General features: G+C 65.6%; 49 protein-coding genes (2 of these 49 cut by a window edge). 28 read left to right on the plus strand and 21 right to left on the minus strand.

From position 1 onward, the window contains the following. The 4 genes from ACZLIF_RS07385 to ACZLIF_RS07400 all read right to left on the minus strand — a co-directional run. On the minus strand, nt 1-1,129 hold the 5' portion of the coding sequence (locus ACZLIF_RS07385; protein WP_100049994.1) for an AAA family ATPase. It extends 98 nt beyond the left edge of the window; 1,129 of the gene's 1,227 nt are visible here — the first part of the coding sequence; it begins with the start codon at nt 1,127-1,129; its stop codon lies off the left edge, out of view. Continuing rightward, nucleotides 1,129-3,105 carry a transposase domain-containing protein gene (locus tag ACZLIF_RS07390; protein ID WP_164972339.1) on the minus strand — a complete coding sequence of 659 codons (1,977 nt, stop codon included), beginning with the start codon at nt 3,103-3,105 and terminating at the stop codon, nt 1,129-1,131. Before ACZLIF_RS07390 ends, ACZLIF_RS07385 begins: the two co-directional genes overlap by 1 nt. 14 nt (nt 3,106-3,119) lie before the next feature. Next, nucleotides 3,120-3,563 carry a hypothetical protein gene (locus ACZLIF_RS07395; RefSeq protein WP_049436648.1) on the minus strand — a complete coding sequence of 148 codons (444 nt, stop codon included), beginning with the start codon at nt 3,561-3,563 and terminating at the stop codon, nt 3,120-3,122. Nucleotides 3,564-3,628: 65 nt separating this feature from the next. After that, complete coding sequence (locus ACZLIF_RS07400) at nt 3,629-3,979, minus strand: helix-turn-helix domain-containing protein (RefSeq protein WP_100049995.1); 351 nt, start codon at nt 3,977-3,979, stop codon at nt 3,629-3,631. A 160-nt stretch (nt 3,980-4,139) separates the two neighbouring features. Between ACZLIF_RS07400 and ACZLIF_RS07405 the strand changes: the two genes are divergently transcribed. Both ACZLIF_RS07405 and ACZLIF_RS07410 read left to right on the plus strand, forming a co-directional pair. Next, nucleotides 4,140-4,676 carry a helix-turn-helix domain-containing protein gene (locus ACZLIF_RS07405; protein WP_128987859.1) on the plus strand — a complete coding sequence of 179 codons (537 nt, stop codon included), beginning with the start codon at nt 4,140-4,142 and terminating at the stop codon, nt 4,674-4,676. Nucleotides 4,677-4,749: 73 nt separating this feature from the next. Then, nucleotides 4,750-4,974 carry a hypothetical protein gene (locus ACZLIF_RS07410; RefSeq protein WP_128987860.1) on the plus strand — a complete coding sequence of 75 codons (225 nt, stop codon included), beginning with the start codon at nt 4,750-4,752 and terminating at the stop codon, nt 4,972-4,974. A 246-nt stretch (nt 4,975-5,220) separates the two neighbouring features. On the opposite strand, the gene ACZLIF_RS07415 is transcribed toward ACZLIF_RS07410, so the two are convergent. The 3 genes from ACZLIF_RS07415 to aptA all read right to left on the minus strand — a co-directional run bounded on the left by ACZLIF_RS07415 (nt 5,221) and on the right by aptA (nt 8,917). Continuing rightward, on the minus strand, nt 5,221-6,507 hold the full coding sequence (locus tag ACZLIF_RS07415; RefSeq protein ID WP_128987861.1) for a DUF445 domain-containing protein: 1,287 nt from the start codon (nt 6,505-6,507) through the stop codon (nt 5,221-5,223). Between the two features lie 115 nt (nt 6,508-6,622). Then, nucleotides 6,623-7,501 carry a ParB N-terminal domain-containing protein gene (locus tag ACZLIF_RS07420; RefSeq protein ID WP_128987862.1) on the minus strand — a complete coding sequence of 293 codons (879 nt, stop codon included), beginning with the start codon at nt 7,499-7,501 and terminating at the stop codon, nt 6,623-6,625. Between the two features lie 63 nt (nt 7,502-7,564). After that, complete coding sequence (aptA, locus tag ACZLIF_RS07425; RefSeq protein WP_053516562.1) at nt 7,565-8,917, minus strand: omega-aminotransferase AptA; 1,353 nt, start codon at nt 8,915-8,917, stop codon at nt 7,565-7,567. Between the two features lie 147 nt (nt 8,918-9,064). Here aptA and ACZLIF_RS07430 point away from each other — a divergent pair, with 147 nt between their 5' ends. Continuing rightward, nucleotides 9,065-10,561: an aldehyde dehydrogenase gene (locus tag ACZLIF_RS07430; RefSeq protein WP_128987863.1), complete on the plus strand. Its 1,497-nt coding sequence runs from the start codon at nt 9,065-9,067 to the stop codon at nt 10,559-10,561. 149 nt (nt 10,562-10,710) lie between these two features. Further along, nucleotides 10,711-11,991 (plus strand): MFS transporter, encoded by a 1,281-nt coding sequence (locus tag ACZLIF_RS07435; protein WP_128987864.1) that lies wholly within the window; start codon nt 10,711-10,713, stop codon nt 11,989-11,991. Here ACZLIF_RS07435 and ACZLIF_RS07440 read toward each other — a convergent pair whose 3' ends face one another. Continuing rightward, nucleotides 11,992-12,453 carry a bacteriohemerythrin gene (locus tag ACZLIF_RS07440; protein ID WP_053516564.1) on the minus strand — a complete coding sequence of 154 codons (462 nt, stop codon included), beginning with the start codon at nt 12,451-12,453 and terminating at the stop codon, nt 11,992-11,994. It lies immediately after the preceding gene. A gap of 86 nt (nt 12,454-12,539) precedes the next feature. Continuing rightward, the gene (locus tag ACZLIF_RS07445; RefSeq protein WP_065176205.1) at nt 12,540-13,883 is read right to left on the minus strand and encodes a diguanylate cyclase; all 1,344 of its coding nucleotides are present in this window, start codon (nt 13,881-13,883) and stop codon (nt 12,540-12,542) included. A 324-nt stretch (nt 13,884-14,207) separates the two neighbouring features. Between ACZLIF_RS07445 and ACZLIF_RS07450 the strand changes: the two genes are divergently transcribed. After that, nucleotides 14,208-14,666, plus strand: coding sequence for a hypothetical protein (locus ACZLIF_RS07450; protein ID WP_241685927.1), 459 nt, complete (start codon nt 14,208-14,210; stop codon nt 14,664-14,666). 83 nt (nt 14,667-14,749) lie between these two features. Here ACZLIF_RS07450 and ACZLIF_RS07455 read toward each other — a convergent pair whose 3' ends face one another. Together ACZLIF_RS07455 and ACZLIF_RS07460 are read right to left on the minus strand one after the other, a co-directional pair. Beyond that, nucleotides 14,750-16,372 carry an MASE1 domain-containing protein gene (locus ACZLIF_RS07455; protein ID WP_128987865.1) on the minus strand — a complete coding sequence of 541 codons (1,623 nt, stop codon included), beginning with the start codon at nt 16,370-16,372 and terminating at the stop codon, nt 14,750-14,752. 198 nt (nt 16,373-16,570) lie between these two features. Further along, entirely contained in the window at nt 16,571-17,848 is a 1,278-nt protein-coding gene (locus ACZLIF_RS07460) for an NAD(P)/FAD-dependent oxidoreductase (protein ID WP_128987866.1), read from the minus strand. Between the two features lie 161 nt (nt 17,849-18,009). On the opposite strand from ACZLIF_RS07460, the gene ACZLIF_RS07465 reads away from it, so the two are divergent. The 3 genes from ACZLIF_RS07465 to ACZLIF_RS07475 all read left to right on the plus strand — a co-directional run bounded on the left by ACZLIF_RS07465 (nt 18,010) and on the right by ACZLIF_RS07475 (nt 21,367). Then, nucleotides 18,010-18,771, plus strand: a complete 762-nt coding sequence (locus ACZLIF_RS07465; RefSeq protein WP_065176208.1) for a gamma-glutamyl-gamma-aminobutyrate hydrolase family protein — start codon at nt 18,010-18,012, stop codon at nt 18,769-18,771. After that, nucleotides 18,768-20,165, plus strand: coding sequence for a glutamine synthetase family protein (locus ACZLIF_RS07470; RefSeq protein ID WP_065181214.1), 1,398 nt, complete (start codon nt 18,768-18,770; stop codon nt 20,163-20,165). The genes ACZLIF_RS07465 and ACZLIF_RS07470 overlap by 4 nt, the downstream gene beginning before the upstream one ends. A 92-nt stretch (nt 20,166-20,257) precedes the next feature. After that, nucleotides 20,258-21,367: a polyamine ABC transporter substrate-binding protein gene (locus ACZLIF_RS07475; RefSeq protein WP_065176209.1), complete on the plus strand. Its 1,110-nt coding sequence runs from the start codon at nt 20,258-20,260 to the stop codon at nt 21,365-21,367. A gap of 26 nt (nt 21,368-21,393) precedes the next feature. Here the strand turns inward: ACZLIF_RS07475 and ACZLIF_RS07480 are convergent, their stop codons facing one another. After that, nucleotides 21,394-22,728, minus strand: coding sequence for a flavin-containing monooxygenase (locus ACZLIF_RS07480; protein WP_241685928.1), 1,335 nt, complete (start codon nt 22,726-22,728; stop codon nt 21,394-21,396). Between the two features lie 280 nt (nt 22,729-23,008). Between ACZLIF_RS07480 and ACZLIF_RS07485 the strand changes: the two genes are divergently transcribed. From ACZLIF_RS07485 to ACZLIF_RS07515, 7 genes are all read left to right on the plus strand, one after another. Further along, the gene (locus ACZLIF_RS07485) at nt 23,009-24,178 is read left to right on the plus strand and encodes an HlyD family secretion protein (RefSeq protein WP_128987868.1); all 1,170 of its coding nucleotides are present in this window, start codon (nt 23,009-23,011) and stop codon (nt 24,176-24,178) included. Beyond that, complete coding sequence (locus ACZLIF_RS07490; RefSeq protein ID WP_053516574.1) at nt 24,175-25,731, plus strand: DHA2 family efflux MFS transporter permease subunit; 1,557 nt, start codon at nt 24,175-24,177, stop codon at nt 25,729-25,731. The genes ACZLIF_RS07485 and ACZLIF_RS07490 overlap by 4 nt, the downstream gene beginning before the upstream one ends. Further along, nucleotides 25,731-27,272, plus strand: a complete 1,542-nt coding sequence (locus ACZLIF_RS07495; RefSeq protein WP_128987869.1) for an efflux transporter outer membrane subunit — start codon at nt 25,731-25,733, stop codon at nt 27,270-27,272. The genes ACZLIF_RS07490 and ACZLIF_RS07495 overlap by 1 nt, the downstream gene beginning before the upstream one ends. A 201-nt stretch (nt 27,273-27,473) precedes the next feature. Then, nucleotides 27,474-28,610 carry an ABC transporter ATP-binding protein gene (locus ACZLIF_RS07500; RefSeq protein ID WP_065176213.1) on the plus strand — a complete coding sequence of 379 codons (1,137 nt, stop codon included), beginning with the start codon at nt 27,474-27,476 and terminating at the stop codon, nt 28,608-28,610. Further along, on the plus strand, nt 28,607-29,539 hold the full coding sequence (locus tag ACZLIF_RS07505) for an ABC transporter permease subunit (protein WP_128987870.1): 933 nt from the start codon (nt 28,607-28,609) through the stop codon (nt 29,537-29,539). The genes ACZLIF_RS07500 and ACZLIF_RS07505 overlap by 4 nt, the downstream gene beginning before the upstream one ends. Continuing rightward, complete coding sequence (locus tag ACZLIF_RS07510; RefSeq protein WP_005415928.1) at nt 29,536-30,378, plus strand: ABC transporter permease subunit; 843 nt, start codon at nt 29,536-29,538, stop codon at nt 30,376-30,378. The genes ACZLIF_RS07505 and ACZLIF_RS07510 overlap by 4 nt, the downstream gene beginning before the upstream one ends. A 120-nt stretch (nt 30,379-30,498) precedes the next feature. Further along, nucleotides 30,499-31,806, plus strand: a complete 1,308-nt coding sequence (locus ACZLIF_RS07515; RefSeq protein WP_478462622.1) for an NAD-dependent succinate-semialdehyde dehydrogenase — start codon at nt 30,499-30,501, stop codon at nt 31,804-31,806. 57 nt (nt 31,807-31,863) lie between these two features. Here ACZLIF_RS07515 and ACZLIF_RS07520 read toward each other — a convergent pair whose 3' ends face one another. The 6 genes from ACZLIF_RS07520 to ACZLIF_RS07545 all read right to left on the minus strand — a co-directional run bounded on the left by ACZLIF_RS07520 (nt 31,864) and on the right by ACZLIF_RS07545 (nt 37,149). Then, on the minus strand, nt 31,864-32,886 hold the full coding sequence (locus ACZLIF_RS07520) for a magnesium and cobalt transport protein CorA (protein ID WP_053516581.1): 1,023 nt from the start codon (nt 32,884-32,886) through the stop codon (nt 31,864-31,866). 6 nt (nt 32,887-32,892) lie between these two features. After that, nucleotides 32,893-34,122 carry a lipoprotein N-acyltransferase Lnb domain-containing protein gene (locus ACZLIF_RS07525; RefSeq protein ID WP_128987871.1) on the minus strand — a complete coding sequence of 410 codons (1,230 nt, stop codon included), beginning with the start codon at nt 34,120-34,122 and terminating at the stop codon, nt 32,893-32,895. Next, a complete protein-coding gene (locus ACZLIF_RS07530; protein WP_128987872.1) occupies nt 34,119-35,000 on the minus strand; it encodes an HlyC/CorC family transporter in 882 nt (293 codons plus the stop codon). Before ACZLIF_RS07530 ends, ACZLIF_RS07525 begins: the two co-directional genes overlap by 4 nt. Before the next feature lie 64 nt (nt 35,001-35,064). Then, nucleotides 35,065-35,619, minus strand: coding sequence for a hypothetical protein (locus ACZLIF_RS07535; RefSeq protein ID WP_053516584.1), 555 nt, complete (start codon nt 35,617-35,619; stop codon nt 35,065-35,067). 61 nt (nt 35,620-35,680) lie between these two features. Beyond that, a complete protein-coding gene (ybeY, locus tag ACZLIF_RS07540) occupies nt 35,681-36,166 on the minus strand; it encodes an rRNA maturation RNase YbeY (protein WP_053516586.1) in 486 nt (161 codons plus the stop codon). Beyond that, entirely contained in the window at nt 36,163-37,149 is a 987-nt protein-coding gene (locus ACZLIF_RS07545) for a PhoH family protein (protein WP_053516587.1), read from the minus strand. Before ACZLIF_RS07545 ends, ybeY begins: the two co-directional genes overlap by 4 nt. A 297-nt stretch (nt 37,150-37,446) precedes the next feature. Between ACZLIF_RS07545 and ACZLIF_RS07550 the strand changes: the two genes are divergently transcribed. The 6 genes from ACZLIF_RS07550 (at nt 37,447) to ACZLIF_RS07575 (ending at nt 48,456) form a co-directional block, all read left to right on the plus strand. Continuing rightward, complete coding sequence (locus ACZLIF_RS07550; protein WP_128987873.1) at nt 37,447-40,626, plus strand: type VI secretion system Vgr family protein; 3,180 nt, start codon at nt 37,447-37,449, stop codon at nt 40,624-40,626. 2 nt (nt 40,627-40,628) lie between these two features. Then, entirely contained in the window at nt 40,629-42,839 is a 2,211-nt protein-coding gene (locus tag ACZLIF_RS07555) for a phospholipase D-like domain-containing protein (RefSeq protein WP_478462488.1), read from the plus strand. Then, nucleotides 42,836-43,942 (plus strand): phospholipase D-like domain-containing protein, encoded by a 1,107-nt coding sequence (locus tag ACZLIF_RS07560; protein WP_478462489.1) that lies wholly within the window; start codon nt 42,836-42,838, stop codon nt 43,940-43,942. The genes ACZLIF_RS07555 and ACZLIF_RS07560 overlap by 4 nt, the downstream gene beginning before the upstream one ends. Then, nucleotides 43,939-45,486 (plus strand): hypothetical protein, encoded by a 1,548-nt coding sequence (locus ACZLIF_RS07565; RefSeq protein WP_128990847.1) that lies wholly within the window; start codon nt 43,939-43,941, stop codon nt 45,484-45,486. Before ACZLIF_RS07560 ends, ACZLIF_RS07565 begins: the two co-directional genes overlap by 4 nt. 82 nt (nt 45,487-45,568) lie before the next feature. Next, the gene (locus ACZLIF_RS07570) at nt 45,569-46,903 is read left to right on the plus strand and encodes a phospholipase D-like domain-containing protein (RefSeq protein ID WP_478462490.1); all 1,335 of its coding nucleotides are present in this window, start codon (nt 45,569-45,571) and stop codon (nt 46,901-46,903) included. Continuing rightward, the gene (locus ACZLIF_RS07575; protein ID WP_128989551.1) at nt 46,900-48,456 is read left to right on the plus strand and encodes a hypothetical protein; all 1,557 of its coding nucleotides are present in this window, start codon (nt 46,900-46,902) and stop codon (nt 48,454-48,456) included. The genes ACZLIF_RS07570 and ACZLIF_RS07575 overlap by 4 nt, the downstream gene beginning before the upstream one ends. A 245-nt stretch (nt 48,457-48,701) precedes the next feature. Here ACZLIF_RS07575 and miaB read toward each other — a convergent pair whose 3' ends face one another. Together miaB and ACZLIF_RS07585 are read right to left on the minus strand one after the other, a co-directional pair. Next, nucleotides 48,702-50,123, minus strand: a complete 1,422-nt coding sequence (gene miaB / locus ACZLIF_RS07580) for a tRNA (N6-isopentenyl adenosine(37)-C2)-methylthiotransferase MiaB (protein WP_065176220.1) — start codon at nt 50,121-50,123, stop codon at nt 48,702-48,704. 141 nt (nt 50,124-50,264) lie between these two features. After that, nucleotides 50,265-50,885, minus strand: coding sequence for a glutathione S-transferase family protein (locus tag ACZLIF_RS07585; protein WP_128989553.1), 621 nt, complete (start codon nt 50,883-50,885; stop codon nt 50,265-50,267). A gap of 81 nt (nt 50,886-50,966) precedes the next feature. On the opposite strand from ACZLIF_RS07585, the gene ACZLIF_RS07590 reads away from it, so the two are divergent. From ACZLIF_RS07590 to ACZLIF_RS07620, 7 genes are all read left to right on the plus strand, one after another. Next, nucleotides 50,967-51,935 carry a helix-turn-helix transcriptional regulator gene (locus ACZLIF_RS07590; RefSeq protein ID WP_128989555.1) on the plus strand — a complete coding sequence of 323 codons (969 nt, stop codon included), beginning with the start codon at nt 50,967-50,969 and terminating at the stop codon, nt 51,933-51,935. Between the two features lie 46 nt (nt 51,936-51,981). After that, nucleotides 51,982-52,899: a lytic transglycosylase domain-containing protein gene (locus tag ACZLIF_RS07595; RefSeq protein ID WP_128989557.1), complete on the plus strand. Its 918-nt coding sequence runs from the start codon at nt 51,982-51,984 to the stop codon at nt 52,897-52,899. Between the two features lie 189 nt (nt 52,900-53,088). Further along, nucleotides 53,089-53,709, plus strand: a complete 621-nt coding sequence (petA, locus tag ACZLIF_RS07600) for a ubiquinol-cytochrome c reductase iron-sulfur subunit (RefSeq protein ID WP_053516597.1) — start codon at nt 53,089-53,091, stop codon at nt 53,707-53,709. Continuing rightward, entirely contained in the window at nt 53,709-54,968 is a 1,260-nt protein-coding gene (locus ACZLIF_RS07605) for a cytochrome b (RefSeq protein ID WP_053516598.1), read from the plus strand. Before petA ends, ACZLIF_RS07605 begins: the two co-directional genes overlap by 1 nt. Beyond that, a complete protein-coding gene (locus ACZLIF_RS07610; protein WP_053516600.1) occupies nt 54,961-55,710 on the plus strand; it encodes a cytochrome c1 in 750 nt (249 codons plus the stop codon). The genes ACZLIF_RS07605 and ACZLIF_RS07610 overlap by 8 nt, the downstream gene beginning before the upstream one ends. 134 nt (nt 55,711-55,844) lie before the next feature. After that, complete coding sequence (locus tag ACZLIF_RS07615) at nt 55,845-56,480, plus strand: glutathione S-transferase N-terminal domain-containing protein (RefSeq protein WP_053516601.1); 636 nt, start codon at nt 55,845-55,847, stop codon at nt 56,478-56,480. An 85-nt stretch (nt 56,481-56,565) separates the two neighbouring features. Next, a complete protein-coding gene (locus ACZLIF_RS07620; protein ID WP_053516602.1) occupies nt 56,566-57,018 on the plus strand; it encodes a ClpXP protease specificity-enhancing factor in 453 nt (150 codons plus the stop codon). Nucleotides 57,019-57,134: 116 nt separating this feature from the next. Here ACZLIF_RS07620 and ACZLIF_RS07625 read toward each other — a convergent pair whose 3' ends face one another. Further along, nucleotides 57,135-57,272, minus strand: the 3' end of a protein-coding gene (locus ACZLIF_RS07625; RefSeq protein ID WP_053516603.1) for a DUF3301 domain-containing protein. 213 nt of this gene lie beyond the right edge of the window; 138 of the gene's 351 nt are visible here — the last part of the coding sequence; the start codon falls outside the window, past its right edge; it ends in the stop codon at nt 57,135-57,137.

The following is a 57,272-nucleotide window of genomic DNA, read 5'->3' on the forward strand; positions in this document are numbered from 1 at the left end:
CCTTGTTCAGGACGCGGAGTGCGCCCGGAAGGTCGGCAATCTGCCGGATCTGATCGCGGCAACCGGCATCGGCGATGTTCCAGGCGTCAATGATCGCGTCGGCGTCACCCTTGACCACCTTGTGAATGACCAGTCGCTTGCCGACCCGGCTATACAGGCGATCAAGGAACGGAGCGCGATTGCCGCCCGTCATCTGCGTGATGACACGATCATTGCCACACAGCACAAGGCCGATGCTGGTCTGATCGTTGATGGCGCGGACCATGTCCAGCGCCTGCACGGTCAGGTGCTGTGCTTCATCCAGGATCAGCAGGCCGCTGGTGTTGCGCACCTTCTGGAAGATGGCCCGCTGGATGTAGGCGGCGGAGTTAACCAGGTCGCGCAGGCCCATGACTGCGGCAATCTCCTGCAGGCAGGTAAGCACGCCGCCAGTGGCCGGGGTCAATTCGACGTGCCAGACGTTCGGGCTCACGGCTGCATAGCGCTTGTTCGTGACGGTCTTGCCCAGGCCCGCGCCGCCAGCGATCACTGCAATGTCGCCTGCCATGTGGGCGTACTGCAGGACGGCGCGCAGCTTCTCGCTGGTCGGCGTGGTGACGAACTCGGGGCCTTCGGGCAGCTTGCCGTTGCTGATGCGCTCATCGCGGACATTGAGCCAACCGGCCAGCTTGCGAGCCACGTTTTGCTGGTTGCCCGCATAGGTGCCGCCCAAGAACTGCGAAAGCGTGGCGCTGCTGATGTCCGATTCCTTTGCCAAGCGGGCCTGGCTCAGGTTCTTGTCCTCTTCCAGGGTGATGCGCAGACGGTCGCGCAGATCGGCGAGCTGCTCCGGTGACAATTCTTCGGGGGTGATCGGGGTGACGGCCAGATTCATCGTGTTGGGTTCCTTGGATTGGTGCGGGTGCAGCGGGGCAACGGGTGGAAGGGGCGGACGTTTGAGGGCGGCGAGCTTCGATCTGCGGCGGGCGATGCCACCGCCTGCTGCTGTCGCTTTCGGGTTGGTCCGGGTGTCTACGCCGGATCTGAAACGGGCTTGTGCCTGGTGGCGAAGTGGGTGCGAACCTTCATTGCGTATGCGCTGGAGGTAGGCCTGCCGACGCTGGTAGCCGGTGGCGGGGTTGCTTTGCATCAGGCTTCCCCGTCAGGCGTGGTCCACAGGCTGTTCCGGCGCTGCTGGGCCTGCATGCGATCCATCAGCGACACGAACGCGCTTTCGTTGTCGTCGGTGCCGGTGCGCAGCCGTTCGGCGGGCTCGGCTTCCTGTACGCGCGGCGGCTGCCGGCGACCGAACAGCGGCGCGATCACGCCTGCAGGCGGCAGCGATTCGGGCAGCGGCGACGGCAGCTGGTTGGCCACGCTGGCCGCTTCCATCCGGCGCTCCGCGTCCAGCTGCTTACGTGTTGCCTGGCGGTATTGCTTCTTTGCCCTGGCGTGTTCACGGGCGGCGCCTGTATCGGCGAAGCCAACGGCGGCGATGCAGTCCAGCTGGCCGATGTAGACGTTGGCCAAGGTGTACGCATGCACAGCCTGGTGCAGATGCTCGGGATCAAAGCGAAGCATCACCTTTTGACCTGCAAACGGGGCGATGGCGTCGCTCCAGTACCGATTGCCGGACAGACGAACGCTGCTATCACGGCGGTCACAGGTGACCACGTCCGTAGACAGGAGCATTTCCCGCAGCTGCTCAGGCGATGCCTTGCGGATCGTGGACTGCGCATAGCTGGACTCAAACGCGGAATCAAAGCTCCGGCCTGCAGCGGTGCGAGTGCGCCGGCCCTCGCGAGCGTTGTGGGCCGCGATTTCCTCATTCAGGACACGCACGAACTCATCCAGCGGAATGGCCTTGCTGCCGTAGTTCTCGGGCTTTGCGTCGGGCTTGTTACCCGTGTAGGCGCCAGCGAATGCCGGGTGCTTGGCAACGCGGTCGCACAGGTCACGCCAGGCGCGCTCGATGGGCTTGGCCTGGCCGTGATACGGCGTTGCCCAGTGGATCTCGCAGCCCATTGCCGTCAGGAGGCCGGTCGGATCGTCTTCTTTCACCTTGAATCGGAAGCGATTTGCGGTGCCGCCGGTCAGCATCTTGGAGGCGAAGCCGCGACCGTTATCCAGCCAGACCTTGCCGGGAATGCCGTAGCGCTCGATCACGTCACGGAACGCGAAGCGTGCAAGGTCCGACGACTCGGTTTCGGCGATGCGGTAGCCCAGCAGTTTGCCGCTGTAGAGATCCTGGACACCCACCATGATGGGGCGCGCAACCGTGCCGTCCGGCCAACGTGCGAACACGTCGAACTTGTGGCCGTCGCTGTTCACTGCCTCCAGCGCGTGGAACACGCTGCGGTCGCGCTCCTGGGCCGGGAACGTCTGATTGAATCGCTCCTGGCCTTCGCGGGCCATCACCAGGACGGCGCGCGGCAGTTCTGCCTCAACACGGCGGATGAACGTCTTGGCGCACGGAAGTGCGGGCCAATCCTTGGTGGCGGCGATGCGCTGCAGCCGGTCATAGCAGCTTTGCGCACTCGGAGCCTCGACCCGCAGATAGTCGGCCTTGAACAGATCCCAGGCCTCGGCGTGAATCTCAGCCTTGGCCTTGGTCGCGGCGTATGCCGGCACCAACAGCGCCAGGCGGTGCTGCTTCTCGGCTTTGGCCACCAGCGCGGCCCAGCGACCCAGGCTGGCCACGCTCACGCCGCCGACCTGGTCGCGCTGCATCTGGCTGGCGACGATCTGACGCGCTGCCATCAAAGGATGGCCCGCAGCCTGCAGCGCCTCAACGGCCTGCAGGGCGCGCAGGCGGCGTGCGGCTTCGTCCTTCAAATGCTGCGGGACGGCCTCGTAGCGCTTCCATGCGGACGCGATGGAATCGACGTTGGCCTGGCGAACCGCCACGGCCCGCTGCGGCGTCTCGCTGACCTGACCCGCGATGACAGCTGCGGCCTGTACGTCTGGCGGTAGCGCATCAACGGCATACAGTCGGCGACGACCACCGCGAGTGGCCTTTTCCTCAAACGCCCAGCCTTCACGCTTTGCGCGGATCTCGACGGCTCGCTTGGTCTTGCCCAGGCTGCTGGCCAAGGTGGCCAGGTCCAGCATCGAACGGGGGGGCATGTTGCCGTCCGCCATTAGGATGCCCTCACGCTCAGGCGGTGCAGCTGGCGCAGGCGCTGGCTTGCGACGACACGCTCACGGTGGGCGCGGCCGATTTCAACGTCCAAGGTTTCGGCACCCAGCAGCAGCTGGCCACCGATGACCTGGGCCTGCCACTCAGCGAGCAGCGTCCCGCCGCAGATCACTTCCAGCACGGGGGCAACCCACAGCGGAATGTTGAACGTTTCACGGCTGGGCGCGGTGTAGCCGTCGAGCATCGCCTTGGATACGTTCTGGCCAGTCAGGCGACTGGCGCGTGCGGCTACTTCGTGCCGATCCAGACCTGCAGCGTGCGCGGCCTCCAGCATCTGGCCGACCAGCATGCTGACGGACTTGCGGTAATCCATGGTGCCGTTGACCGGCGCCGAGGGGCGTGGGGTCAAGAAGAAGTCATAGGGCTGGCTGGGCTGACGATTCATCCTTGCGTCTCCTGCTCGGTGGGGGCGCCTGTGCGCCTGGGGGAAGCGGTAGATAGAGGCGCTGTTCATTGCGGGGCGCCAATTTGTGGATTGCGGCCTGTCCGCAGGCTGCTAGGCTTTGCATCGGGGGGCAGCAGCGGTTTGCGGCCTCCTGGGCCACGGTTCGGCTTACCGTCGGCGTCGTATCGGGTGGGCCAGATGGCCTGGGGCTTCTTTCCAAGGGCCTCGGCGATCAGCGCCTCCGCCTGCGGGTACGGCCGGCGGAGTGCTGTATTGAGGCTGTTAGCGTTGGTGTAGCCGTTCAGTAGTGCGAGCTGCCGCAGGGAGATTTCCTTGCGATGCAGCGCCGCTACGACATCGGCGGGATGCCAGTCCTTGGCGGGACTGGCTTTTCTCGGGGTAGTCGTTGCTGACACTTCGTATCTGTCCGTTGAGTGATGTCTACGGCGCAGATCATACGTCCAAATGGACGCGTGTCAACGTCCAAGCGGACTTCGCACTTCCCTTTTTGCGCCCATACGGAAAACGTAATGATTTTTAGCTTTACAAACAGACACTTACGGGAAGTGCGAAACCATGAATGACACGTCCACAGCCTTTCGCGCTTCACCTGATGAAAGTGCGAAGTCCGAATGGGCGCAAATTGGCGCGCGACTCGTTTCCGTTCGGGCGCATATGACCCAGGCGGAAATGGCGCATGCATTGGGGGTGTCAAAGACCACGTACAGCCGCTGGGAGCGGGGCGTCAGAGAGATCGGGTCGGATGGGCTGGGCGCACTTGTCCGGCGCGGCTGGAACGCCAATTGGCTGCTCACAGGCTCAGGCGATGAACGCCTGGATTCCGGCACGATTCCGCGTCAAAACAATGACTTGCGGCAGTCTCAGGTAGTGAGCCAGTCGTCTGTGAAGATCGCCGCGCAACTGCTCCAGGAGGCGCTTGATGACGCGGATGCTGCACTGGCCCCGGCCCAGTATGGCGAGGCGCTTGTTCTGCTGGCTCAGCTGCTGGAAAAGGGACTGCCGGAAGCGGACGTAAGGCCGTTTGCCCAGCAGACAGTCGGGATGATCGTTACAGGGGCAAAGGATGCAGGAACAGCGGCAACTGGTAGGTAGATTGAGGGCGATTCTGCGGGACGCGATCCCTCGGAATCATTGGGAGACAAGGCTTTCGGACCCGGTGCTGGCAATGCCAGTGCATCTGCGTCGCGCTCGCGCGCGCTATGAGATCCAGGATCTCGCCGCCCGCTACGGTTGGCAGCGGGAAGTTGAACGGGATCTGCTCCGCCTCGGCGTTCCTTCCCTCAAATATCTGAGCCAGGAGCAGCTCGACCAGGTGCTGGTCAGGCTCAAGGGCCTGGAGGACTGTCTGCAGAACATCTGCGATCCACCCGATGCACCGCCAGCCCGTTGAAGCCCCTTTAAACACAAGTCAAACGGCCGCCAGTGATGGCGGCCGTTTTGCATTTCTGGTGTCCAATCGGGTCAGATAGGGCTGGTTTCGCAAACCGAGCTCTATCTATCGATAGATGTCACTCGACGGGTGAAACGCTTGCCAGACGGGGCTTTCGTCCCATTTCATCCCGTTTCATCCCGTTTTTTCCCCGTTCTCAATCTCTAAGTCCCCCAACACCCACGCAGCAGGTCAGCGGACCCACGCTCAGAAGCGGAACACCACCGTTGCCGCGTGCAGCAGCAGGCCGATCAGGCCGCCAACCAGCGTGCCGTTGAAGCGGATGAACTGAAGATCGCGCCCGACGCTCAGTTCCAGCTGCTCGACCAGATGGCGCTCGTCCCAGCCCCTGACCGTCTGTGCGATGTGCGTGGTGACCCCCTCGCGCAGTCGCCCGGTCAGGCGCTGTGCGCCTTCCAGCAGATGCTGGTTCAGTGCATCGCGCAGTGCCGGGTCGGACTGCAGGGTGCTTCCCAGCGAGGCGAGGCTGCGCTGCAGGTGGCCGACCAGCGCCGAATCCTCACGCTGCAGGTCGGCGCGCAGACTGGCGTGGATGCGTGCCCAGAGCCCCTGCACGTACTCCTGCAGGGCAGGATGGTCGATCATCTCCTGCTTGAGCTGTTCGATGCGCTCGGCCAGCGCCGGGTCTTCGCGCAGGCGCTGGACGTAGTTGCCCAGCCACGCCTCGTAATCCTGCCGCAGCGGATGCTGCGGCTCGGCCAGTACCTGCTGCAGCTCCTCCAGCACGGCGCGTGCCAGCCGCTCGGCCAGGCTGTCACCGATCTCGTCGATGGGTTTCACCCAGTTCACCGTGCTTGAGAGCGTCGGCCATTCGCGCTGGATGTAGCGCACGATCAGCTGCGACGCGCGCTCCTTCACTTCCGGCTGCTCCAGCCAGCGTCCCAGTCTCTGCAGGCCCTCGTCCAGCACACGCTGGTGGCGCCCGTCGGCGGTCAGCAGGGCAAGCAGCTCGCCGGCGGTGGATGCCGCGTTCCACTGTCGCAACTGCTGCACCACGAACGCGTGCAGCTGCCGGCGCACGGCGCGTTCATCGAAGAAGTCCAGTGCCTGCAACGCCCAGCCGCGTGCCATGTCGGCCAGCATGCGTGCGCGTGCCGGTTCGGCCAGCCAACTGCCGAGACGGCCAGCCGGATCGAACACCTTCAGCTTGGCCAGCAGCACCTGCGGTTCCAGGAACTGATCGCGCACGAACAGCGCCAGGCTGTCGCCGATGCGCTCCTTGCTGCGCGGAATGATGGCGGTATGGGGAATCGGCAGGCCCATCGGCCTGCGGAACAGGGCGACCACCGCGAACCAGTCTGCCAGCGCGCCCACCGCTGCCGCCTCGCAGAAGGCGGATACCCAGGCCCAGGCGCCGCGCTCGCCCTGCCAGTGGCTGACCGCAAAACCGGCCAACATCAACACCAGCAGGCCCAAGGCGATGGCTTTCAGGCGTCGCAGCTGGGCGCGGCGCGGATCGATTGCGGACGTCATGGCGGCAGTCTAACCGCCACCGGATGATGCCGGCGCATCGGTAGCGCCGGGCCATGCCCGGCGGCTTTTCAGGGCCCGCTGCGCTCGCCGGGCATGGCCCAGCGCTACCCATTCGTTACAGCGCTTCCAGCTGCCTGCGCAATGCCGCCAGCTGCGTGCGCAGGGCATCGTTCTCGCGAGTGAGCGCGACGACGCGTCGGCGCAGCGCCGGCGCATCCTCACCCAACTGCTCCAGCGCGGACAGCACTTCCGCATCGCGCAGGGCGATCTCGTCCTCGCTGGGCTCATCGAACGCCATTTCCGCCGGTTCTGGCTTCGCCGCGCGCGGCTTGCGCTTGGACTCGCGTACGCGCTTGGCGGCCTGCTTCAGTTCGTCCTTGCCGCCTGCGGCTGCCGCGCGCTGCTCTTCCTCGGGCAGGTCGGCCACGGCCGCGGCTGCGCTGATCGAGATCACGCCGGCCTTGACTGCTTCCACGACTTCGGCGGCGGCCTGTGCGTGAATGCGTTCGATCATGCCGACCTGGCTGGTGCTCAGCTTCGCTTCGCGGGCCAGTTCCGCACGGCTGATTTTCGGCGCGGGTTCCCACGGTGGGCTGTCTTCACCGGTATCGTCGGCCGATGCGGCGGTGCCATCGCTTTCGCGTTGCAGCTGGGCCTGCTCGATCTGCTTGCGTGCCGACAGGATGTCGCGCTTGCGCAGGGCCAGCACGCCGCGCTGGAAATCGGACACGCTGCGGCGGCCCAGGTGCTGTTCGATCATCCACAGGTGCACGTCCTCCATGCTCTGGAAGCGGCTGTTCTGCACCGTGTTGAACGGCAGGCCATGCTTCTGGCAGATGCCGTAGCGGTTATGGCCATCCACCAGGACATCGCCCCACAGTACCAGTGCATCGCGGCAGCCCTCGGCGAGGATGCTGCGCTCCAGCGCCTCATGTTCGTCGGGCGTGAGCGGGTCGATGTAGGCCTTGAGTTCTTCTTTGACGACGATGTCCATGGGCATGGCAACGAGCAGGAACGGAACCGACCATTGTACCTGCTTGCTGTCGCCGGCCCGGGCTTACGCGGTGGCCCGGATCATCTCGCCCAGAGTGCTGGTGATCTGGTCGATCTGGGGCTTGTCCACGATCAGTGGCGGCGACAGCGCGATGATGTCGCCCGTACAGCGCACCAGCAGTCCGCCGTCGTGGAAACAGCGCCGGTAGACCTCGTGACCACGGCTGCCCGGAGCATCCTTGCGCGGGGCCAGCTCGACCGCACCGACCAGTCCGAAGTTGCGGATGTCGATCACGTTGGGGAGCCCCTGCAGGGCGTGCAGCCGCTCCTGCCAGTACTCGCCCAGTTCGATGGCGCGCTCGAACAGGCGCTCCTCTGCATAGACGTCGAGTGTGGCCAGGGCTGCCGCGCAGGCCAGCGGGTGCCCCGAATAGGTATAGCCATGGAACAGCTCGATGGCCTGTGCCGGGCCCTGCATCAGGCCGGCGTGAACCGCATCGCTGGCCAGCACGCCACCCAGCGGAACCGCGCCGTTGCTGACTCCCTTGGCAAAGGTCAGCAGGTCCGGCGTGACGCCGAAACGCTGCGCGGCGAACGGCATGCCGACCCGGCCGAAACCGGTGATGACCTCGTCGAACACCAGCAGGATGCCGTGCTGGTCGCAGATCTCCCGCAGCCGTTGCAGATAGCCGGGCGCAGGCAGGATCACTCCCGCAGAACCGGCGATGGGCTCGACGAACACGGCCGCAATGGTGGACGCGTCGTGCAGGGCGATCAGCCGCTCCAGATCGTCGGCCAGTTCCGCGCCCTGGCGCGGCAGGCCCTTGCTGAACGCGTTGCGCTGCAGATCCAGGGTGTGCCGCAGATAGTCCACGCCCGCCAGCTGCAGGCCGAACTGGCGGCGGTTGTTGGGCAGGCCGCCGAGCGCCATGCCGCCGAAGCCCACACCGTGATAAGCCTTCTCGCGGCTGATGAAACGGGTACGCTGGCCTTCGCCGCGCTGGCGGTGATAGGCCAGCACGATCTTCATCGCGGTATCCACCGCCTCGGAGCCCGAGTTGGTGAAGAACACGTGGTTGAGCCCGGCCGGAGCCAGCGCGGCCAGACGCTGCGCCAGCGCGAATGCCGGTGGCGAACCCATCTGGAAGGCGGGTGAGTAATCCAGGGTGCGTGCCTGTTCGACAATCGCCTCGACGATGCGCGGGCGGGCGTGGCCGGCATTGCAGCACCACAGGCCGGCGGTGCCATCGAGAACCGGGCGCCCGTCCACGTCTTCGTAATGCATGCCTTCGGCCCGTACCAGCATGCGCGGCGCGCCCTTGAACTGGCGGTTGGCGGTGAAGGGCATCCAGTACGCCTCCAGGGAGTCGGGGCGCTGGATGGCCAGCTCGTGCACGTCGCTCGCGGGGTTCTTCATGCCGGTTCCGTCGGGTCCGATGCAGGGACTGTAGCGCAGCCGTCATCGCCCGGACCATGCCCGCCGTGCACACGGGGCATGGCCTGTCACGGCGAGGTCGCGGCGGCACCGGTATAACCGGAACGACACGCACTGCAGGATCCTGTCATGGCCGATTTCCCCGACCGCAGCCACTGGCAGGCGCTGGCCGGCCAGCTCTCCATTCCCGGCCAGGCCTTCATCGCGGGCCGCTACGTGGATGCCGCCAGCGGTGCCCGCTTCGACTGCGTCAGCCCGATCGACGGCCGCGTGCTTGGCACCGTCGCCGACTGCGACGCGCAGGACGTGGAGCGTGCCGTGCAGGCGGCACGGCGCGCCTTCGAGGCCGGCGACTGGTCGCAGGTGAGCCCAGCGCAACGCAAGCGCGTGCTGTTGGCATTGGCGGCACTGGTGGAAGCGCATGCCGACGAACTGGCCCTGCTGGAAACGCTGGACATGGGCAAGCCGGTGCGCGATGCACGGCGCATCGACCTGCCGGGCGTGGTGCGTTGCCTGGCCTGGACCGCAGAGGCGGTGGACAAGCTGTACGGAGAGATCGCACCGACCGGCCCCCAGGAGCTGGGCCTGGTCACGCGTGAGCCTGCGGGTGTGGTCGGCGCCATCGTGCCGTGGAACTTCCCGTTGCTGATGGCCTGCTGGAAGATCGCGCCGGCGCTGGCCATGGGCAATTCGGTGATCCTCAAGCCTTCCGAGCGCTCGCCGCTGACGGCGTTGCGGCTGGCAGCGCTGGCCAGCGAGGCCGGTCTGCCTGATGGCGTGCTCAACGTTCTGCCGGGCGATGGTGCCCGCGTGGGCGAGCCGCTGGCGCTGCACAGGGATGTCGACGTGCTGGCCTTCACCGGCTCCACCGCCACCGGCGCCAAGCTGCTCGAGCATGCCGGGCGCTCCAATCTGAAGCGGGTCTGGCTGGAGTGCGGCGGCAAGAGCCCGCATATCGTGTTTGCCGATGCGCCCGACCTGGAGCGGGCGGCCAAGGGGGTGGCGCAGGGCATCTTCTTCAACCAGGGAGAAGTCTGCACCGCCGGCTCGCGGCTGCTGGTGCAGCGTTCGATCCGCGAGGAGTTCGTGCATCGGGTGATCGCCCATGGCCAGCGCATGCAGCCGCGTCACCCGTTGGAGGCCGACGCACCGATGGGTGCCCTCGTCGATGCCGCGCATGTGGACAAGGTACTGGCGGACATCGCCATGGCCGAAGCTGACGGAGCGCGCCTGCTGCTGGGGGGACGCCGCGCCGAGGTGGAAGCAGGCGGCTGCTACGTGCAGCCGACCGTGTTCGACCAGGTCCGGCCGGAACAGGCCCTGGCGCGCGAGGAGGTGTTCGGTCCGGTGCTGGCGGTGCTGGGTTTCGACGACGAGGCCGAAGCGGTGCGCCTGGCCAATGACAGCCGCTACGGCCTGGCGGCGGGCGTGTGGACGCGGGACCTGGGCCGGGCACACCGGGTTGCGCGGCAGCTGCGCGCGGGCAGCGTCTGGGTCAACGGCTGGGACGGCGGTGACATGACCGCCCCCTTCGGGGGCTACAAGCAGTCCGGCAATGGGCGCGACAAATCACTGCATGCCTTCGACAAGTACAGCGAGATCAAGGCCACCTGGATCCAGCTGTAGCAGCGGGCCGCGCCCCGAAGGGAGCGGCGGCACCACCGCCCTGAACACATCGCATCGCGTGTGATTGCATCCGTGTCGGCTGAAACCATCGTCACGCCTGCCGGGTCATGCGTGGCAGAATCGGACGATCCGGATTGCCTGCCTTGCCGATGTCGACGATCACCGCTGCCGCGTCACCCGTGAATTCCCCTCGCCGTGTACTGCTGGCCAGCCTGATCGGCACGACCATCGAGTTCTTCGACTTCTACATCTACGCCACCGCCGCGGTGCTGGTGTTCCCGCATCTGTTCTTTCCGGAAAGCAGTGACCAGGCCGCGCTGCTGCAATCCCTGGCCACGTTCGCCGTGGCGTTCATCGCGCGGCCGGTGGGTTCGGCGGTATTCGGCCACTTCGGCGACCGCATCGGCCGCAAGGCCACCCTGGTCGCGGCATTGCTCACCATGGGACTGTCGACTGTCGCAATCGGCCTGCTGCCGACCCATGCGCAGATCGGGCTGTGGGCTCCGGCGCTGCTGGCGCTGTGCCGGTTCGGCCAGGGGCTGGGGCTGGGCGGCGAGTGGGGCGGGGCGGTGCTGCTGGCAACCGAGAACGCACCACCGGGCAAGCGCGCGTGGTACGGCATGTTCCCGCAGCTGGGCGCGCCGCTCGGTTTCCTGCTGTCGGCAGGCATCTTCCTGGTGCTGGGCCGAAGCATGGGGCAGGACGACTTCCTGCAGTGGGGCTGGCGTATTCCGTTCGTGGCCAGCGCATTGCTGGTCGGGCTGGGCCTGTGGGTGCGCCTGAACATCCATGAGACGCCGGACTTCCAGAAGGCACTGGAACGCAGAGCGCCGGTGCGGCTGCCGATGTGGACGGTGCTGCGCGACCATCCCGTGCCGATGCTGCTGGGTACGCTGGGCGCATTCGCCACCTTCGTGCTGTTCTATCTGATGACGGTATTCAGCCTGGGCCATGGCACGGCGGTACTCGGTTACAGCCGCGAGCAGTTCCTGCTGATGCAGATGGCCGCCATGCTGTTCTTCGCGCTGGGCATCCCGCTGTCGGCGCGCTACGGCGACCGTTGGGGCACCCGCCGGACGATGATCGTCGCCAGCGTGCTGATCCTGGGCTTCGGCCTGCTGTTTGCGCCGTTGTTCCAGCCCGGCAGCCCGTGGCTGGTGCTGGGCTTCCTGTGCCTGGGTCTGTTCCTGATGGGCCTGACCTATGGCCCCTGCGGCACATTCCTGGCCGAGATCTATCCGGTGGAGGTGCGCTATACCGGCGCATCGCTGTCGTTCAATCTGGCCGGCATTCTCGGCGCGGCACCCGCCCCGTACCTGGCGACCTGGCTGGCCGAGCGCTTCGGCCTCGTCGCGGTCGGCTACTACCTGTGCCTGACCGCGATTGCGACGTTGGCCGCACTGGTGGCACTGCAGCGTCGCGTGCGCTGATCAGCCGAAGATCCGCTTGAGCGTGCGGCCCAGCCAGCCCCCGCCCTGGTGTTCACGGGTGAACTGGTTCAGATGTGACTTGACCTGTTCGGCGTAGGCCTGGTCGTCACCGCGGATGTGGTTGAACAGCCAGCGCGAGAGCATCGTGCGCAGCTCGTCGCTGATGTCCTCGCCGGCCTGGAACCGCAGCCGGTACTCGGCCACGCGCTTGATGAAGACCTCATGCACGCGCTTGTGGGCAGCGCAGAACGGATAGCCGGCTTCCTCCATCAGCTCTTCTTCGAACGCGAAGTGCGACATGGTGTAATCAACCACCTCGTCGATCACTTCGCCGACAGCCGCACGCTGCATGCTGGCCTGGGCCACATGCAGGTGATTGAGCATCTCGATGATGCGGCGGTGTTGTTGGTCGATCACATCGATGCCGATGTTCAGATCGTCCTGCCAGACCAGTAATGCCATCCCCGGCTCCCCTTCATGCGTGATGTCGGGGCCGACTGTAGGGCTGCTGCCGGCAGGCAGCGTTGATCTGGATCAAAGCGGATCGATCAGGGCAGGGCGGGTTCGCGTGGGCGCAGTGGGCTGCCCATGGTGGTGCAGCTGACCCGGTTGCGGCCACCGGCCTTGGCCAGGTACAGCTGACGGTCGGCCTCGGAAATCAGGCGATGCAGCGCATCGCGTTGCGGGCGGAGGCAGCACAGGCCGATGCTGACGGTCATGCGCAGTGTGGCGGTGCCGATATCCACTTCCAGCGCCGCGATGCGCTGGCGGAGTTCCTCGAAGTAGAGCATTGCCTCGTCCTGCTCCATGTCCGGCACCAGCAGGCAGAACTCCTCGCCGCCGAAGCGCGCGATCAAGTCCTGGCTGCGCGCATGCACGGCCACCGCCCCGGCCACGGCACGCAGGGCGTCATCGCCGGCCTCATGGCCGTGCGTATCGTTGATGTGCTTGAAGTGATCGATATCGATCATCGCCACCGCCACGCTCTGGCCATGGGTCTGCAGCTGGGGCAGCTGGCGCTGGCTCTGTTCCAGGAAGCAGCGGCGGTTGGGCAGGCCGGTCAGGAAGTCCCGGGTGGCCAGATCCTGCAGGGTGCCGATCAGCTCCAGCTGGTCCACGTTCTGCGACACGCGGCAGAAGAATTCCTCGCGCGAGAAGGGCTTGCGCAGGAAGTCGTTGGCGCCGTTCTTCAGGAAGCGCGGAATCAGTGATGCGTCGGTATTGCCGGAAATGCCGATCACCGCCACCTTGTCGCGCGAGCGCAGGGTGCGCAGGCGGCGGGTGAATTCCACGCCCTGCATGCCGGGCATCTCCTGGTCGACCACCGCAAGCCGGATCGCAGGATGGGCCTCGATCGCCGCCAGGCCTTCATTGCCATCGGCAGCCTCGTACACTTCGTGGCCGTACATGCGCAGCAGCGCGGCCGCATAGCCGCGTGCCGAGGGCGAATCGTCCACCACCAGCGCGGCGATGCGACGGTTGCGTTCCAGGCGCTGCACCAGCCACACCAGATAGTCGATGCTGCCGGGCGTGTTCTTCAGGACGTAGTCGATGATCTGCTGCTGCAGCACGCGCTTGCGCAGATCCTCGTCATACACGCCACTGACCACCACGGTGGGCAGATCGCGTTTCAGGAAGAATTCGACCACCGCGTCCCTGTCGCCATCGGCCAGAACCAGGCCGGTCAGGACCAGGAACCAGCCGCCGCCCTCATTGAGCAGGCGGTCGGCCTCGGCCAGGGTGGAGGCGACCACGACGGGCAGCTCCAGGCGCTGTTCGATCGCCTCGCGCAGCATGCCGGTGAAGGCACGGGAGTTTTCGACCAGCAGGATCCGCTGCGGAAGCGGATCGGCGAGGTCGCCATCGACGGCGGCCTGCGGCAGGACGGGCATGATGCGGAGGCTCACGTCAGGGAAGTCTTGGCACGGGTAGCGGCGGTTTCGGCCGTAACTTTAGTGGTGAGTGGTCCTGGGTCGCTGCATGCCCCTTGTTCCGGCCGCTGACAGCGGCGCGCTGTGGCACGCGTACTGCGGGTACCCACCGAGCGATGCGGCCTTCGTGCCAGCGGTTCGGGCGGACACCATTATCCAGAGCGTGACGGATGCATCATCGGAGCCAGGGGACATATAGTGCATGCTGCATGCCCGAACCATGAGCTTTGTCACGGGAGATCTGTTCACAACCGACCTCTCCGACATATCTCGACGGGTTTCGGCGTGCTCAATACTTCATTAATCGAGGAGGCAATAGTGAGAATCGCAGTTATCGCGGTAACGGTGGGGATGGTCGTGGCGGCGTACCTGCCAATGCCAGCCCTGGCACAGTCGGATGATCATGGCACCCATATGAGCCAAGCAGGATTGGGGCAGGCGTATCCGGCGACGGTCAACCTGAGCCAGGATCCCAACTGGCTGGTCTATGGCTTCCAGCGTGACGGCATCAGCTATTTCCAGGTGAACGACCTTGCCGGTCGCGTGCAACTCATCGTTGGCAATGCAGATGGCACTTTCTGGATTCTCCCGGCCGGAGAAACGCAGGTCCCGGTTTCGCTCCCCGGTCAGCCGTCCCCGGTTCCGGCCAAGGCAGTGCGGTCAGTGGTCTATCGCGGCAGCAATTTCGTGCTGGTGCGTTACAGCGCCGGATCAGGTGCGCTCTGGGCCATCGAGGGCCGTTAAGCATCGATCAGCGGGGGGCCTGCGTCGCCTGCTGATCGTTGTCCTTGCTGTGACCTGTCACCACCCGGCTGCTTAACCAGTGGTCAGGCCTGCGCTTGTCGTCCGTCCCAGACAGCAGGCGAGTGGCCCGATTCCATGGAGACGTCATCAGCGGATTCGCGCCTGGTGGTTGCTGCCGATTCCATCAGTATCATGATCAGGCGATTGTTCCTGCAATGGAATGATCCGCCAAAAGCCAGCGTCCGCCCTGCCAATCTGTCATTGGCCAGCGCTGAGGTTGCGGCGGATAGCGCGCTGTGCCGGTCGAGCAGCGACACTGTCATGACAATCCCACGCTGCTCTCGCTTCCGGAAGCAGCGTGCACGCACGACGAGCTGACCGGGCTCACATTTCAGCAGCAGCGATACAGCATCTATGAGCGTCCGATACGCTGCCAGCTGCAGATCCAGGCTGAGCTGGCACGGGTCGCCTGCAAGCTGGAGGTCGGCTACACGATGGGTGTCGGCCCAAGCCGAGCGAACACCGCCTGCTTGCAGTGCTACGTACAGCCCCAATTGTTCCAGAGCTGCGGGATAGACCATGCTGGCCTGTTCACGGAACAGGCGGGAATGCACGTTCGCGGTGTGGGTCAGGCTGCTGGCGATCGCTGAATGGCCCTGCGTGTTCAGCCAGTTGATGACCTCGGAAAGCGAAAGATCGATGCCGTCGCCAAGCTTTCGCAGATGGATTGCACGTTCACGAAGATCCGACTCGCTCGCCATATGCGAGCTGCGTGCCAGACTGATGGCGTTCTTTTCGCCTACTTCGCGAAGCCGATAGCTTCGATGGTAGTGGCTGATGCGGGAGCCGAGCAGAAGCAGGGCGACGCCGGTGATTGCCATCACTTGTTGCGTTGTGAAGGTCGACGCGTCAAAAGCAGCTGCATAAGGCTTCGGGGTTGTCAGCCCGATGATCAGGTTCAATGCCGGTACGCCGATGGCGGCACCGCGCCAGCCGTGCAGGCAGGTAAGCGCAATGGCCGGCAGGCCCATCAGCAGCTGCAGTGATGTCCTGAGCCCGCCTGCATCCGGCGGGATCAGTGCGGCAGTGACACCGAGCAAGATCATGACCGACAGCGCAACCGCTGTTGGCCCGAAAGTGCCGGTCTTCCAGCTCATTCCGGCCTTGCGCCTGGCCCATAGAAGTGCAAGGGGCGCTACGGTAAGAATGGCAATGAAGTCACCAACGCTGAAGCGCACCGCACGAGTGAGGAACGCGATTGCCGAATCAGCAGGCGGCGTGGGCCAGAGCAACTGCGAGAAGCCGACATTGAGCAGTGTGACCACGATGGAGGACAACAGGGCGATCATCAACAAGCGGGCATTTGCCGAGCTTGTCATCAGCCTCCGGCAGACATGGGTGATCAACATCACCGCAGGCATGAGCAGCGCTGATGCGAGGATGGCCCAAGCCATACCGTACTTATCCACCATCGGATATCGCATCTGCGCGAAGTAGGAATATTCCCCGAGCAGCAGATAAGGCCAGAGCCGTGGTGGACAGAGCAGAACCGCAGCTACGCGTACTCCAGCGGGAAGATAGAACTGGTCGAGCGAAAGCTGCCGTGTCGCCCAGCAGGTGAGCCCATACAGAAGGGCAAGCGCAAGCCCCGCTGGGCGGATACGCATTTTCAGTTGCAGACCTTCATTCCACCAGTTCAATCGCACTTCCCCTCAGTACGTTCCCTGTCAGCATCCATTCGTCGCGGGACCCGGTCAAAACGACGGTATCGGCATGCGCTCGATTATGCAATTGATATCGAAGTCTCCACCTTGTGTGAAGGAGATATCACGATTTCGGTGCTCAATATGTGATGTATCGCAGATCCAATGGATGACACGTCACTAACTGGCGCAATTGGCCCGCTACCACAACGCATCCCGCAGCCTGTACCACGACATCGCAGCCACCAGCAGCGGCATGCGCAGCAGGCGCCCGCCCGGGAACGGCGCGTGCTTCAGGCGCTGGAACACGTCGAGGCGCTCGCTCTGGCCAGCGATTGCCGCGGCGATCACGTCACCCGCAAGGCCGGCTGCCGCCACGCCGTGGCCGGAGAATCCCTGCGCGAAGTACAGATTGCCGTCCAGTCGTCCCCAATGCGGGGCGCGGTTGCGGGTGATGTCGACATAGCCACCCCAGACCTGATCGAGAGCGACGTCGGCCAGCTGCGGAAAAACCGCGTGCATGCGTCGCTGCATCACTCCGCGCAGCCCGGGCGGCGGTAGCGCCGAGTAGCTGGCGCGGCCCCCGAACAGCAGACGGTGGTCGTGGCTCAGGCGGAAATAGTCCAGCGCCCAGGCAGTGTCTGCTACTGCCATGTCATTACGGATCAGGGCGCGGGCCCGTTCTGGGCCGAGGCACGCACTGGCACCGATATAGGTGCCTACCGGCATGATGCGGTGCTCCAGCGCTGGCAGCAGGCCCTGCAGCCAAGCATTGCCGGCGATCACCAGATGCGCGGCGCTGACGCTGCCTTGCGCGGTGTGCAGGGCCGGGCGGGGCCCGCGCTGCACGCGGGTAACCGCAGAGTTCTCATGGATGACCACCCCGGCCGCGCGCGCTGCGTCGGCCAGGCCGCGCGCATACGCCAGGGGGTGCAGGTGCGCGCTGAGTGGATCGAACATGGCCGCGCGATAGCGCGGGCTGTCCAGCTGCCCACGCAGTGTCTGCCGGTCCCACCACTGCATCGGGTAATCGTAATGCTGTTGCAGGTGCTCGCAGTGGGCACGCAGCTCGCGCTCGTGGCGGGCACGGATGGCGACGCTGGCGTGGCCCTCACGCCAATGGCAGTCGATGCCGTAGCGGTCGATGCGGGTGCGCATGGCCTGCACGGCGTCACGTGACCAGTCGAACAGATGGCGGGCATCGTCCCGGCCCAGCTGCCGTTCCAGTTCGTCCACCTCGCAGCCATAGCCCACCAGCGCCTGGCCACCGTTGCGACCGGACGCGCCCCAGCCGATCCGGTGGGCGTCCAGCAGGACCACGTGCTGGCCGCGTGAGGCCAGTTCCAGCGCCGCCGTCAGGCCCGTGTAGCCTGCACCGAGCACTGCGACATCGGCCTGCATGTCGCCCTGCAACGGAGGCAGGGCGGCCGGCTCCGGCAGGCTGGCGGCATACCAGCTGGCTGGAAAGGCGGACGTCACTGCGGGCCTCGCGGGCGCAGGGTGGGAAGACGGGGCGGAGGAGGTTGATCGGCGTTCACGCCCCCAGTTTCGCCGATCCCCGGCCGCTCGCGCGTGATGGCGACGACTTGCCGCACTCGCGGACCTGCGGGTAACGTGTCTGCACGCCAAGGAGTTTTCCCATGCGTCGCCTGCCCTGGGTGGGCCTGCCCACCGACAGTACGGTGCTTGGCCATCATCGCTTCGCGGTGGCCGGCGAGAAGTATGTCCGCGCCCTGGCCGAGGCGGCGGAGGTCACGCCGCTGGTGCTGCCCAGCCTGCAGCCGCCGCTGCCGGCGCGCGATTGGTTGCAAGGCCTCGACGGTCTGCTGCTGACCGGTGCGGTCAGCAACATCGAGCCGCAGCATTACGACGGTGGCCGCAGCTGGCCCGGCAATGCGCATGATCCTGCGCGCGATGCCAATGCCTTCGCACTGCTGGACGAGGCGTTGGCGATGGACCTGCCGGTGCTGGCGATCTGCCGTGGTTTCCAGGAATTGAACGTCGCCCTGGGAGGCAGCCTGCATCCACAGGTCCATCGGGTACCCGGGCTGGCCGATCATCGCGAAGATCCGCAGGCGCCCGTGGACGTGCAGTACGGGCCGTCCCACGCGGTCACACTGGTGGCGGATGGGTGGCTGGCGGACTGGCACGGCGAGGGGAGGGTGCAGGTCAATTCGGTGCACGGCCAGGGCATTGCCCGCCTGGCCAGCGGCCTGCAGGTCGAGGCCCGCGCCGATGACGGGCTGGTCGAGGCGGCACGCAGCCCGCGCCACCGCTTCGTGCTCGGCGTACAGTGGCACCCGGAGTGGCGCGTCATGCAGGCGCCGTTCTATCACGCTATTTTCCGTGCGTTCGGCCAAGCTTGCCGGCAGCATCAACAGAACCAACTGGATTCCCGATGAGTTCCCGAACGCGCCCGCGCAAGACGGCAACGCCCCCCGCACCGCAGGAGAGCAGCCTGCTGCGCTGGCTGAAGGAGCGGCGTATCACCGAAGTCGAATGCCTGGTACCCGACATCACCGGCAACGCGCGCGGCAAGATCATTCCCGCCGACAAGTTCTCGCACGACTATGGTACCCGCCTGCCCGAGGGCATCTTCGCGACGACGGTGACCGGCGAGTTTCCGGATGACTACTACGAACTGACCTCGCCGTCGGACTCGGACATGATGCTGCGCCCGGATCCGGACACCGTGCGCATGGTGCCGTGGGCCGCCGATGCCACCGCGCAGATCATCCATGACTGCTACACCAAGAATGGCGAGCCGCATGAGCTGGCGCCGCGCAATGTGCTGCGTCGCGTGCTGGCGGCCTACGCCGAGCTGGGTCTGCGCCCGGTGGTGGCGCCGGAACTGGAGTTCTTCCTGGTGCAGAAGAACACCGACCCGGATTTCCCGCTGCTGCCGCCTGCCGGCCGCTCCGGTCGCCCGGAAACAGCGCGGCAGTCGTATTCGATCGATGCGGTCAACGAGTTCGACCCCATCCTCGACCTGATGTACGACTACGCCGATGCCATGAAGCTGGACGTGGACACGCTGATCCACGAATCCGGCGCGGCACAGCTGGAAGTCAACTTCACCCACGCCGATGCGATGGATCTGGCCGACCAGGTTTTCCTGTTCAAGCGCACCATGCGCGAGGCGGCGATGCGCCACGGCGTGTACGCCACTTTCCTGGCCAAGCCGATGGAGAACGAACCGGGCAGCGCCATGCACATCCACCAGAGCCTGGTGCGGGTGAGCGATGGCAGCAACGTGTTCGCCGGTGAGACCGATGCCGAAGGCGAGTTCAGCCCGGTGTTCGGCCATTATCTTGGGGGGCTGCAGAAGTATGCGCCGCAGGCGATGGCGTTCTTCGCGCCGAACGTCAATTCCTATCGCCGGCTGGTGTTCGGCGAGGTGTCGCCGAGCAACGTGCACTGGGGCTTCGACAACCGCACCTGCGGCCTGCGCGTGCCGCTGGATACACCGGAGAACATGCGGGTGGAGAGCCGATTCGCGGGCTCCGACGCCAATCCCTACCTGGCGATGGCCGCCACCCTGGCCTGTGGCCTGCTCGGCATCCGCGAGCGGCTGGCGCCGGACGCGCCGGTCACCGGCAGCGCCAAGGAGCTGGGCTACAACCTGCCGCGCTCGCTGGGCGAAGCGCTGGACGGGCTTGAGCGCTGCGGCGAACTGCAGGCGCTGCTGGGCGAGCGCTTCTGCCGGGCCTACATCTCGGTCAAGCGCAAGGAGTACGAGACCTTCTTCCGTGTCATCAGCTCGTGGGAGCGCGAGTTCCTGCTGCTGAACGTGTGAAAGCGTGGAATAGAAAAATCCGCCGCCGGGGGGTAGGCTGGCATCCGTCGCCGGCCCGAGCCGGCCCCCCTCCCCGCATTCTGGAGCACCCGATGAAGCTGCGTATCCTCACGCTCGGCCTGGCCTCCGCCATGCTCGCCGCCTGTGGCGGTGGCAACGGTGGCAGTCAGGACAGCCAGGTCCTGAACGTCTACAACTACAGCGATTACATTGCCGAGGACACCATCCCGACCTTCGAGAAGGAAACCGGGATCAAGGTGACCTACGACGTGTTCGACAGCGATGAGATGGTCGAGACCAAGCTGCTGGCCGGCAACAGCGGCTACGACGTGGTGGTGCCGACGCTGAACTTCTTCGGCCGGCAGATCCAGGCGGGCGTGTTCCTGCCGCTGGACAAGAGCAAGATCCCGAACCTGGCCAATCTGGACCCGGCGGTGATGAAGCGCATCGCCACCCAGGATCCGGACAACCGCTACGGCGTGCCGTACATGGTCGGCACCACCGGCATCGGCTACAACGTGGACATGCTGAAGGAGCGTTTCGGCGGCAGCACCGACATCGCCAACAGCTGGGACCTGGTGTTCAAGCCGGAGAACATCAGCAAGATGAAAGACTGCGGCGTGACCATCCTGGACACGCCGGCTGACATGATCCCGATCGCACTGCACTATCTGGGCCTGGACCCGCACAGCGGCGATCCGGCCGAGCTGCAGAAGGCGGCCGACCTGTTGAAGTCGATCCGCCCGTACGTGCAGAACTTCCACTCCTCGCAGTACGTCGGTTCGCTGGCCAACGGCGGCACCTGCCTGGTGGTCGGCTGGTCGGGCGACATCATCCAGGCCCGCGACCGTGCCGAGGAGGCCAGCAACGGCGTGCATGTCGCCTATTCGATTCCGAAGGAAGGCGCACCGCAGTGGTTCGACATGCTGGCGATCCCGAAGGACGCCAAGCATCCGGAAGCCGCTTACAAGTTCATCAATTACCTGCTGGAGCCGAAGGTCGCTGCGGCCAATACCAACTTCATCCACTACGCCAACCCGGTGCCGACCGCGACCCCGCTGGTGGACGAGGCGATCCGTACCGACCCGACCATCTACCCGCCGGCCGATGTGGCCGCGAAGATGTTCACCTATTCGATCAACACCCCGGAGACGGACAAGCTGTACACCCGTCTGTGGACCGAGGTGAAGACCGGCAGGTAGTACCGGCCGCTGGCCGGCAAACCGGCTCAGGCAGCGCTGCGGCACCGCTCAAGGTGCCGCAGGATGTCCGGTAGCAGGTCGCGTGCATCACGGCCTCCGTTGCACAGGAACGACGAACTCATCCGCTGCAGGTTGTGCATGCCGATGAAGAACAGTCCTGGCTCGGGTGACACCCCGAACTCGCCCCGCGGATAACCATGCGCATCCAGCGCGCCGTCCACGGCCAGCCATGGCCATTCGGCGACAAAGCCGGTGGCCAGCACCACCGACCGGATGCCTGCGCTCTGCAGGTCCAGGAAGGAGGGCGACGACGGCAGCTCCCAGTCCAGGTAGACCTCCTCGGGAATGTAGCGGGCGTCGTCCGTGCGCGGTTCCGGTCGCGTGGCGTAGTACGCACTGGCCAGCCCGTCGAGGTAGGCGAACTCGGCCCGCGTGGCGTCGATTGCACGGCGCAGTTGCGGCTGTACGTCGGCGAAGCTGCACGCATGACCGCTCAGCTGCTGCAGGCGCCCGAGCAGCGTGATGCCGTCGCGGTGCATGCTCATCAGACTGATCGAGCTGCCACGGCCACCATTGCCCTTGCCGGATATCAACGGAAATTCCGCTGTCCTGGCCTTCCGCAGCGCATCGGGTTCGCCAGCGAGCACGCCGGCCGATTCGCTCACATGCTGATGGATACGCCCGGCCATGTCCCACCAGAGCATCGAGTCCTTGCCACGCAGGCGGCGCGTATGTGATGGACGGTCGGCCAGTGACCAGTAGACCCTTCGCCCGCTGGCATGCAGGTCCTGGGCGATCTGCGCGCCCGACTGCCCCCCACCGATCACCAGCACCGCGCCTTCGGCCAGCTGGCCGGCATTGCGGTACTGGCCCGAATGCAGCACGGTGAGCGTTGCGCTGGGTGCGAAGGGAACCCGCGGCATGCGGGCCCGGCGATACTCCCCGGTGGCCACCACCACCGACCGCGCGTGGATGCGGCCCTGGTCGGTGGTGACCGCATAGCCGCCCGCAGCGGGAGCGACCCGCTGGACCGTGCAGCCTTCCTTCACCGGCAGCGCGCGCGCCTGTGCGTAGCCGGCAAGCATGTCGATGACGTCCGGAGCGGTCATGAAGCCCTCCGGATCGTCGCCGGCATAAGCGTGATCATGCAGCGCCATGGTCATGTTGGCGGTGTTGACCTGGAAGGCGTCCCAGCGCCGTCGCCAGCTGGCACCCACGTGTTCCGATTCCAGCACCAGATGCTCGACGCCGGCCTCCTGCAGGACCGCGCTTGTTGACAGTCCGGCCTGACCGGCCCCGATGACGACGACGTCCAAGGGGCGCAAGGGTGATGCAGCAGTGTGGGCAGCAGGTGCGGGCATGGAGAGGGCAGATCCTTTGGCGGATGGCCACGATTCCGCCGCGCTGGTGGGCATCGGTCAATGATTGCGACTCCAAAAAGCGTTGCAGATACCTGTACGGCTGCTGTGGTGCGGGTCTGGCGGTCATGGCGGCATGCCTTGCAGCGTCCGGGTGCAGGACTATCGCGACATGCGCCGCGCGCAGATCCGCGCAGGGCAGGGCGCGGGAGGCACTTTCACTCCGCGTCCGCACGTCCTCCCCTACCGTCCCGTATGGCACGACCACCGCCACGACGAGACAATGACCGACCACCCCTCGCGCACCGATGCCCCCACCGACGAAGCCCCCTCCACCCACGAGGACAAGCCTTCGCCGCTGAAGAACCCCAAGGTCCGCTGGACGCTGGCCATCATCGGCGTCGTCGTGGTCATCGCCCTGGTTGCCTGGCTGATCTACCACCTGCTGGTCGGCCGCTACCTGCAGGACACCAACAACGCCTATCTGCAGGCCGACGCTGTCGCGGTCGCTCCGCGCATCAACGGTTACGTCACCGAAGTGCTGGTGCAGGACAACCAGTGGGTCAAGGCCGGCGAACCGCTGCTGCGCATCGACCCGCGTACCTACCGTGCCACGCTGGACCAGGCCGAGGCCGTGATCGCCGTGCGCGAAGCCGACATCGCCGCTGCTGCCGCTGGGGTGCAGGGCCAGCAGTCCAGCCTGCTGCAGGCACGGACCCAGCTCACCGCGGCCGCCGCCTCGCTGCGTTTCGGCCGGTCAGAGCTGGCGCGCTTCACCCCGCTGGCGGCCAGTGGTGCCGACACCCATGAACACGTTGAAAGCCTGCGCCACGATGTCGAGCGCGCCCAGGCCCAGTACGACGCGGCCAAGGCACAGATCCAGGGCGCGCAGAGCCAGATCGAAGCCAGCCAGGCCCAGCTCGAGCAGGCCCAGGCCGGACTGAAACAGGCGCAGGCCGACGCTGCGCAGGCCAGAGTGGCGTTTGAGGACACCGAGCTGCGCGCGCGCATCGATGGCCGTGTCGGCAACAAGACCGTGCAGGTCGGCCAGTTTGTTGCTGCCGGTACCCGCACCATGACCATCGTGCCGGTTGCTTCGCTGTACCTCGTCGCCAATTTCAAGGAAACCCAGGTGGGCCTGATGCGCGCCGGCCAGGCGGCCGAAATCAAGGTCGATGCGTTGCCAGGCACCCCATTGCGCGGCACGGTGGAGAGCATTTCGCCGGGTACCGGCTCGCAGTTCGCGCTGCTGCCGCCACAGAACGCCACCGGCAACTTCACCAAGGTCGTGCAGCGCGTGCCGGTGCGCATCCGGGTGGACGCAGGTGCCGAAGCACGCAAGGTGCTGGTGCCGGGCATGTCGGTGGAAGTGACCGTCGATACCCGCAATGCAAAGGATGCGCGCGAGCGCACCCAGGACGAGGCCGAGGCCATGGCCGCGCCGGCGCGATGAACGCCACCCGTGCCCATGCAGCACCTGTCGCCGGAGGCAAGGCGGATGCTGCGGCCTGGCTGGCCGTGGCGGCCGGCACCATCGGTTCGTTCATGGCTACGCTGGACATCTCCATCGTCAACGCTGCGTTGCCCACCATTCAGGGCGAAGTGGGTGCCAGCGGCACCGAAGGCACCTGGATCTCCACAGCCTTCCTTGTCTCGGAAATCGTGATGATTCCGCTGACCGGCTGGTTCGTGCGCACGCTGGGCCTGCGCACTTTCCTGCTGATCTGCGCCACGCTGTTCACTGCGTTCTCGGTGATGTGCGGCCTGGCCGATTCGTTGCCGATGATGATCGCCGGACGGGTAGGGCAGGGTTTTGCCGGTGGTGCGCTGATCCCGACCGCGCTGACCATCGTCGGCACGCGGCTGCCGCCGAAGCAGCAGCCTCTGGGCACGGCGCTGTTCGGCATGACCGTCATCCTGGGCCCGGTGATCGGCCCCTTGCTGGGCGGCTGGTTGACCGAGAACGTCAGCTGGCACTACGCGTTCTTCATCAACGTGCCGATCTGCGCCGGCCTGGTTGCCCTGCTGCTGCTCGGCCTTCCGCATGAAACGTCTGATTGGGGTGGGCTGCTGCGCGCAGACTGGCTGGGCATCGTCGGCATGACCGCCGGCCTGTCCGCGCTTACCGTGGTGCTGGAAGACGGCCAGCGCGAGCGCTGGTTCGAATCGACGATGATCGTGGTTCTCAGTATCGTCTCGGTGCTGGGCTTCGCGCTGCTCGCGCTTTCGCAGTTCACCAGCAAGGCGCCGGTCATCCGCCTCAACATCCTGTTCCAGCGCAGTTTCGGCGCAGTGTTCGTGATGGTGATGGCGGTGGGCATGATCCTGTTCGGGGTCATGTACATGATCCCGCAGTTCCTGGCGATCATCGCCGGCTACAACACCGAGCAGGCCGGCTATGTGCTGCTGCTGGCCGGCCTGCCGACCATCCTGCTGATGCCGTTGATGCCGAAGATGCTGGAAACGGTCGACGTACGCATCATGGTGTTCGGCGGCATGCTGTGCTTCGCCGCTGCCTGCTTCGTCAATCTGGGGCTGACTCCGGACAGCATCGGCCCGCACTTCGTCATAGGCCAGCTGCTGCAGGGCTGTGGGCTGGCGCTGGCAATGATGGCGCTGAACCAGGCGGCCATCACCTCGGTGCCGCGCGAGTACACCAGCGATGCGTCCGGCCTGTTCAACGCCGCGCGCAATCTCGGCGGCTCGATCGGGCTGGCCATCATTTCCACTTTCCAGGAACGCCGCACCACCCTGCACATCGATGCGATCGGCAGCAGCGTTACCGCAAACTCGACCATCGCACAGGACGCGCTGCATGCCTACGGCCAGCAGCTGGGCGACGCCACCCAGGCGATGGCCGTGCTGGCGCAGACGGTGCAGATGCAGGCGATGGTGATGGCCTACAACGACCTGTTCTGGATCTTCGGCCTGATCGTGGTGGCCACCCTGCCGCTGGTCTTCCTGCTCAAGCCCCTGCCCAAGGGCGTTCCATTGGCGATGCACTGATGACTTCGACGACCTTGCCCGTTTCCCTCCTTCTGCGCCGGCTGTGCCCGGCCACCCTGCCGCTGCTGCTGGCGGGTTGCATGGTGGGGCCGGATTACGTGAAACCGGACGTGGCCACGGTCGCTACCGCGCAGGCGCAGCTCCCACGCGCGGCGCAGGCCGGCGTGCAGCCCGCCAGCCCGCCCAGCCAGTGGTGGCGCGCGCTCAACGATCCGCTGCTGGACCAGCTGGTGGACGAAGCGCTGCGCAACAGCCCCAACCTGCGCGCCGCCCAGGCCAAGCTGCTGGCCTCGCGCGCGCTGCAGCGACAGCGCCGCGCCGAGCAGCTGCCCAGCGTGGGCGCGGCGGCGGGCTACGCCAACATCAAGGCACCGGATTCGCTGGAAAACAGCGTGCGCGGTCTGGGCGAGAACATCGCCGGCGTGGCCGAGGCCAACGGCCGTCCGCAGGAGGCGGCGCAGCTGCGCCAGCAGTTCGCCGATATCGATCTGGACACCGAGCTGTACGTGGCCGGCTTCGACGCCAGTTGGGAACTGGACCTGTTCGGCCGCCGACGCCGCGCGGCCGAGCAGGCCGCCGCCGAAGCCGAGGCCAACGCCGCAGCACTGGCCGATGCGCAGGTGCAGCTTGCCGCGGAACTGACCCAGGTCTACCTCGGCTACCGCAGCAGCCGCGAGCGTATCGCCCTGGCCGAGCACAACCTCCGAGCCGCCGATGAAAGCCTGCAGCTGACCCGTCAGCGCCGCCAACGCGGTGCGGATTCGGACCTGCAGGTGGAGCGCGCGCAGGCCCAGCTGCAACAGCAGCAGGCTGCGCTGCCGCCGCTACAGGCACAGGCCGACGAAGCCCGGGATGTGCTGGCCCTGATGGTAGGCCGCGAGCCGGGGGCGCTGGATGCGCGGTTGGCGGCAGACCAGCCGCTGCCGCTGCTGCCGGCCAGCGTCCCGGTGGACGATGCGGGCGCGTTGATCCAGCGCCGGCCGGATGTGCGCAAGGCTGAGCGCGAGCTGGCGGCATCCTCGGCGCAGATCGGCCAGGCGATCTCGGCGTATTTTCCGCAGGTGACCCTGCTGGGCAGCATCGGCGCGGGCGCCACCTCGGTTTCCGACCTGGGGCGGGATTCAGCCGCCACCATCGTCGCCCCGTTCCTGCGCTGGTCGCTGTTCGACTTCGGCGTGAACAAGGCCCGTGTGGCCCAGGCTCGGGCCGGCAATGAGGCCCGGTTGGCGGCCTACGAGGGCACGGTGCTGGCTGCACTGCAGGATGCCAACACCGCGTTGGCGCGCTTCGGTGCGGCCCGGCAGCAACTGCAGGCCAGTGTCCGCGCCGAGGCTTCGGCGGACCGTTCGCTGGCGTTGATGAGCCAGCGTCGACAGGCGGGTGCCACCTCGCAGATCGATCTGCTGGAGGTGCAGCGCCAGCGGCTGCAGGCGCAGGATGCCGTCGCCCAGGCGCGGCTGCAGTTGCTGGTGCGGTACGTGGCGCTGCAGAAGAGCCTGGGGCTGGGCTGGCAGGAGGCGCCGCCGGTGGCAGTTCGCTGATCTTCTCCGCCGGGCATGGCCCGGCGCTACCAGAGCCAGGCCATTTCCGGGTATGGCCGGGCGCTACCGGAGCCAGGCGATGCGGGTAGCGCCGGGCCATGCCCGGCGGGCAACGGCCGCCCGCCATACCCCGTCATACCGTCATCGCCCCCTGGCCGGTAGAATGGCGCCCGCTGTCCACCGCCCGCTCCCGGAGCCCCCATGCCCGTTGAAGCCCAGCCGGAAGCCGCCGCCGTTGATACGGTGAGTGCGCCCGGCTATCTCTCCATTCGTGACCTGCGCAAGGAATTCGACGGTTTCGTCGCCGTCGACGACGTCAATCTGGATGTGCGCAAGGGCGAGATCTTTGCCCTGCTGGGCGGCTCCGGCAGCGGCAAATCCACCCTGCTGCGCTGCCTGGGCGGCTTCGAGACACCCACCAAGGGCAGTATCACCCTTGATGGGCAGCGTCTGGACGCGTTGCCGCCCTATCAGCGGCCGGTCAACATGATGTTCCAGTCCTACGCCCTGTTCCCACACATGACGGTCGAGCAGAACATCGCGTTCGGCCTCAAGCAGGACGGGCTGGGCAAGGATGCGATCGGCAGGCGCGTCGGCGAAATGCTGGAGCTGGTGCAGATGGGCCACCTTGGCAAGCGCAAGCCGCATCAGCTGTCTGGCGGACAGCAGCAGCGCGTGGCGCTGGCACGCTCGCTGGCCAAGGGCCCCAAGCTGCTGCTGCTGGATGAGCCGATGGGTGCACTGGACAAGAAGCTGCGCTCGCAGATGCAGCTGGAACTGGTCAGCATCATCGAATCGTCGGGCGTGACCTGCGTGATGGTCACCCACGACCAGGAAGAAGCGATGACCATGGCCACCCGCATCGCGGTGATGGATGCGGGCTGGATCCAGCAGGTCGGCAAGCCGGACGAAGTGTACGAGCAGCCGGCCAACCGGTTCGTCGCCGAGTTCATCGGCTCGGTGAACCTGTTCGACGGCGTGATCGACGAGGACCTGCCGGAGTATGTGACCGTACGATCGCCGCTGTTCCCGGCGCCGATCTACATCGCCCATGGCATCACTGGATATGAAGGGCAGCCGGTCGCATTCGCGCTGCGCCCGGAAAAGGTGATGATCGGCAAGGACGAGCCGGAAGGGCACACCAACAAGGCACAGGGTGTGATCGAGGACATCGCCTACTTCGGCAGTCACTCGGTCTACCACGTGCGCCTTCCCAGTGGAGCCAAGGTGCTGGCCAACTTCGCCAATTCGCAGCGCTGGGCCAGCGATGGCCTGACCTGGGGTGACAGCGTGTGGGTGCACTGGCGCGACAATGACGGCGTGGTGCTGACCTCATGAGTGTCGCCGGGCTGAAGCGCTGGCTGCCGGGACTGCGCGCCACGGTGATCGGTGTTCCGTATCTGTGGCTGCTGCTGTTCTTCGCAGTGCCCTTCCTGATCGTGTTGATGATCAGCTTCTCGCACAGCCGAGTCGGCTCGCCGCCGTACACCTGGCTGCTGCAGTACGTCGACGGCGGGTTCTCGCTCAAGCTCAACCTCGAAAACTATCTGGCGCTGTTCCGCGATTCGATCTACGCCCAGGCGTTCCTGAGTTCCATCAAGATCGCAGCGATCTCCACCATCCTGACGCTGCTGATCGGCTACCCGATGGCCTATGCCATCGCCCGGCTGTCGCCGGCGGCGCGCAACGTGGCGATGATGCTGGTGGTGTTGCCGTCGTGGACCTCGTTCCTGATCCGCGTGTACGCGTGGAAGGCGATCCTGGACCGCAACGGCCTGCTCGACCAGTTCCTGCAGTTCACCGGTCTGCAGACGCTGATGACCAGCATGGGGCTGCCCAGGCTGCAGCTGATCGATACGCCGACCGCGGCCTATATCGGTATCGTCTACTGCTATCTGCCGTTCATGGTGCTGCCGCTGTACGCCAACCTGGTCAAGCATGACCACCGCCTGCTGGAGGCGGCCTACGATCTCGGTGCGAAGCCGTGGCAGGCCTTCCTGCGCATCACCCTGCCGCTGTCCAGGGCCGGCATCATCGCCGGCTGCATGCTGGTGATGATTCCGGCGGTCGGCGAGTTCGTCATCCCTGAGATGCTCGGCGGATCGGAGACGTTGATGGTTGGCCGGCAGCTGTGGAACGAGTTCTTCAACAACCGCAACTGGCCGGGCGCCTCGGCGATGGCGGTGGCGATGATCCTGCTGCTGCTGGTGCCGATCCTGCTGTTCAACCGTTCCCAGCAGCGCCTGCTGGAAGGGAAGCAGGCATGAGCCCGCGTACCGCCAAGGGCCTGGGTCTGGGCGTGCTGCTGCTCGGCTTCGCCTTCCTGTACCTGCCGATCCTGCTGTTGATGTTCTATTCGTTCAACAGTTCGCGGCTGGCGATGGTGTGGGCGGGCTTCTCCACCCGTGCCTACAGCGATCTGTTCGCCGACCGTGCACTGATGGACGCGATGTGGACCAGCCTGGTGGTGGCGTTCTGGACCGCATGCACCGCCACGGTGCTCGGTACGCTGGCGGCCATGGTGATGACCCGATTCAAGCGCTTCCGCGGCAAGCCGCTGTTCGGCGCGCTGGTCACCGCGCCGTTGGTGATGCCGGACGTGATCCTGGGTTTCTCGCTGATGGCGCTGCTGGCCTCGATGGGGGCCATTCCGGGCTTCCCGGCGCGTGGACTGGCGACCATCTGGATCGCCCACGTCACCTTCACCCTGTGCTTCGTCACCGTGGTGGTGTCTTCGCGCCTGCAGGAAATGGACCTGTCGCTGGAAGAAGCGGCGATGGACCTGGGGGCCAGCCGGCTGACCGTGTTCACCCGCATCACGCTGCCGATCATCGCCCCGGCACTGGTGGCGGGCTGGCTGCTGGCCTTCACGCTGTCGCTGGATGACGTGGTGGTGGCCAGCTTCGTCGCCACGCCGGGCTCGACAACACTGCCGATGAAGGTCTTCGCCTCGGTCCGCATGGGTATCAGCCCGAAGATCAATGCGCTGGCCACGCTGCTGGTATCGGCGGTGTCGATCGCGGCGGTGATCGGCTGGTACATCAACGCGCGCGCCGAGAAGCGGCGCCAGCGCGACCTGCAGCTGGCCCGGCAGGACAACGGCTGATCCGGCAACGCGCGGCTCACGGGCAAGGGCGCACACTGGGGATCTGCCTGAAGGAGATCCCCCATGACTGTCGAGATCATCGATCCCACCACCGGCCAGGTGACCTACCGCCATGAACTGATGGGCGCTGCCGACGTCGAGCAGCGCCTGCAGGCCGCTGCCGACGCATTCCCGGGCTGGGCCGCACGTTCGCTGCAGGAGCGGGGTGCCGTCCTGCGAGGGATCGCCGCGCAGCTGCGCACGCGGCGTGACGAGCTGCAGCAGGCGATGACGCACGAGATGGGCAAGCTGAAGGCCGAGGCATTGGCCGAGGTCGACAAATGCGCGGCGGCCTGCGAGTACTACGCCGATCACGCCGCCGACTACCTCAAGCCCCAGCTGATCGATACCGAGGCACAGCGCAGCTACGTGCGCTACGAGCCGATCGGCTGCGTGTTCGCGGTGATGCCATGGAACTTCCCGGTCTGGCAGGTGTTCCGCTTCCTTGCGCCTGCCTTCATGGCCGGCAACGTGGCGCTGCTCAAGCACGCCAGCAACGTGCCCCAGTGTGCGGACCTGATCCTGGCGGTGTGCCGCGACGGTGGCCTGCCGGCCGGTGTGTTCGACGTTCTGCACATCGACAACGACCAGGCAGCCGAGGTGCTGCGCGATGCGCGGGTGAAGGCGGTGACGCTGACCGGCAGCGAACGCGCCGGGCGTTCGATCGCGTCCAATGCGGGCAGCCAGCTGAAGAAGTCGGTGATGGAGCTGGGGGGCAGTGACGCCTTCGTGGTGCTGGACGATGCCGACCTCGACAAGACCGTGGCGGCCGCAGTGAAGTCACGCTTCGACAACAGTGGGCAGACCTGTATCGCTGCCAAGCGCTTCATCGTGGTGGAGCGCGTGGCGGATGAATTCACCCGCCGCTTCGTCGAGGCGGCTGGTCAGCGCCGGTATGGCGACCCCAGCGAGCGCGAGACCACGCTGGCACCGATGGCCCGCGCGGACCTGCGCGACGAGCTGCACAAGCAGGTGCAGGCGAGTGTGGCCAAGGGGGCGCGGGTGCTGCTGGGCGGCGAGCCGATCGCGGGCACGCATGCCGGCTATCCGGCCACCGTGCTGGACCAGGTCGGGCCGGGCATGCCCGCCTACGACGAGGAACTGTTTGGGCCGGTGGCTGCGGTGATCCGGGTCAAGGATGAAGAGGAAGCGCTGCGCGTGGCCAACGACACCCGCTTCGGGCTGGGCGGCAGTGTCTGGACCGGTGACCCGGTGCGTGGCGAGTCCTTCGCCCAGCGCATGGAATGCGGTGCGGCCTTCGTCAATGCCATCGTCAAGAGTGACGCGCGGCTGCCGTTCGGCGGCAGCAAACAGTCAGGCTTCGGCCGCGAACTGGCGGACCATGGCATCCATGAGTTCATGAACATCAAGACTGTCTACGTGGCCTGATGATGCATTCCGTGTGCCACGGTAAAGAAGCAGCCGAGCCCGAACCTGGGCTCGGCTCTACAACCACCGCGCGCGCTTGAACAACCGGTACAGGCCCACGCAGACACCGCCCACGCCGACGATCATCAGCGGGTACGCCCATGGCTGGCTCAACTCCGGCATGTGACTGAAGTTCATGCCGTACCAGCTGGTGATCAGTGTCGGCGCCGCCAGCAGGGCCGCCCACGCACCCAGCCGCTTTACGGTTTCGCCCTGCGCCAGCGTCACCAGCGAGAGGTTCACGCTCAGTGCGGTACCCAGCATCTCGCGCAAGGTATCGATCACGTCGCTGATGCGCACCGCATGGTCATGCACGTCGCGGACGTAGAGCTTCACTTCGTCCGGAATCAATTCGCCCTGGTAGCGGCGCAGCTGCGCCAGCACGTCCTGCAAGGGGGCCACGGCCATCCGCATCTTGTTCAACTCGCGCTTGAGCTCGTACAGGCGCACCACGGTGCTGCGCTTGTAGCTCTCGGCGAAGATGTCCTTCTCCAGCAGCTCCAGCGTGTCGCGGAAGCGGTTGGTGATCGGCAGGTAGTTGTCGACCACGAAGTCGGTGACGGCATACAGGCAATACGACGGACCCATCTTCAGCAGCTGCGGCTCGCGTTCCACCCGGGCACGTACTGGTGCATACGACAGCGAAGCACCGTGGCGCACGGTCACCAGGAAACGCGGCCCGAGGAAGGCGTGGGTTTCACCGTACTGGATGCGCTCATCGACCATCTGCGCGGTGGTCATCACCACGAACAGCGAGTTGCCGTAGGCTTCCACCTTCGGCCGCTGGTGCGCATTCCGCGCGTCCTCGATCGCCAGGTCGTGCAGGCAGAACTCCTCCTGCAGCTTCAGCAGCACGTCTTCATTGGGGTCGAACAGGCCGACCCAGACGAAGCCGTTGCCGCTGGCGATGACGTCGCTGATGGCGTCCAGGCTGATGTCATGGCGGACGCCCTGCTCATCGTAGTGGACGCAGTTGATGACGCAGGCGGGATTGGCCGAAGCAGGTGCGGCAGCGGAGGCGGGCAGTGACATGCCCGCCATCGTGCGTCAGTGCCGCGTATCCGACAAGTGACGATCGCGCCGCAGCACCCAGGCCAGGGCAGCATGGATCGGCAGCAGCAGCACGATCCATTGCACGTTGTACTGTGCCTGCAGGCTCAGCCAGTGCAGGACCAGCGCGGCCAGGGCCTGCAGTGCCACCAGCCACAGCACGACCGTGAACATGCGGCCCGGCGGGCGACGGCGCAGCAGCCGGACCGCGCCCGGCAGCAGCAGCACGCACAACGGCGAAAGCAGCAGCAGGTTGCGGTTGGCCCAGGCGGCGTAATGGGTGCTGAAGCCCCAGAGGAACACCAGCAGGCCACCTGCGACGGCACACAGCAGCCACAACGGCAGTCCCAGTCCGGCCAGCAGGCGCGGCCGGTTGCGCAACGCCAGCACGCCGGCAGCGATGGCCAGGCCGCACAGCAGCCACGGCCACCAGCGGCGCGGGAATTCCTTGGGCTCCGGATCGATGCGGTGCGGCAGCAGTTCCTGCTCGGACTGCACCAGCGGACGACCGTCGCTGTTGCGCGCCTGGCGCAGGGCATCGGCCAGGCGCATCGGCACGAACGCTTCCTGCCAGCGTGACAGCGGCTGATCGGCGAACGGGCCCAGGCCCACGTCGAAGCCCAGCCACATCCACGGCGCGGGCGAGGCCAGGCGGACCGATTCGCTGCGGTAGGTATTGCCGCGCGAGCGTCCGGACAGCTGCGCATGCAGTCCACCACCCAGCGCCTTGTCCAGCGTGTCGCGCACCATCGTCGCGCAGTTGGCGGTGTAGTAGTCGTAGTGGTAGCGCGCGTTCTCCGGCCTGGCCCGCTCGGCCAGGTCGGCGGCCAGTGCGCGCGCCTGGTCCGGGCGCAGATCCAGCCACTGCACGCTCGCTCCGCGGCCGGTCTCGTCGTAGTACGACAGGTCCTGCTGAAGGGGCAGCGCCACCAGGTAATACATCATGTCGCCACGCACGAAACGACCGATGAAATCATCCTCGGACGGATCGAAGTAGCCGAAATTGTACGACGTTGCCTCACCACTGGCCGGATCGAGCACCACGATGGCGTCATGGCCGAAACGCTCGAAGAACACCGTGCCGGGCTGCATCGTCACCACGCCGATGCGCGGCGGCGCGGGCCCGGCGACCGCAGCCGTGGCCTGCGCGAAGGCGATGGCAGGCACGGCCGTGGCCAGCATGCACAGTGCCAGCCACAGGGTGAGGATCAGCCCGCGCCGCTTCAAGCGTCGTCCTGCGCGTCCGGTGGCAGCACCGTCACGTGGAAGGCCTGTACCCGGCGCGCATCGGCACGCGCGACGCGGAACATGAAGCGGTCCAGCGCCAGTTCGTCTCCGATCTCCGGAAGGTGACCGACCGCTTCCGTGACCAGGCCGCCGATGGTGTCGTAGTCCTCGTCGGAGAACGCGGCACCGAAGCGCTCGTTGAAATCCCCGATCGGGGTCAGGGCATCGACCACGTACTGGCCGTCGGCCTGGATCGCGATCTGTGCCGACGGATCCTCGGCTTCGTCGTGCTCGTCATCGATGTCGCCGACGATCTGTTCCAGCACGTCCTCGATGGTGACCAGGCCGGCGACGCCGCCGTACTCGTCGACCACGATGGCCATGTGGTTGCGCGACAGGCGGAACTCCTTCAGCAGCACGTTGAGCTTCTTCGCTTCAGGAATCAGCACCGCCGGGCGCAGCAGTTCGCGTACGTTGGCCGGGCCGTGGTCGGCAACCACGCCGCGCAGCAGGTCCTTGGCCAGCAGGATGCCGAGGATGTCGTCCTTGTTCTCGCCATGCACCGGGAAGCGCGAATGGCCGGATTCGACCACCTGCTTCATCAGTTCCAGGAAGGGCGCTTCGACCGGCAGCGAGACCATCTGCGAACGCGAGATCATCACGTCGCCCACGGTCAGCTCGGCCACCGAAATGGCGCCTTCCATCATCTTCAGGGTATCGGCGGCGATCAGACCTTCTTCCTGCGCGGTGTGCAGGACAGCGACCAGCTCGTCGCGGGTATGGGGTTCGCCGGAGAACGCGGACGTCAGGCGTTCCAGCCAGCCGCGCTTCTTTTCACTGTGCTCCTGCAGGGAGCTACTACTGTCGTCTTCAGACATCTCTGGAAAAAGGGCACCCGGCATGCCGGGCGTTGGCGCCAGTCTAGCAGGATGTAGCGGCCTGTCAGCGCCCCCCGCTGCCGGGGCCGGTGATCGGGGGCGGCGCCAGTTCAGGCCGGGACGCCGGTGCTTCGGGCAGGTCCAGGCTGTAGGTGCAGCCGGCCAGCGTCCGGCCCGGGTGGGAGGCCACCGTTGAGACACTGAGGATGATCGACTCGATCTGCGCCTCGCCGGTGGTCGGGTCGGTCACGTCACGGCTGACCAGTTCGCGCCCCGCCATGAACTTGCCGTCCTGGTCGTATCCGGTCTCCAGCCCGAGCCGCCTGGCCAGTGGCCGGGGGTCGGCCTCATCGAGGATGGCCATGATGCTGGCACCGGCCATCGCGACCCGGTCCGTGCGGGTGCCGAACACCGTGATGGGCTGCGCCAGCCGGTACTCGCTCAGGAACCGGTTGCCCTGCGGCAGGGGTTGCAGGCCGCTGGCGACCGCTTTCAGCGGGTCGGCCAGCAGCGGTGCCAGCGCGGCATGGGCGGCCACGTCCTGGCGGCATTCGATCAGTGCCGGCAGGTCCAGCGGAGCGGCGGACGCAGAGGTGGCAAGCAGCAGGGGCAGGAACACAGCGGCACTCCGTGGTGGCGCCGAGCCTGGGCTCGGCTGCCTTCCGGTCAGGGGGGCGGGCTCAGCGCTCGCCGGCGTAAGGGTCGGCGATGCCGAGCTCGGCCAGGATCTCGCGTTCCAGCTGCTCCATCGCCTCGGCTTCCTTGTCGTCTTCGTGGTCCCAGCCGAGCAGGTGCAGCACGCCGTGCACGGTGAGGTGCGCATAGTGGGCGTTGAGCGCCTTGCCCTGCTCGCCGGCCTCGCGCTCGACCACCGGGGCACAGATCACCAGGTCGCCCAGCAGCGGGAACTTCACGCCCTTGGGCAGGCCTTCGGGCACTTCGGCCGGGAAGCTGAGCACGTTGGTGGCGTAGTCCTTGCCGCGGTAGTGGCGGTTCAGCGACTGCCCCTCCTTGGCATCGACCACGCGGATCGCCAGGTCGGCTTCGCGGATCCGGCCCTTCAGGGCCGCGGCAACCCACCTGCGGAAGCTCACCGCAGCCGGCAGTCCGGCGCGGGGCAGGGCGTAACTGACGGCGACGTCCAGCCGTACGGGACCACGGGTCATGATGTCGCTCCGGGTTGGATCTGATGCAGGTCGCGGCGGTCGTAGGCACTGACGATGCGGGCCACCAGCGGATGGCGGACGACGTCGCGCGATTCGAAGAAGGTGAAGCTCACGCCCTCGACATCGCGCAGCACGTCGATGGCATCGCGCAGGCCCGATTTCAGGTGCTTGGGCAGGTCGGTCTGGGTCAGGTCGCCGGTGACCACGGCGGTGGAGCCGAAGCCCAGCCGGGTCAGGAACATCTTCATCTGCTCGATGGTGGTGTTCTGCGCCTCGTCCAGGATCACGAACGCGTCGTTGAGCGTGCGGCCACGCATGTACGCCAGCGGTGCGATCTCGATGACGTTCTTCTCCAGCAGCTTGACCACCTTCTCCACGCCCATCATTTCGTACAGGGCGTCGTACAGCGGCCGCAGGTAGGGGTCGACCTTCTGGGTCAGGTCGCCGGGCAGGAAGCCGAGCTTCTCGCCGGCCTCGACCGCAGGCCGCACCAGGATCAGGCGCTGCACGCGCGACTCGTTCAGCGCTTCCACCGCGCTGGCCACAGCCAGGAAGGTCTTGCCGGTACCGGCCGGGCCGATGCCGAAGTTGATGTCATGGGTGGCGATCTGGTGCAGGTAGCGGCCCTGGTTGGCGCCGCGACCGCGCACGGTGCCACGCTTGACCCGGATCGCCACGTCCTGTGCTTCGTACGAGCGTTCGGCGATCTGCTCCACGTTGGCCTGGGCCAGGCGCAGGTGGATGGCGTGGTTGTCGAAGGTGGTCTCGCCGGCTTCGGCGTACAGGGCCTCGATCAGCTTCTGCGCTTCCACGCTGGCTTCCTTCGGTCCACTGATACGGAACACGAAGCCGCGATTGGCGATCTCCACGCCGAGTTTCAGTTCGATCTGTCGCAAATGGCCGTCGAACGGGCCGCACAGGTTGGCCAGGCGCGCGTTGTCTTCCGGCGACAGGGTGAAGTCTCGATGCTCGATGTTCTTCATTGCTGGAGGTGGGGCGGAAGCCTTCCACCACAGTGTCTTCAAGGGGAAACAAGGGTAGCGCGCGGGGGCGCACACGGCCAGTACGGGGGCTGCGACGCGGTTTTCCACACGGGGTGTGGATCGGGCCTCCGGGAACCTGTGGATAGACGTTCGCAATGCTTGTGCCACAAGCTTCCTGCGCCGGTGGTGAAAAAAGCGTCACGGCCGGGTGGGGAACGGAAACCGGAAGCAGCGGTGGCCACGGGAAGGTTCACAGGCATTGAGCGTCGGGGCGGAGCGCCCGGCCAGGGAGAGGTCATGGATGTTTCACATACGGCAGCTGCGCACGCGCCGCTGGCGGGGCTCGGGTCGAACGGGCAACTGCATCGGCTGCAGGCTGAGGGCCTGCCCCCCTTGCTCGTTGAACAGTGGTGGGGCCACGAAAGCCTGGTCAACGGTTTCGATTACTGGGTAGATGCCGTGCACCCGGATGCAGGCCTGGCGTGCGCTGACTGGCCGGGACTGAGCGCCGCGCTGGTCACCTGCCTCGATGATGGCCAGGACCACCATCGCTGCGGCTACATCGCCGCCGCTCACCTCCTTGGCGCAGACGGCGGTCTGGCGCGCTACCGGCTGCATCTCGTGCCATGGACGTGGTTCCTGCGGCATGCGCGGCGCAGCCGAGTCCATCAGCAGCGGACCGTGCGGGACATCGTCGAGGACGTGTTCGGCATGCACAGCGGCCTGGCCCGCTGGCGCTGGAGCGACGATGCCCTGGCCGCTCTGGCCGCCGCACCCGTGCGCGACTGCTGCATCCAGTATCGGGAGCCGGACCTTGAGTTCGTGCAGCGGCTGTTGGCCGATGAAGGCATTGCGGGCACGTTCGAGAGCGACAGCAGCGGCCGATTGACGCTCGTGCTGTTCGCCGACAGCAGCGTGCAACCTGAGAATCCACAATCGGCCCGAGACGGCGGTATCCGTTTCCACCGTGACGACGCCACCGAGCGCGCAGATGCCCTGCAGCAACTGGGCAGGTGGCGTCGGCTGGGCAGCAGCCGGCTCTCGCTTGTCACCGACGATGGCCCGGCGGCCACCGTCCGACATGTGCAGATGCCACTGCAGGACGCCGGGCGCAGCCCGCGCGAGGTCTATGAGCCGGTGGGCACACACGCCCTGGCTGGTGCCGATGAGGGGTATCGTCGCGCGCGGCGAGCAGCTGAAGCGCACGAGGCCGGCAGTGCAGGCTGGCTGGCGGCAGGCAGCGTACGCAGCCTGCAGGTCGGTCGCTTCATCCGCGTTCTGGCCGCGGGCGCTGGTTCGACGCCGAGCCTGCTGCCGACCGAACTGCTGCATTACGGGTGCAATCCGCCGCCGATCACGCAGGGGGCGGAGCAACCACGCGCTGCGGCACCGGCCCGCTGGCTTGAGGCCGGTTCAGCCATGCCCGGCGTGGCGCTGGAGACAAACGCGCCCCTGGGTTATGCCAATCGCTTCCGCGCCGTCGATCGGAATCGACCGTGGCGGCCCGTGCTGGCCGATGGCACCGGCGAACGCATCCACCCGCGGCCGCTCGCGCCAGGCCATCAGACCGCTACGGTGATCGCTGGCGATGGCCGTGATGATGCCGCTCTGTACGCCGATCACCTGGGCCGGGTACGGGTGCGTCTGCATCTTCAGGACGCCACAGATGCCGGTACGACCTGTTGGCTGCGGGTCGCGCAGCGCTACGCTGGGCCGGGCGTCGGTGCACAGTTCCTGCCGCGTGTCGGTCAGGAGGTGGTGATCGGCTTTCTGGACGGGAACATTGACCAACCCTTGGTGCTGGGCGCGCTGTACAACGGTCGTGGCGAGGCGGGCGTTGCGCGTACCCCGGCCGGAGCAGCGGCCGCAGACGAAAGCGGCGGCCTGTTCGGGCATGCCACCGACTCCCGTCCGAGCGCACAGGGCAATGCGGCCGGCGGTCATGCGCCTGTCTGGCACGCGATGGCACCGGGGCAGGACCAGCACCGGCATGCCGGGGCGGTATGGGGCATCCAGTCACGGGAATGGTCCGGAACGGGTTACAACCGGCTGGCCTTCGATGATTCCGACGCACAGCTGCGCGTGCAGCTGGCCAGCAGCCACGCCAGCAGCGAGCTGAATCTTGGTCATCTGCTGCACATGGCTGACAACCATCGTGGTTCGCTGCGCGGAGAAGGCGCGGAACTGCGCACTGACGCGTGGGGCGCGCTGCGTGCCGAACGGGGCGTCTGGTTGACCGCGCGTGGCCACGCTGCGCTGTCACCCGCAGGCGAGGTGGCTGCGGCCGGCGCGCTGCTGCAGCAGGCCGCCCTCCTGGCCGCGTCCAGCCATGGCGTGGCCACGATGCACGGCACGGCTGGCTTGGACAGCCACGCAGTACGGGAGGACAGCACCGGCCTGGCAGGTCTGCAACGGGTTGCGCGGGCCAGTGTGACCGGACTTTCCTATGCGCAGGCCAGCGCCGATGAGGAGGGCCACCCCGCGCCCGGCGATGTTCCGCATACCGGCCAGCCAACGCTGGGCCTGCATGGGCAGGCCGGTCTGATGATGGTGGCCGGGCAGGCACTGCACTGGGGCGGTGCCCGGAATGTGGCACTGTCCAGTGGCGGGCACACCGATGCCAACGTGGCCGGCGGTGCGCGCCTGCACGCGGCGCAGGCGGTGGGCATGCTGGCGGCCAGTGGCCGCAGCTTTGCCGGTGATGCGGCATTGACCATCGTCGCTGGGCAGGAGGTACTGGACATCCGGGCCCAGTCCGAAACGATCCACCTGCAGGCGCGCAGCACCGTGCGTGCAGCGAGCGGGCAAGGGGCTGTGGAGCTTGCCGCACCGCGCACCCTGCACATCGCCACCGCCGGTGGCGCCAGCATTACGCTGGAAGATGGCAACCTGGTGCTGGTCTGCCCCGGCACGGTGACCGTGCAGGCCGGGCAGCGCACCTTCGTCGGCCCGGCGCAGCTGACCCGTCCCCTGCCGGACATGCCGTCCAGCGCGCTGGACGGGCAGGTTCCGAAGCTTGCTTTCAGGCTGCAGGACATCCCGGGCCCACAGGGTGTGCCGCTGGGCGGGCAGCCCTGGAGGATCGTGCGCACGCACCGCGCCCTGGACGATGAGCAGCGTGACAGCGCCCTGCTGCCGGAACGCTGGGCTGAGACCCTGGCCGAAGGTGAGGCCGACGCACAGGGCGATGTCAGCCTGGACGATGCGCTGTGCGCGAGGATCTGGAGTGACGCAGGCCGCCATCCCGGCTGCCTGTTCCTGGTACACGGAATCGACGTGATCCCGCTGCAGCGGCCCCGGCCATACAGCGGCTCCCCGGGGGTGCGGGCAACCCTGGATACGCTGGAGGCGATCAACTATGGCAAGAGTCTGGCCGACCTGCCCGACGATGCCGCACTGCATGCCTACCGGCAGCGCGCCGAGTACGAGTTCCAGTCCCACATCGACGCCAGCCCGGCGCGGCGCAAGGAGATCTGATCATGGCAGACGCCAACGCATGGGGCAGGGTCGAGCGCGCCTCTCTCATCTGCAGGGATGGCCAGAAAGGCACGACCAGCGGCGACTACTACGCACCACCGGACCGTCAGTTCGCGCCGGTGCGGCATGGGAACCGCGTCGACGCGTTCACCGACGGGCGCTCGGCCATGAAGGCGATGGCCGATGCCATCCGCGGCGCACAGAAGTTCATCTTCATCGCCGACTGGCAGATGAACTTCGATACCGAGATGGACGCGCGCGGTGACGCGCACTCCGCGCGGCTGAGCGAGCTGCTGTTCGACGCGATCAACCAGCGCGGCGTGGATGTGCGGGTACTGCTCTACGACAGCGTGGAGGCGGCCGCCTACACCCACGAGAACGAGGTGCGCACGGCGCTGTACAAGATGCAGGATGACAAGACGCCCGGGCAGGTGCAGGTGGGCCTGCACAACCCGGCGACCGGCCGCACCGATGCCTTCAACATCGCCTTCTCGCACCACCAGAAGATCCTGGTGGTGGACGGAAACATCGGCTTCATCGGCGGCCTGGACGTCGCCCATGGCCGTTGGGACGACGGCAACTTCGACGTGGTCTGCGACCCGACGTTGCACGTGATCAATGACCATTACAACAACTGCCTGAGCAAGTATCGGAGCATGACGGATGACGAGACGAAGCTCACGCTGGACAAGCCCGATACCAGCCCGGATGCGGCAGGCCGCGTCCGTCCCGGCTTCGCACAGGCGTATATGCCCGGCATGGCCATCGCACTGGACCAGATGAAGGCGCAGTGGGATGCCGGTGCCGCATTGGCCGAACTGCAGGACTATGCAGACAAGCTGGGCGTACCCGACGCGCTTGAGCGCGAGGGCATCCGCAAGCTCGCCGAGATGGTCATTCCGGGAATGGAACAAGCTGTCTGGGTACAGCGTTCGGTCGCCAAGACCTTCCTGGCCATTCAAGGGTGGTTGGCCGAGGTCGAAAAGGAATACGCCGACGTCATCGCCGCTTCCAACCGAACCGCTGACGAGGCGGTCAAGCTGAACGTCGGCGAGGCTGCTGCCGCCGCAGGTCGCGCACTGGAAGGCTTTAGGAAAACCCAGGCGAAGAAGTTCGGCGAGTGGGTCGACGAGCGCAAGGCCACGATCAAGGCCGCCATTCTGGGCCCGATCATGACCGCCACCACCGTCGTGGGGTACATGCGTGATCCTGACTCGCTGGTCACGGACGCCATAACCAAATATGACGAGATCGAGAGCAAGTTCAACAAGGCCAAACAGGCATGGGAATCGCTGGTGCAGTGGATCAATACACCAGTTGATCGCACCCAGCGACTGCTCGACAGTGGCCGCCAGCCTCGCATGCCCTGGCAGGACGTGCACGCGCAGATCGCGGGCCCGGCCGTATTCGATATCTGCAGCAACTTCATGCATCGCTGGAATGCCATGGTCTGGCAGAACCAGCGCGGTGACCGGACCGTCGGCTCGCTGCTGCGCAAGGGGCTGAACACGGGTCTTCGCAAGACCAATGAATGGCTCGACACAGCGCTGCCCGAGCAGACCACCCTGGCGCGTGGCATGGAACTGACGCCATTGAGCGATCAGTGGCTGCAGTCCATGGGGGGCATGCAGGCGGTGTTTGGTGATCTGACGGTGCCGGGCACGGCGGGCAAGGTCAGCGTGCAGATCGTGCGTTCCTCGGGCACCGCCCTGCATGCGCTGGAGAAGAAGGGGTGCAGGGAACTCGGCCTGAACCTGGACGACGCCAGCTGCCTGCAGCCGTACTGGGAGCGTGAACAGCCGATGCACTCCATTCTCGATGCGATGGTCAACTGCATCGCATCGGCCAGTGCCTACATCTATCTGGAGACGCAGTTCCTCATTTCCGACTGCGGCTGGTCCGACGCGGATCCGGGCAGCGTGGTGGAAACCGCAGTGAAGGGCGGGGAGCGGCGGCATGCGACGGATGCCGAGAAGGCGAAGCTTGGTCACGTGGGGCGCGGCGTGGGGATGAGCGGCCCGGTAGGCAGGGCCGACATCGTGCAGGATGTGATGAAGCGCAGGCAGGGAGTGAAGTCGGCGGCCAGCAACCCGCTGGTGGCCGCCCTGGCCGCGCGCATCCGCCGTGCGATCCTGGCCCGGCAGGGCTTCCATGTGTACATCACCCTGCCGGTGCACCCGGAGGGCAGCCTGCGGCGGACGGTGCCGTGGTGAAGCAGCAGTACTGGGTGCAGCAGACCCTGCTGCGTGGTGACGACAGCCTGATCCGGCGCATCTGCCGATCATTGATCGCACGTGACAAGGACATCCGCGAGGCCAGCGTGGAGGAGGCCGACCTCCAGGCCGAGGTCAAGGCCGGGCGCTGGAAGGAATACCTGTCGGTGATGAATCTGCGCAGCTACGGCGTGCTGGCCGAAACGCGCAGAAGCGATCATCTGCCGCCGCACACGATCGGCTCCGAGCACGGCCCCTCCCTGTATGTGGTGACCGAGCAGTGCTATGTGCATTCCAAACTGCTGATCGTTGATGACGCGGTGGCGATCATCGGCAGCGCGAACTGCAATGACCGCAGCCTGCTGGGGACGGGCGATACCGAGATCGCTGCGGTGATCGTTGATGGCGAGGCGAAGCGGATGGACCTGGGCAACGGCGTGCAGGTAATAACCCGAACGTTTGCGCGGGAGCTGCGGTTGAAGTTGTGGAAGAAGTTTCTGGGGCAGGAGATTCAAGAGCTGCCGGAGAAAAAGAAGCAGTCATACTCTGCAGCGGAAGCGGCGCGGACGTATCTGCCTTGGTTCAACAAGAACGTGCCAACCTTGACGGTGGACAGGCCAGCAAGTGCCGAGACGTGGAGAAGCATCAGAAATCTTGCCGATTCAAATTCCGCCGCATATGAACGTGTATTCACCAATGTCCCCCGTGACTCGTTCCCTCGCTACGACTCCGTGCTTCATGGATTCCCCGCCGAAGGTCTGAGTGACAAAGGGCACGTCAAACGCATCCTGTACGCGCAGCCGGCGGACCTGCAACCAGACTTCATGCTGGAGCCAAGCGTTGTAAGCAACTACGTGACCGGTGCGGTAGGTCGGCACGATGTGCGTAAGGCGACGGACTTCCTTCGAGACACGGCATCAGGGGACTACGGTGTTCAGGGGTTCTGGGTGACGATGCCACTTCTATGGGGGAGCAGCATGGACGACCCTGCTGCCATGATGCCGAACGAGATTATCGCTGCCGTGCCTTTCGACAGGAGTCGGTCAATTGAATCTGGTCACTCGAATGGGGGTATTCCAGGGAAATCCGGAGAAAAGGCATGAATGAGCATAATCTGTTGAGATGGTTGATGGCGTTGGGTGTCTTTTCTGCTGCGCACACTGCGTTGGCAGACTGCAGTTCACCAATCGGGAAGTCGCACACTTCTCAGGGGGGTAGCTTGGTGATCAAGTTCAGACCAAGCCCCAAGGGGGTGCTGAGCGCAAGTCTTAGTCGTGCGAACGAAGTTGCGCCTTATGTGCGGATCAATCTCTATCCTAAACTGGCTGAGCTGCACAATGAGCCATTCGATTCGAATGGTGGTGCGGTCTACTACTTGGAAAAGGACGTGCAAGGGCAGCGACTATGCCGCGTTGAAGAGTGGAAAAGGCGGGAATCCAAGTCGATTGGTGAAGCACCTCCTGAGCGCCTGCATCCTGCGGTGAGGCCCGTGTATCCGTATTTCGAGCTGCACAAGACGTATGAGCTCGATTATGATTCGGTCGGTCAATTGACGTCGATTCATACAACTGACGCGAAAGGGCATAGGGCGACAACGTTCTGTGCGCTCTATGATGGTGATGGCCGCATAGAAGTAGCGAATGAGAGCTCTGGGTCGATTGTCTCGGATAAGCCGGGATTCCAGTGTTCACAGCTTCGCGATGAGGCGGTAAGGAAAGTTACGAGATACTTTTCCTATCGGCCTGATGGTTTCTTGGCTTCAGATATGACCAAGAGGGCTACGCGCAAGCTCGGAGAGGATGAAGGGCAAGAAGACCTTGGCTTCGGAACCGAGGCGACGGATGGTGCTTGGTACGCACAAGGAGATTTGTTCTTCAGTGGTGCAAACTTCCTGCACCGCGTTGGTGCTTCGTTTCAGATGAGTGATAAGCAAGGCATTACTGGTATCCAGAGCAGGTCCTTTTCCATCGTTCCGTCCGACGCAACGCCCAGCTTTGAGCAACGCAGTCGAGATGGAGGTGGGAAGCTCAACTACACTTTCCCCGGCGAGCGTGTGCCACCAGAAATCGCCAAGGGGCTGTTCGAGGGAATCACCGACTACACCCGCGTCCGGGAATATCGCCATCGCTCGCATCAACGGATCTTTGAGGTATTCGGGCCCGGTGCCAAACAGCCCCACGAACGCCAGTGGCGCACGCTGGATCTGAATCGCCAGGAAAACTACGACGCAAACGGCAGGCTCACGCGGGTGATCCTGTTCGGCCCGGTTCCCGATAGTGGTGGCTACACCGAGAACCTGCGCGCATACGTAGAGAAGGGTGTGTTGAAGCTCACGCCGCTGACCAGCGGCTACAGCTCCTACCGCGTCTACGACTATGACGCAGCAGGCAACGAGACGCTCTCGTTCGTGTGCTGGCGCCATGAAGTCTCGGCCAACAAGCCGTATGCCCATTTCCCCTGGTGGGAGCCCGATCCCCGTCCCAAGCGCAGTCGTGAAGCCGAACTGCAGTACGGCAGGACGCAGGTGGGCACACGCTGCGGGACGCCGGACAGCAGGATGATCATAGAGGGCATGGGACCGGTGAAGAAGCTGATGGAGACCCGGTACGGATTCGGGACGACGAAGCTGGGATTCCTGAGCGAGTAGCCCAGTGCTTGTCTCTGAGGCTTGGGGCAGATCCGCTCTGCCCGAGCGGACCACACTGGCGGGTGGCCTGGAGCTGACGCCGTTGAGCGAGCAGGGGCTGCATTCCATGAGTGGCATGAGCGGCCCGGTAGGCCGGGCCGACATCGTGCAGGATGTGATGAAGCGCAGGCAGGGAGTGAAGTCGGCGGCCAGCAACCCGCTGGTGGCCGCCCTGGCCGCGCGCATCCGCCGTGCGATCCTGGCCCGGCAGGGCTTCCATGTGTACATCACCCTGCCGGTGCACCCGGAGGGCAGCCCGGCGGACGGTGCCGTGGTGAAGCAGCAGTACTGGGTGCAGCAGACCCTGCTGCGTGGTGACGACAGCCTGATCCGGCGCATCTGCCGATCATTGATCGCACGTGACAAGGACATCCGCGAGGCCAGCGTGGAGGAGGCCGACCTGCAGGCCGAGGTCAAGGCCGAGCGCTGGAAGGAATACCTGTCGGTGATGAATCTGCGCAGCTACGGCGTGCTGGCCGAAACGCGCAGAAAAGATCATCTGCCGCCGCACACGATCGGCTCCGAGCATGGCCCCTCCCTGTATGTGGTGACCGAGCAGTGCTATGTGCATTCCAAACTGCTGATCGTTGATGACGCGGTGGCGATCATCGGCAGCGCGAACTGCAATGACCGCAGCCTGCTGGGGACGGGCGATACCGAGATCGCTGCGGTGATCGTTGATGGCGAGGCGAAGCGGATGGACCTGGGCAACGGCGTGCAGGTAATAACCCGAACGTTTGCGCGGGAGCTGCGGTTGAAGTTGTGGAGGAAGTTTCTGGGGCAGGAGATTCAAAAGCTGCCGGAAAAGGAGAATCAGCACTTCGCGTTCTCCGAGTTGACCAAGGGCTACTACCCGTGGTTCAACAAGAACGTGCCAACTTTGACGGTGGACAGGCCAGCAAGTGCCGAGACGTGGAGAAGCATCAGAAATCTTGCCGATTCAAATTCCGCCGCTTATGAACGTGTATTCACCAATGTCCCCCGTGACTCGTTCCCTCGCTACGACTCCGTGCTTCATGGATTCCCCGCCGAAGGTCTGAGTGACAAAGGGCACGTCAAACGCATCCTGTACGCGCAGCCGGCGGACCTGCAACCAGAGTTCATGCTGGAGCCAAGCGTTGTAAGCAACTACGTGACCGGTGCCGTGGGTCGGCACGATGCAGAAAGGGCGACAAAGACGCTGAGAGGTAATGAAGAGCGCAAGGGCATTCAGGGTTTCTGGGTCACCATGCCGCTGCTCTGGGGCAACGGCATGGATGACCCTGCTGCCGCGATGCCGAACGAGATCATTGCAGTCGCGCCTGTTCAGAGGGATAGGTCAACTGAGCTGGCTTACTCCAGTCGGCAGGTCCCCGGGGAACAAGGAGAGCAGGTATGAGTGGGTATCAAGTGTTGAGGGGATTCTTCGTTCTAGGTGGCCTGTGTGCCGTACAAACTGCGCTTGCCTATTGTGATTCGTCAAAAGAGAAGAATGCGCCGATTTACGGCAATGAAGTAGTGCTCAAGTTCTCGCCGAGAGAGGTTGGTGGAGGGTCTGCAGTGGCCGCCAGTCTTGATCGTGCGAACGCGGCTGCCCCCTTTGTGCGAATTGATATTAGCCCCCAAGTCAGTGACCTGCACAATAAGCCATTCAACTCGAGTGGTGGTTCGGTCTACTACTTGGAAAGAGGCGTTCAAGGGCAACGGATATGTCGCGCCGAGCAATGGAAGAGGCGAGAGTCCCAATTGATCGACGCACAGGCTCCTGAAAGCCTGCACCCTGCAGTCAGGCATGTGTATCCATATTTCGAGCTTTACAAGACGCAGGAGCTAGACTATGACGGGTCAGGTCAATTGACGTCGATTCATGCAACTGACGCGAAAGGGCATAGGGAGACTACGTTCTGTGCGCTCTATGATGATGATGGCCGCATAGAGGTGGCCAATCAGAGTTCCGGGATGAGTGTTTCGGATGTTCCTGACTTCACGTGCTCGCAGTTACGTGAAAAGGCTTCGAGGAGAATGACCTGGTACTTTACCTATGGGCGGGATGGGTCGCTGACTTCCGACGTCATCAAGGAAGCCACGCGTAAGCCAGGTGAGGATCCCAATCGCGAGGACACCGGCTTTGGAACCGAGGCAGCCGATGGTGCATGGACTGTGAGTGGCTTCGTCAATGTCGACGATGCTGAATTGAAGCGGGTCGTGGGTATTCGCTTCCATGGCAGTGAAAAGCGTGGGCTTCGTGGCGTTGAAAGTGCTTCCTTCTCCATAGCGCCATCGGACGCCACGGCTGTCTTCGCACAACGCAGCAAAGAGCACACCAATAAGCTGAAATACAGGTTCCCCGGCGAACCTGTGCCAACAGAAATCGCCAAGGGGTTGTTCGAGGGCATCACCGACTACACCCGCGTCCGGGAGTATTACCATCGTTCGCATCAACGGATCTTCGAGGTATTCGGACCTGGTGCCAAGCAGCCCCACGAACGCCAGTGGCGCACGCTGGATCTGAATCGCCAGGAAAACTACGACGCAAACGGCAGGCTCACGCGGGTGATCCTGTTCGGCCCGGTTCCCGATAGTGGTGGCTACACCGAGAACCTGCGCGCATACGTAGAGAAGGGTGTGTTGAAGCTTACGCCGCTGACCAGCGGCTACACCTCCTACCGCGTCTACGACTATGACGCAGCAGGCAACGAGACGCTCTCGTTCGTGTGCTGGCGCCATGAGGTCTCGGCCAACAAGCCGTATGCCCATTTCCCCTGGTGGGAGCCCGATCCCCGTCCCAAACGCAGTCGTGAAGCCGAACTGCAGTACGGCAGGACGCAGCTGGCAGCCCGCTGTGGCACGCCTGATGGCAAGGTAATCGTAGAGGGTATGGGGCCGGCGAAGAAGCTGATGGAGACCCGGTACGGATTCGGGACGACGAAGCTGGGATTCCTGAGCGAGTAGCCCGGTGCGTGCTTCTGAGGCTCAGAGCAGACCTGCTAAGCGAAGGTTGCGGCCAGCAACGAGGCCCGGCGGGCTCGCCCCTGAGACCCACCGCTTTTCCACAATCACTGTGGAACGACGCGCAATCAACCTGTGGATAGGTGACGCAGAGCCTTCTGCACAGAGGGTCTGCGTGGCGTGGTGAGAAAATCACCACGCCTGCTGCGTGGGGGGCAAGCCGTACATGGCTTTCCCCACTCCGGCGATCAGCCTTCCGTCACCACCCGCCCGCGCAGCGAATTGGTCAATGCCTCGGTGATCACCACATCCACGAACTGACCGATCAGGCGTGCCGGCGCCGGGAAGTTCACCGAGCGCATGTTCTCGGTCTTGCCGGTCAGCTCGTTCGGGTTCTTCCGCGACGGACCTTCCACCAGCACCGTCTGCACGGTGCCGACCATCTTTGCGGAAATGCCGGCGGCGTGCGCGTTGATGCGCTCCTGCAGGCGCGACAGCCGCGCATGCTTCTCGGCATCGCTGAGCGTGTCTTCCAGGTCGGCGGCCGGAGTGCCCGGACGACGCGAATAGATGAAGGAGAAACTGTGGTCGAAGCCGATGTCCTCGATCAGCTTCATGGTCTTCTCGAAGTCCGCCTCGGTCTCGCCGGGGAAGCCGACGATGAAGTCCGAACTGATCGAGATGTCCGGGCGCACCGCGCGCAGCTTGCGGATCTTCGACTTGAACTCCAGCGCGGTGTAGCCGCGCTTCATCGCCGACAGGACGCGGTCGCTGCCGGCCTGCACCGGCAGATGCAGGAAGTTGGCCAGCTGCGGCACATCGCGGAACGCGTCCACCAGCGAGTCGCTGAACTCCAGCGGGTGCGAGGTGGTGAAGCGGATGCGGCCGACGCCATCGATCTCGGCGATGGTGCGGATCAACAGGCCCAGATCGGCGAATTCGCCATCGCCATACGGGCCACGGTAGGCGTTGACGTTCTGGCCGAGCAGGTTGATCTCGCGTACGCCCTGCGCGGCCAGCTGTGCCACTTCCACCACCACGTCCTCGAATGGACGGCTGACTTCGGTGCCGCGGGTGTAGGGCACCACGCAGAACGAGCAGTACTTCGAGCAGCCTTCCATGATCGACACGAACGCCGACGCGCCTTCAGCGCGCGGCTCCGGCAGGCGGTCGAACTTCTCGATTTCCGGGAAGCTGATGTCCACCTGCGGTCGCTTCTGCTCGCGACGCGCACGGATCAGCTCCGGCAACCGGTGCAGGGTCTGCGGGCCGAACACCAGGTCCACGAACGGCGCGCGCTTGATGATGGCCTCGCCCTCCTGCGAAGCGACGCAGCCACCGACGCCGATGATGACCTCGCGGCCCTGATTCTTCAGCCCCTTCCAGACGCCGAGCTGGCTGAACACCTTCTCCTGCGCCTTCTCGCGGATGGAGCAGGTGTTGACCAGGATGACGTCGGCATCCTCCGGGGTGTCGGTCAGCACCAGGCCGTCGCTGGCGGCGAGCACGTCGGCCATCTTGGCCGAGTCGTACTCGTTCATCTGGCAACCGTGGGTCTTGATGTACAGCTTGCCCTTGATCTGCTCCGGCGTGCGCGGAGCAGAGGGCAGGGCAACGAGCGGGGTGCCGCCCGGCGTGGCGGGCGGAAAGACGTCTGGCGTCCCGGTCATGGCGCTTAATCCATTCGGGTGGCGGGAAAGCGGGCAATTCTACCCGCATCCTGCGCCTCCCGCCGCCTGCCGCGCTGAGCACTAAGCGCTCGCGGGGCATGGCCCCGCGCTACCGCATCCCGCCGCGCCTGGCGGACGGCCTTACGCCGCGACTAGCTCCGCGTCGATCTGCCGCGACCGGTCGAAGGCCGTCAATGCGCCCATCCGGGCGATGTAGTCCGCCGTGGCGGGGGCGGGCTGCACCAGCCCGAAGTCGGTGGTCCATTTCAGGGCATTGCCCCACAGCACGTCGGCGGCGCTCATTTCCTCACCCAGCAGGTAAGGCCCCTGCGCCAGCTGCGCCTCGATCACCTGCAGGACGGTTTCCGCGTCGTTGTAGGGCGACATCGACTGCGGAGGCGGGTCGCGGCGCATCGCGCGATCGATCATCGCCGGCTCGAAACAGGCGCCGTAGAAGGCCATCCAGCGCAGGTAGGGGCCGCGCAGCGGCGAGCCGATCGGCGGCGCCAGGCCGGCTTCGGGGTAGAGATCGGCCAGGTACAGGTAGATCGCCACCTGCTCGGTCACCAGCGCGCCCTCATGGATGATCGCCGGCACTTTGCCCATCGGGTTGATGGCCAGGTAGGCCGGGGCCAGGTTGGCGCCGGCTTTCAGGTCCAGCACATGCAGGCGGTAGTCGGCACCCAGGGCTTCAAGCAGGGCCACGGCGCCGCTCGAGCGTGAACGGGCAGCGTGATAGAGGGTGATCTGGCGGGACGTCATGGCAGTGCTCCTTGCAGCAGAGGGGTGAACTGGGGCCCATGCTGGGGCACTATTGCGGACGACTTCTGTCCTCGATCCCTCATGCGCCATACCGCCCATCGGCTGCTCCGCCTGATCGCCCTGCTGCAGGCCCGCCGACAGTGGTCGGGGGCTGAACTGGCCGAGCGCATGGGGGTGGACCGGCGCAGCATCCGCCGCGACATCGAGCGCCTTCGTGAGCTGGGCTATCCGGTCAGGGCATCGGCCGGGGTAGGGGGCGGCTATCAGCTGGGGGCGGGCGCACCGGTACTGCCGATGCTGCTGGACGAAGAGGAGGCGACGACCCTGGCCATCGCCCTGCGTGCGGCCTCGGCCACGGTGGCCGGCATCGACGAGACCGCGCGCGGTCTGCTGTCCAAGCTCGACCCACTGGTGCCGACCCGCCGCCGCCAGCAGGCTGGCGAGGTGCACGCCGCCACCGCGACGCTGTCGGATCTGCCTTCCACCGATGCACGTCTGCTGGGGCGCCTGGCCCAGCATTGCCGCCAGGCAACCCGGCTGGCCTTCGAGTACCGCAGCGCGCAGGACGCGGTGACCCAGCGCGAGGTCGAGGCCCAGCATCTGGTCAACTACGGACGTCGCTGGTACCTGCTGGCCTGGGATCTGGGCCGCCAGGACTGGCGCACGTTGCGGGTGGACCGGATGGGCGCGGTGCGCGCGCTGGCCGAGCCCGGCCTGCATCGGCGCACGCCCGCACCGCCCGATGTGATGGTGCGGCAGGCGGTCAGCCAGGCGCCGTTCGCACTGCAGGCGGTGCTGCGCCTGGCCGGCAGCCACACCGAGCTGGAAGGTCGCATTCCCCCCTGGTGTGGCGTGCTCGAAGCCGATGGTGCCGGTCACTGCCTGCTGCGCATGGGCGCGGAAAGCCGCGGCATGATGCTGGCGCAGATTCTCAGCCTCGACCGGGTGCCGCTGGAGCTGTGGACCACGCCGCCGGCGCTGCGCCAGGAACTGGCGCAGCGCCTGGGCGGGCTGGCGCAGCTGCTGGCTGTGCCTGACGTCACAGGCTGAGCCGCACGGCTTGGCAACGCGGGGCGAAGCTGGGACACTCGCGGCCATGAAGGGGAGACTGGGGACAACGGCGATCATCATCGCTGCGCTGACCGCTGCGCCGGCCAGCGCCGGCACCCTGTACAAGTGCCAGGGGGCAGACGGGGTCACCAGCTATGTGAGCAAGCGTGTGGCCGGTGCCCAATGCAGCACCATCAGCTACAGCCGGGAGGCCGCCCGCCCGGCCCGCCCTGCAGCGACTGTTGCCAGGCCTGTGCCGGCCACAGTGGCCAGCATCGAGCGCAATCCGGTGGCGGTGGCCGCCAGTGCCGCCGTGCCCGTGCCGGCTGCACCGGCGCCTGCTTCGACTCCGGCAGTTGCTGCCGGCACGCCCCGCACCGGGCGCATGGTCAGTGGCCAGGTCTATTCCTATATGAAGGATGGGGTGCGCCACTACACCAGTGCGCGGCCCAGCCAGGTTGCCCACCTCGGGCCGGTGCGCACCATCCGCTACAGCTTCATGGAGCGCTGCTACGCCTGTGGGGCCAACCCGCGCGTGGACTTCGGCACCGTGCGTCTGAACACGACGGCCTTCCAGACCGAGATCGCTTCGGCCGCGCGCGAGTTCGGCGTGGAGGAGGCGGTGGTCCGGGCGATCATCCATGCCGAGTCGGCCTACAATCCGACTGCACTCAGCCGTGCCGGTGCGCAGGGCCTGATGCAGCTGATGCCGCCGACTGCCGCGCGCTTCGGGGTCAATGATTCCTACGATGCGGGCCAGAACATCCGTGGCGGCGTGCAGTACCTGTCGTGGCTACTGAAGCGATTCAACGGCAACCTCACCCTGGCCGCCGCCGGTTACAACGCCGGGGAAGGTGCGGTCGACCGCCATGGTGGCGTGCCCCCTTACAGCGAAACCCAGTACTACGTGCGTCGGGTGGGCCAGCTGGCCGAGCGTTACCGCAATGCCTTGAGTCACCAGTAGTCCGGCCGGTGCCGGTGCCGACTGACGGCCCATCGCCGGCTGCCGGTCGGCACACGGTACAAAGAGTTGTTGCAATGCGTTGTGTGGCGCGTAACGGTTCCGCTACACTCGCCCATGATTCAATGCGGCTCTGGCCCCCACCAGACCGCTGGCAGCCTTAAAGCTACCTAATCAATATCGGAGTGCCGGATGGCCAACGATGGGGTACACGATCCAGTCAATACCGGACGTCGGCGTTTTCTTACTGCCACCACAGCCGTGGTTGGCGCCGTCGGCGTCGGATTCACCGCAGTTCCTTTCATCAAATCGTGGAACCCCAGTGCCCGCGCGAAGCTCGCGGGAGCACCGGTGGTGGCCGATATCAGTGCCCTGCAGGAAGGCCAGCGCCTGATCGTGGAATGGCGCGGCCAGCCCATCTGGATCGTCAAACGGTCCAAGGCGATCCTCGACGCGCTGCATGGGCTCGACGACCGCCTCAAGGACCCGGAGTCCGGCGAGAAGGACCAGCAGCCCGCCTACGTGCTCAAGCAGAATCCCGAGCTGCGCTCGATCAAGCCCGATGTGTCGGTACTGGTCGGCCTGTGCACGCATCTGGGCTGCTCGCCGGAGATGGTGGCCGAGATCCGCCCCGAACCGTATGACCCGCAGTGGAAGGGCGGCTACTTCTGCCCCTGCCACAAGTCGCGCTTCGACATGTCCGGCCGCGTCTTCAAGGACGTGCCGGCGCCGATCAACCTGCTGGTGCCACCGCACCACTACCAGGACGACAACACGCTCATCATCGGTGTCGATCCGGAGGGGGCAGCCTGATGGCCAATATCCTGAGCCGTACCGCGACAGGCGTCGCCGACTGGGTCAACGCCCGCGCGCCGGGGCTGATGCCGATCTACCGCAAGCACGTCAGCGAGTACTACGCGCCGAAGAACTTCAACATCTGGTACTACTTCGGTTCACTGGCGCTGCTGGTGCTGGTCAACCAGATCGTCACCGGCATCTTCCTGACGATGCACTACAAGACCAGCGCGGCGGAGGCCTTCGGCTCCATCGAATACATCATGCGTGATGTCGAGTGGGGCTGGCTGATCCGTTACATGCACTCCACCGGTGCATCGCTGTTCTTCATCGTGGTCTACCTGCACATGTTCCGCGGGCTGCTGTATGGCAGTTACCAGAAACCGCGCGAGCTGGTGTGGATCCTGGGCATGCTGATCTACCTGGTGCTGATGGCCGAGGCCTTCATGGGCTACGTGCTGCCGTGGGGCCAGATGTCGTTCTGGGGCGCCAAGGTGATCATCTCGCTGTTCGGCGCGATTCCGGTGATCGGCAATGGCCTGACCGAGTGGATCATGGGCGATTACCTGCCCAGCGATGCCACGCTCAACCGCTTCTTCGCGCTGCACGTGATCGCACTGCCTCTGGTGCTGCTGCTGCTGGTGGTGCTGCACCTGGGCGCGCTGCATGAAGTGGGGTCCAACAACCCGGATGGCGTGGAGATCAAGAAGGGGCCCAAGGGCAACCGCTGGTCGCCCAATGCACCGGCCGATGGCATTCCCTTCCATCCTTATTACACGCTCAAGGATGGCGTCGGCGCCGGCTTCCTGCTGATCATCGCCGCCTTCATCATCTTCTTCGCCCCCGGCTTTGGTGGCCTGTTCCTGGAGCACGACAACTTCACCGAGGCCAACCGGCTGGTGACCCCGGAACACATCAAACCGGTGTGGTACTACACCCCGTACTACGCGATGCTGCGCGTGGTGCCGAACAAGCTCGGTGGCGTGCTGGTGATGTTCTCGGCGATCGCCATCCTGTTCCTGGTGCCCTGGCTGGACAAGGCGCGGGTGAAGTCGGTGCGTTACCGCGGCTGGATCTCGAAGGTGATGCTGGGCATGCTGGCCGTGTGCTTCGTGTGGCTGGGCGTGATCGGCTCCGGTCCGGGTACCGACGTGCACGAGACCTACATCGGGCGGGTGCTGACCTTCCTGTACTTCGCGTTCTTCATCACCATGCCGCTATGGACAAGGCTGGACAAGACCAAGCCGGTACCGGAGAGGGTGACCACGCATGACTGAGCGCTGGATGGTCCGGCTGGCCCTCGCGGCCGCCCTGATGCTGGGCAGTTTCCTGGCCACCGCTGCCGAAGGCGGCACCAAGCTGCTGCAGGCCGGCAACGACCTCGGTGACCGCGCATCGCTGCAGCGCGGCGCGCAGCTGTACATGAACTACTGCTCCAGCTGCCACGCGCTGAAGTACCTGCGCTACTCGCGGATGGCGCAGGACCTGGGGCTGACCGAGGAAGAGGTGATGAACAACCTCAACTTCACCGGGGCGGCAATCGGCGATCCGGTGCCGGTGGCGATGCCCAAGGAGCAGGCCGAGAAGTGGTTCGGCAAGATGCCGCCGGACCTGAGCCTGATCTCGCGTGTGCGGGGCAGCGACTGGGTCTACACCTACCTCAAGTCGTTCTATCTCGACAGCAGCCGCCCGCTGGGCTGGAACAACGCGTTGTTCGCCAACGCCTCCATGCCCAACCCGCTCTGGGAAATGCAGGGCCTGCAGCATGCCGTGCACGGCAAGGCCGAAGGGCCAGGCATGGACCCGCCGGTGACCGGGTTGCGCATCGACAGTCCCGGCTCGGTTGATGCCGGCCAGTACGACCAGGCCGTGCGGGACATCACCAACTTCCTCGAATACGCCGGCGAACCGGCCGCGCTCAAGCGGCAGCAGCTGGGCGTGTGGGTGATCCTGTTCCTGGCCCTGTTGACCTTCCTGGTGTACCTGCTGAAGAAGGAATACTGGAAGGACGTTCACTGATTCTGCCGCCGGCCGTTGACTGGGCCTATTGGCTTTTGTGATGGTCGGTTGCACACTCGGGGAGAAGTCGACCGCCGGCACGGTGCTGGCGGCGCCGATGCGGCAGGCGGTCTCCTGTCGTAGGAGAGCCTTTGATGGCGGCGAGCGTACGCATGCGCAATACACTGACGCTGTTTTCCTCGAACGACGATGTACTGTGCCACCGTGTGCGCCTGGTCCTTGCGGCCAAGGGTGTGACGTTCGATTTCGTTGCGGTCGATCCGCAGAATCCGCCCGAAGACCTGATCGACCTCAATCCGTACCATTCGGTGCCGACCCTGGTCGAGCGCGAACTGGTGCTGTACGCCGCTTCGGTGGTGAGCGAGTACCTTGACGAGCGCTATCCGCATCCGCCGCTGATGCCGGTCGATCCGCTGTCACGTGCACGCATCCGCCTGGCGATGCTGCGCATCGAGCACGACTGGGTGCCGCAGGTGCAGGCGATCCAGCTGGGCAACAAGACCCAGGCCGAGGCCGGGCGCAAGCGCTTGAAGGAGTTGCTGACCGCGTCGCTGCCGCTGTTCAAGGCCAGCAAGTTCTTCCTGAACCCGGAAATGAGCCTGGCCGACTGCGCGATGGCGCCGATCATCTGGCGCCTGCAGTCACTGGATGTGCCGTTGCCGAAGGACGGCAAGGCCATCGAGGATTACGGCAACCGCATCTTCCGCCACCCGGGGTTCGTGCGCAGCCTGACCGAGCAGGAAAAGAAGCTGCGCGACCTGCCCGTCTGAGCCGGCCGCTGCTTTCCCGTCTGCACGCCGACCGGCGTGCAGGCGATCCGCCCCGGTCGGGGCGTCGGGCGCGTACACTTCACGCATGACCGAAGACTTCTTCCACATGACCAGCCACCGCCCGTACCTGCTGCGGGCACTGGTGGAATGGATCAATGACAACCAGCTGACCCCGCACATCCTGGTCGACGCCGGCGTCCCCGGCGTGCAGGTGCCGCCTTCGGCGGTCAAGGATGGCAGAGTGGTGCTCAACATCGCCGAACGCGCGGTAGTGCGCCTGATGATCGACAACGAGATGGTGAGCTTCTCGGCGCGCTTCTCCGGTACCAGCTACCCGGTGCAGGTGCCGATCAGCGCCGTGCTGGCCGTCTACGCCCGCGAGACCGGGCAGGGCATGGCACTGCCGGATGACATTCCGGGCAGCGAACCGGCGTCGACCGGCGACGAAGTGCTGCATGACGACGACACGCCGCCGGAGGATACGCCGCCGGCAGGACCGCCGCCGAAGGGCCGGCCGAACCTGCGCGTGGTCAAGTAACAGGAGCATCCAGCGCAACTTTGCGCCTTGCCGTTCTACAGACCTGGTCGCCGGGCATGGCCCGGCGCTACCGATCCCGGATCAGGAAGATCCACGCCACGCGTGGATGTCCGGGATCAGACATCCTCGGCATCGTCCACATCCGGCCGGATCTGGCTGATCCGCGCCGCGCCCGGGCCGGTGAACGACACCAGCTGATCGCCGCGCAGCACCATCCGGCCCACATGGCGATCGATGCCATCGTAGGAATACTC

The sequence above is a fragment of the Stenotrophomonas sp. 2201_Sma genome, from assembly GCF_056486685.1.

Bases quoted from the DNA above. Each gene is read 5' to 3' on its own strand.
- ACZLIF_RS07390 (WP_164972339.1), bottom strand. From the start codon at position 3,105: ATGCCCCCCCGTTCGATGCTGGACCTGGCCACCTTGGCCAGCAGCCTG.
- ACZLIF_RS07395 (WP_049436648.1), bottom strand. From the start codon at position 3,563: ATGAATCGTCAGCCCAGCCAGCCCTATGACTTCTTCTTGACCCCACGC.
- ACZLIF_RS07405 (WP_128987859.1), top strand. From the start codon at position 4,140: ATGAATGACACGTCCACAGCCTTTCGCGCTTCACCTGATGAAAGTGCG.
- ACZLIF_RS07410 (WP_128987860.1), top strand. From the start codon at position 4,750: ATGCCAGTGCATCTGCGTCGCGCTCGCGCGCGCTATGAGATCCAGGAT.
- ACZLIF_RS07415 (WP_128987861.1), bottom strand. From the start codon at position 6,507: ATGACGTCCGCAATCGATCCGCGCCGCGCCCAGCTGCGACGCCTGAAA.
- ACZLIF_RS07420 (WP_128987862.1), bottom strand. From the start codon at position 7,501: ATGGACATCGTCGTCAAAGAAGAACTCAAGGCCTACATCGACCCGCTC.
- aptA (WP_053516562.1), bottom strand. From the start codon at position 8,917: ATGAAGAACCCCGCGAGCGACGTGCACGAGCTGGCCATCCAGCGCCCC.
- ACZLIF_RS07430 (WP_128987863.1), top strand. From the start codon at position 9,065: ATGGCCGATTTCCCCGACCGCAGCCACTGGCAGGCGCTGGCCGGCCAG.
- ACZLIF_RS07435 (WP_128987864.1), top strand. From the start codon at position 10,711: ATGTCGACGATCACCGCTGCCGCGTCACCCGTGAATTCCCCTCGCCGT.
- ACZLIF_RS07440 (WP_053516564.1), bottom strand. From the start codon at position 12,453: ATGGCATTACTGGTCTGGCAGGACGATCTGAACATCGGCATCGATGTG.
- ACZLIF_RS07445 (WP_065176205.1), bottom strand. From the start codon at position 13,883: ATGCCCGTCCTGCCGCAGGCCGCCGTCGATGGCGACCTCGCCGATCCG.
- ACZLIF_RS07465 (WP_065176208.1), top strand. From the start codon at position 18,010: ATGCGTCGCCTGCCCTGGGTGGGCCTGCCCACCGACAGTACGGTGCTT.
- ACZLIF_RS07470 (WP_065181214.1), top strand. From the start codon at position 18,768: ATGAGTTCCCGAACGCGCCCGCGCAAGACGGCAACGCCCCCCGCACCG.
- ACZLIF_RS07475 (WP_065176209.1), top strand. From the start codon at position 20,258: ATGAAGCTGCGTATCCTCACGCTCGGCCTGGCCTCCGCCATGCTCGCC.
- ACZLIF_RS07480 (WP_241685928.1), bottom strand. From the start codon at position 22,728: ATGCCCGCACCTGCTGCCCACACTGCTGCATCACCCTTGCGCCCCTTG.
- ACZLIF_RS07485 (WP_128987868.1), top strand. From the start codon at position 23,009: ATGACCGACCACCCCTCGCGCACCGATGCCCCCACCGACGAAGCCCCC.
- ACZLIF_RS07490 (WP_053516574.1), top strand. From the start codon at position 24,175: ATGAACGCCACCCGTGCCCATGCAGCACCTGTCGCCGGAGGCAAGGCG.
- ACZLIF_RS07495 (WP_128987869.1), top strand. From the start codon at position 25,731: ATGACTTCGACGACCTTGCCCGTTTCCCTCCTTCTGCGCCGGCTGTGC.
- ACZLIF_RS07500 (WP_065176213.1), top strand. From the start codon at position 27,474: ATGCCCGTTGAAGCCCAGCCGGAAGCCGCCGCCGTTGATACGGTGAGT.
- ACZLIF_RS07505 (WP_128987870.1), top strand. From the start codon at position 28,607: ATGAGTGTCGCCGGGCTGAAGCGCTGGCTGCCGGGACTGCGCGCCACG.
- ACZLIF_RS07510 (WP_005415928.1), top strand. From the start codon at position 29,536: ATGAGCCCGCGTACCGCCAAGGGCCTGGGTCTGGGCGTGCTGCTGCTC.
- ACZLIF_RS07515 (WP_478462622.1), top strand. From the start codon at position 30,499: ATGGGCGCTGCCGACGTCGAGCAGCGCCTGCAGGCCGCTGCCGACGCA.
- ACZLIF_RS07520 (WP_053516581.1), bottom strand. From the start codon at position 32,886: ATGGCGGGCATGTCACTGCCCGCCTCCGCTGCCGCACCTGCTTCGGCC.
- ACZLIF_RS07530 (WP_128987872.1), bottom strand. From the start codon at position 35,000: ATGTCTGAAGACGACAGTAGTAGCTCCCTGCAGGAGCACAGTGAAAAG.
- ybeY (WP_053516586.1), bottom strand. From the start codon at position 36,166: ATGACCCGTGGTCCCGTACGGCTGGACGTCGCCGTCAGTTACGCCCTG.
- ACZLIF_RS07545 (WP_053516587.1), bottom strand. From the start codon at position 37,149: ATGAAGAACATCGAGCATCGAGACTTCACCCTGTCGCCGGAAGACAAC.
- ACZLIF_RS07550 (WP_128987873.1), top strand. From the start codon at position 37,447: ATGGATGTTTCACATACGGCAGCTGCGCACGCGCCGCTGGCGGGGCTC.
- ACZLIF_RS07555 (WP_478462488.1), top strand. From the start codon at position 40,629: ATGGCAGACGCCAACGCATGGGGCAGGGTCGAGCGCGCCTCTCTCATC.
- ACZLIF_RS07565 (WP_128990847.1), top strand. From the start codon at position 43,939: ATGAATGAGCATAATCTGTTGAGATGGTTGATGGCGTTGGGTGTCTTT.
- ACZLIF_RS07575 (WP_128989551.1), top strand. From the start codon at position 46,900: ATGAGTGGGTATCAAGTGTTGAGGGGATTCTTCGTTCTAGGTGGCCTG.
- miaB (WP_065176220.1), bottom strand. From the start codon at position 50,123: ATGACCGGGACGCCAGACGTCTTTCCGCCCGCCACGCCGGGCGGCACC.
- ACZLIF_RS07585 (WP_128989553.1), bottom strand. From the start codon at position 50,885: ATGACGTCCCGCCAGATCACCCTCTATCACGCTGCCCGTTCACGCTCG.
- ACZLIF_RS07590 (WP_128989555.1), top strand. From the start codon at position 50,967: ATGCGCCATACCGCCCATCGGCTGCTCCGCCTGATCGCCCTGCTGCAG.
- ACZLIF_RS07595 (WP_128989557.1), top strand. From the start codon at position 51,982: ATGAAGGGGAGACTGGGGACAACGGCGATCATCATCGCTGCGCTGACC.
- petA (WP_053516597.1), top strand. From the start codon at position 53,089: ATGGCCAACGATGGGGTACACGATCCAGTCAATACCGGACGTCGGCGT.
- ACZLIF_RS07605 (WP_053516598.1), top strand. From the start codon at position 53,709: ATGGCCAATATCCTGAGCCGTACCGCGACAGGCGTCGCCGACTGGGTC.
- ACZLIF_RS07610 (WP_053516600.1), top strand. From the start codon at position 54,961: ATGACTGAGCGCTGGATGGTCCGGCTGGCCCTCGCGGCCGCCCTGATG.
- ACZLIF_RS07615 (WP_053516601.1), top strand. From the start codon at position 55,845: ATGGCGGCGAGCGTACGCATGCGCAATACACTGACGCTGTTTTCCTCG.
- ACZLIF_RS07620 (WP_053516602.1), top strand. From the start codon at position 56,566: ATGACCGAAGACTTCTTCCACATGACCAGCCACCGCCCGTACCTGCTG.